The organism is Pseudomonas sp. A-1 (genome assembly GCF_004801855.1).
Lineage (GTDB): Bacteria > Pseudomonadota > Gammaproteobacteria > Pseudomonadales > Pseudomonadaceae > Geopseudomonas.
Genome location: NZ_SSTC01000022.1, coordinates 1 through 55811, shown reverse-complemented (window position 1 = coordinate 55811; position 55811 = coordinate 1). Strand labels below are relative to the sequence as shown.

The following is a 55811-nucleotide window of genomic DNA, read 5'->3' as shown; positions in this document are numbered from 1 at the left end:
CCGCGATCCGCGGCTCGCAGATCGAGCAGTTCGCCCTGCGCCCGGCCAGCGCGCAGCCGCCGACCCGCGAGCAGCTGGCCTGCCTGCAGGCCGCGGGGCTGCAGGCGCTGTTGCTGCAGAGCGGCACCTCGACCACCTTCAGCGCCTTCTCCAGCCAGCGCTTCGGCGCCGAGGCCTTCACCCTCGAGCTGGGCCAGGCGCGGCCGTTCGGGCAGAACCAGGGCATCGACCTCGGCCGCCTGGAGACGCTGCTGCGCGCGCTGATCGAGGGCCGCGAGCTGCCCCCCGGCGACCCTGCGGCCCTGCAGCTGTTCAGCATCGCCCGCGAGATCATCAAGCACAGCCACGACTTCCGTCTGTACCTGGACGATGCGGTGGAGAACTTCACCGCACTGGAGGCGGGCAGCCTGCTGGCGGAGGATGCCGGCGGCCGGCGCTGGCAGGTGGTGGAGCGCGGTGCGCGCATCGTGTTTCCCAACCCCAGGGTGAAGAACGGCCTGCGCGCCGGCCTGATCGTGGTGCCGGTCAGCCTGGCCGACGTCTGTCCCTGAACTTCCCCGCGTTCATTCCTATCGGGCCGATAGCCTGCGCCGATGCAAGTTGGCGCGGGTTGTTTATATAATGCCCGTCTTTGCCGGTTATCCGTGCGGCAGTCAGGCAATGGCCGCAGCGATCCAGTTTCCCGAGAAAAATCCATGAAAAGCGCAGAAATCCGTGAAGCCTTCCTCCGCTTCTTCGAAGAGAAGGGGCATACCCGCGTCGCATCCAGTTCGCTGATTCCGGCCAACGACCCGACCCTGCTGTTCACCAACGCCGGCATGAACCAGTTCAAGGACTGCTTCCTCGGCCTGGAGAAGCGCGCCTACACCCGCGCCACCACCAGCCAGAAGTGCGTGCGTGCCGGCGGCAAGCACAACGACCTGGAGAACGTCGGCTACACCGCGCGTCACCACACCTTCTTCGAGATGCTGGGCAACTTCAGCTTCGGCGACTACTTCAAGCGCGACGCCATCGCCTATGCCTGGGAATTCCTCACCTCGCCCAAGTGGCTGAACCTGCCGGCCGAGAAGCTGTGGGTCACCGTCTACGCCAGCGACGACGAGGCCTACGACATCTGGACCCAGGAAGTCGGCGTGCCGGCCGAGCGCATGGTGCGCATCGGCGACAACAAGGGCGCGCCCTACGCGTCCGACAACTTCTGGGCGATGGGCGACACCGGGCCGTGCGGTCCGTGCACCGAGATCTTCTTCGACCACGGCGAGCACATCTGGGGCGGCCCGCCCGGCTCGCCCGAGGAAGACGGCGACCGCTACATCGAGATCTGGAACAACGTGTTCATGCAGTTCAACCGCACCGCGGACGGCGTGCTGCACCCGCTGCCGGCGCCGAGCGTGGACACCGGCATGGGCCTCGAGCGCATCAGCGCCGTGCTGCAGCACGTCAACTCGAACTACGAGATCGACCTGTTCCAGAGCCTGCTCAACGCCTCCGCCGCGGCCATCGGCTGCGCCAACGAGGGGCAGGCCTCGCTGAAGGTGGTCGCCGACCACATCCGCTCTTGCGGCTTCCTGGTCGCCGACGGCGTCACCCCGTCCAACGAGGGTCGCGGCTACGTGCTGCGCCGCATCGTCCGCCGCGCCTGCCGCCACGGCAACAAGCTGGGCGCCAAGGGCGCCTTCTTCCACAGGATCGTCGCCGCCCTGGTGGCCGAGATGGGCGAGGCCTATCCGGAACTCAAGGCGCAGCAGGCGCACATCGAGCGCGTGCTGAAGACCGAGGAAGAGCAGTTCGCCAAGACCTTGGAGCAGGGCCTGAAGATCCTCGAGCAGGACCTGGCCGGCCTCGAGGGCAAGGTGATCCCCGGCGACGTGGTGTTCAAGCTGTACGACACCTACGGCTTCCCGGTCGATCTGACCGGCGACATCGCCCGCGAGCGCGAGCTGTCGATCGACGAGGAAGGCTTCGAGCGCGAGATGCAGGCCCAGCGCGAGCGCGCCCGCTCGGCCAGCGCCTTCGACATGGACTACAACAGCCTGATCAAGGTGGAAGGCGAGACCCGCTTCACCGGCTACGCGGGCACCAGCGGCAGCGGCAAGGTCGTCGCCCTGTTCAAGGAAGGCATGAGCGTCGACAGCCTGAGCGCCGGCGAGGAGGGCGTGGTGGTGCTCGACCAGACGCCGTTCTACGCCGAGTCCGGCGGCCAGGCCGGCGACTGCGGCTACCTGAGCCAGGACGGCGTGCGCTTCGACGTGCGCGACACCCGCAAGGCCGGTGGCGCCTTCCTGCACCACGGCATCCTCGACGCCGGCAGCCTGAAGCTCGGTGACAGCGTCGAGGCCATCGTCGACGCCAGTGTGCGCGGCGCCACCGCGCTCAACCACTCGGCCACCCACCTGCTGCACGCCGCGCTGCGCCAGATCCTCGGCGAGCACGTGCAGCAGAAGGGCTCGCTGGTCGACAGCCAGCGCCTGCGCTTCGACTTCAGCCACTTCGAGGCGATCAAGCCCGAGCAGCTCAAGGCCCTCGAGGACCTGGTCAACGCCGAGATCCGCAGGAACTCCGAGGTCGAGACCGAGGAAACCGATATCGACACCGCCAAGGCCAAGGGCGCCATGGCGCTGTTCGGCGAGAAGTACGGCGACAGCGTGCGCGTGCTGAGCATGGGCGGCGGCTTCTCCGTCGAGCTGTGCGGCGGCACCCATGTCCAGCGCACCGGCGACATCGGCCTGTTCAAGATCGTCAGCGAGGGCGGCGTGGCCGCCGGCGTGCGCCGCATCGAGGCGGTGACCGGCGAGCAGGCGCTCGCCTACCTCAACGGCGCCGAGGAGCAGCTCAAGGAAGCCGCCGCGCTGGTCAAGGGCTCGCGCGACAACCTGCTGGACAAGCTGGCCGGTCTGCTCGAGCGCAACCGCCAGCTGGAGAAGGAGCTGGAGCAGCTCAAGGCCAAGGCCGCCAGCGCCGCCGGCGACGATCTGGCCGGTTCCGCGGTCGACGTCCATGGGGTCAAGGTGCTGGCCGCGCGTCTCGACGGTCTGGACGGCAAGGCCCTGCTGGCGCTGGTCGATCAGTTGAAGAACAAGCTGGGCCGCGCGGTGATCCTGCTCGGCGGCGAGTTCGACGGCAAGGTGGTGCTGGTCGCCGGCGTGACCCAGGACCTCACCGCCAGGCTCAAGGCCGGCGAGCTGATGAAGCAGGCCGCCGCGCTGGTCGGCGGCAAGGGCGGCGGCCGCCCGGACATGGCCCAGGGCGGCGGCGTGGACGCCGGCAAGCTGGGCGAGGCGCTGGCGCTGGTCGAGCCGTTCGTCGCCGCCGCGTTCTGACCGGATGCGAGAGCCCGCCCCGCGCCCGGCGGGCTCTTGGCAGGCCCCGGCCTGGCGGTTTTAATGGGCGACTTTTTCTTCGCGGTTGGGCAGCATCGAAATGGCATTGATCGTACAGAAATTCGGCGGCACCTCGGTCGGCAGCGTCGAGCGCATCGAGCAGGTGGCCGAGAAGGTGAAGAAGTTCCGCGAGGCGGGACATGACCTCGTGGTGGTGGTCTCGGCCATGAGCGGCGAGACCAACCGTCTGATCGAACTGGCCAAGCAGGTCATGCCGCAGCCCGATCCGCGCGAGCTGGACGCCATCATCTCCACCGGCGAGCAGGTCACCATCGGCCTGCTCAGCATGGCGCTGATCAAGCGCGGCGTGCCGGCGGTGTCCTTCACCGGCAACCAGGTGCGCATCCTCACCGACAGCGCCCACACCAAGGCGCGCATCCTCGAGATCGACGACGCCCGCATCCGTGGCGAGCTGAACGCCGGTCGCGTGGTGGTGGTCGCCGGTTTCCAGGGCGTCGACGCGCAGGGCAACATCACCACCCTCGGCCGTGGCGGCTCCGACACCACCGGCGTGGCCCTGGCCGCGGCGCTCAAGGCCGCCGAGTGCCAGATCTATACCGACGTGGACGGCGTCTACACCACCGACCCGCGCGTGGTCGCCAAGGCCCAGCGGCTGGAGAAGATCACCTTCGAGGAGATGCTGGAAATGGCCAGCCTCGGCTCCAAGGTGCTGCAGATCCGCTCGGTGGAGTTCGCCGGCAAGTACAACGTCCCGCTGCGCGTGCTGCACAGCTTCCAGGAGGGTCCGGGCACCCTCATCACCATCGACGAAGAGGAATCCATGGAACAGCCGATCATCTCCGGCATCGCCTTCAACCGCGACGAAGCCAAGCTGACCATTCGCGGCGTACCGGACATTCCCGGCGTGGCGTTCAAGATCCTCGGCCCGATCAGCGCCGCCAACATCGAGGTGGACATGATCGTGCAGAACGTGGCGCACGATAACACCACCGACTTCACCTTCACCGTGCACCGCAACGACTACGACAAGGCGCTGGCGATCCTCGGCCAGACCGCCCAGGCGCTCGGCGCCCGCGAGGTGTCCGGCGACACCGACATCGCCAAGGTGTCGCTGGTCGGCGTCGGCATGCGCTCCCACGCCGGCGTGGCCAGCCGCATGTTCGAGGCGCTGGCCAAGGAGAACATCAACATCCAGATGATCTCCACCTCGGAAATCAAGATCAGCGTTGTGGTCGAGGAGAAGTACCTCGAGCTGGCCGTGCGCGCGCTGCACACCGCTTTCGATCTGGACGCGCCGACCCGTCAGGGCGAGTGACGCCTCCCGAGCAAAAGGCGCGGCTTTCCGCGCCTTTTGTCGTTTTTGGCCGGGATGGAGGATTTCATTCCGCCGGCTCTGGTCAATACTTGGGCGATAGCTGGGGGGAGTTTTTCCCTCCGGTGTTTAGCCATTTTTCTTGCAGACAGCTGTCCTGATACAGGCAAAAGGAGAAAAGGAATGCTTATTCTGACTCGCCGCGTGGGAGAGACCCTGATGGTCGGTGACGATGTCACCGTGACCGTGCTGGGCGTGAAGGGCAATCAGGTGCGCATTGGCGTCAATGCACCCAAGGAAGTCGCAGTACATCGCGAGGAAATCTACCAGCGCATCCAGAAGGAGAAGGACGAAGAACCAAGCCATTGATTTTTTTTCGATTTTTATCGAATCAAGGCTTTGCAAACGGGGTTTGCTTGGGTATAGTACGCCCCGTGTTGCGGAGAGGTGGCCGAGTGGCCGAAGGCGCTCCCCTGCTAAGGGAGTACACCTCAAAAGGGTGTCGGGGGTTCGAATCCCCCCCTCTCCGCCATTTTTCTCCAGAGAGTCGCATGGCTCGACGGAGTGACAGCCTGGCAAGACAGGCAGCCCTGCGCACTCGTAGCTCAGCTGGATAGAGTACCCGGCTACGAACCGGGCGGTCGGAGGTTCGAATCCTCCCGAGTGCGCCATCTTCAGGGTTACCGGCATTGCCGGTGATTCCGAACCAGCGGTGATCTGGCTAAACATCACATGTGCACTCATAGCTCAGCTGGATAGAGTACCCGGCTACGAACCGGGCGGTCGGAGGTTCGAATCCTCCTGAGTGCGCCATCTTCAGGGTCGCCGGCATTGCCGGCGATTCCGGACCAGCGGTGATCTGGCTAAACATCACATGTGCACTCATAGCTCAGCTGGATAGAGTACCCGGCTACGAACCGGGCGGTCGGAGGTTCGAATCCTCCTGAGTGCGCCATACCGAAAGGGCCTGCAGCGATGCAGGCCCTTTTTTCATTTCCCGCGTTTCGTTCCCGCAGCCGCTCTGCCACGGGCCGATTCGACGCGCCCAAGGGCGCCGCGGATGTTATCATTGACACGTCTGCCCCCCAGCGGGTCGTGTGGAAATCCAGCCATGGACTTACCCAGTTATCCCGAACCTCGATTGTTCGTCTGCATCTTGAAAGATTGATTGCCTCCGGGGCGCGTCCTGCCACTGGGGGACAGGGAGTGCGCAATGACCGAAGCAGAAGCCAAGAAGCCCCAGGAAAGCCTGCAGGATCGTCTGGCCCAGGTGGTCGAGCTGCTGCACCGGCACAGGCTGGTGGAGGGGCTGACCCAGCGTCAGGAAGGTGAGCACCAGGAACTGGTCGAGAGCCTGGTGCACCGCCAGAACCTGGCCGAGCTGCAGCGCCGGCTCGACGATCTCCATCCCGCCGACATCGCCCACATCCTCGAAGCCCTGCCGCTCGACGACCGCCTGACGGTCTGGCAGCTGGTCAAGGCCGAGCGCGACGGCGACATCCTCCTCGAAGTCTCCGACGCGGTGCGCGAGACGCTGATCGCCGACATGGACGATCACGAGATCCTCGCCGCGACCCGCGACCTCGACGCCGACGAGCTGGCCGACCTGGCTCCCGAGCTGCCGCGCGACGTGGTCCACGAGCTGATGGAGACGCTCGATGCGCAGCAGCGCGAGCGGGTGCGTTCGGCATTGTCCTACGAGGAGGACCAGGTCGGTGCGCTGATGGACTTCGAGATGGTCACCATCCGCGACGACGTGACCCTCGAGGTGGTGCTGCGCTACCTGCGCCGGCTCAAGGAGCTGCCGGGGCACACCGACAAGCTGTTCGTGGTCGACTACGACGGCATCCTGCAGGGCGTGCTGCCGATCAAGCGCCTGCTGGTCAACGACCCCGACAAGAAAGTCGCCGAGGTGATGGCCACCGACCCGGTGAGTTTCCATCCCGAGGAGGACGCCCACGACGCCGCCCAGGCCTTCGAGCGCTACGACCTGATTTCCGCGCCGGTGGTGGACAAGAGCGACAAGCTGATCGGCCGTCTGACCATCGACGAGATGGTCGACCTGATCCGCGAGGAAAGCGAGAGCGAAGTGCTCAACATGGCCGGCCTGCGCGAGGAGGAGGACATCTTCGCCTCGGTGTGGAAATCGGTGCGCAACCGCTGGGCCTGGCTGGCGATCAACCTGGTCACCGCCTTTCTCGCCTCGCGGGTGATCGGCCTGTTCGAGGGTTCCATCGAGAAGCTGGTGGCGCTGGCGGCATTGATGCCGATCGTCGCCGGCATCGGCGGCAACTCCGGCAACCAGACCATCACCATGATCGTCCGCGCCATGGCGCTGGATCAGGTGGGGACGGGCAACACCATGCGTCTGCTGCGCAAGGAGCTGGGCGTCGGCCTGATCAACGGCCTGGTCTGGGGGGGGGTGATCGGCGGGGTGGCCTGGTACCTGTACGGCAGCTGGTCGCTGGGTGCGGTGATGACCGGGGCGATGACCCTCAACCTGCTGCTCGCCGCGCTGATGGGGGTGCTGATCCCCATGACCCTGGCGCGTCTGGGGCGCGATCCGGCGATGGGCGCCAGCGTGATGATCACTGCCATGACCGACAGCGGCGGCTTCTTCATCTTCCTCGGCCTGGCCACCCTGTTCCTCATGTAGCGGGTGGGGCACGCCGCTCGTGCCGTCACAAGGGCCGCCCGGCAGATGTCCGGCGGCCCTTGTGCGTCTGGAGGGTCAGCTGTTCGCCGCGCTGTTGAGCAGGGCTATCAGCGCGCTCTGCTGCGGCTGCGGCAGCTGGCGGAAGCGCTGCAGCAGCTGGTGCTCGTGCGGGGGCAGTTCGCCGGAGGCAGCGGCGCTGCTGCCGGCGCTGGGCAGGCTGCCCTCGGCGAGCAGGGTCTTCTCCAGGCGCGCGATGATCTCGGAGTTCATGCTGCGGTGGTAGTGGCGGGCCACTTCGGCGATGCGGGCACGCATGCCCTCCGGCAGGCGGACGACAAACTTGTCGGCGCTCCGACTGGAGCGGGAGGGGAGGCTCTGTTTCATGGGCTGTCTAACCGCGTTATCAGGTGATCGCAGATGGGAATGTGCAGGTAGCAGTGATATGACCATGCCCGGTTGCTTCCGTTCATCAGTTGCCCGCGCCGGCACCGTTTCCATCCATAGTCGCGCCCCGCGCATGCGGCGGGGAGGGATGGGCAGTGTGACCGCTGGAGCCGGGGCTGGCCAGTCGGTGGTGGCGGAATTGCGATTGGTTGGGCATTGCCGGGCGGCGGATTTGGCTTCCGGGCATGACAAGTCGCCGCGCCTCGTTTAACATCGCCGGCCATTAGCGCCTGTAGCTCAGCTGGATAGAGCAACCGCCTCCTAAGCGGTAGGTCGGGGGTTCGAATCCCCCCTCGCGCACCAGAATCTTGATACATATCAACGGGTTACGTTTTTGCGAGTAACCCTTTTGCTTTTCTGCCGCGGGTGCATGCAAAGTGTGCCGTTGGGAGCGGTCGGGCAACAAGCGAGAAACCCTGCACCCATCCCTGCGGCAGCTGTACTGCGGGCGCGCCTCGTCCTGCCCACCGGGGGAGGTTCCGCCGCTTTCGTGACAGAGTCCCGCCCTGGAGAGATCGCGCATGAGTCGCCTGTTCACCCTGCGTGCCTTGTTGCTGAGCGCCTTTCTCTGCTTCGGACTGCTGGTCTCCGCCTATCAGGTACTCTCGGTCTATCGCCACTCGCTGCAGGAGACGATGGGCGAGCTGGAAACCACCACCGACTTCATCGGTCACTTCATCGCCAGCGGCCTGGTGCAGAACGGATCCGCCAGCGCCGAGCGCCTCGGACACCTGTTCAGCGAACATCTCAGCCATCCGGCCCTGGTCTACGCGGCCGTGCTCGATGGCAGCGGTCGCCTGCGCGCCCTGAGCCTGCCCCAGGGGGCGTCGCGCATGCCGCTGAACATGCCGGCCGTCGAACACCTGCTGGCGGATCCCGAGCGCTGGGAGCGTCAGCACCTGCACTGGCTGGAGGGCGACGAGCTGCTGCTGGGCGGCTATCCGCTGGGCGAGGAGGCGAGCGTACCCGGCGGGGGCATGGTGGTGCTGGTCATGCGTACCGATACGCTGCGCGACAAGGCCTGGGCGCGCACCGGCCAGCAGCTGCTCATGCTGCTGGTGCCGCTGCTGCTGCTGGCCCTGCTGCTGGCCTGGCTGCTCAAGCGCCTGCTCACCGATCGCATCGAGGAGCTGCTGGACGACGTGCGCCGGCTCAGCACCGGGCGCATCGACAGCCTGCCGGTGCTCGGCGGCGACGAGGTCGGCCAGTTGGCCGCCGAGTTCGGTGCCCTGATGCAGCGGGTGATCAGCGCCCGCGACTACAACGAATACCTGCTCAACTGCATTCCCAGCCCGGTGTGGCAGGTCGATCGCCAGCAGCGCTGCGTCTACGTCAACGCCGCCTGGATGCAGCTGACCGGGATGGGCGACGAGGACAGCCAGGGCGAGGGCTGGTGGCAGGCGCTGCATCCCGACGATCGCCGTCTGCTCGAGCCGCTGCTGACCGAGGGCGGCACCGGCTGCGGGGTGGACTTCGCCGTGCGCCTGCGCCTGCGCGCGCGGACCGGGCGCTACCACTGGGTGCAGCTGCATGGCGAGCCGCTGGTGGGGCGCGATGGCCAGTTCAACGGCTACCTGGGCAGCGCCTTCGACATTCAGTCCGAGCTGGATGCCGGCAGCGAGCTGCAGGCCAACGAGGCGCGTTTCCGCGGACTGGTCGAGCAGTCGCTGGTCGGTGTCTACGTGCTGCGCGACGGCCACTTCGAGTACGCCAACCCGCGTCTGGCCGAATGGTTCGGCTACCAGCCGCAGGAGCTGGTGGCGCGTTCGCTGCTGGACCTGGTCTGCGAGGCCGACCGGCCGCGGGTGCGCGACATGCTCGACCGGCGCGAACGCGGCGAGCTGGTTTCGGCCCACTACGAGTTTCGCGCGCTGACCCGCGACGGTCGCGAGTTCATGGCCGAGGCCTTCGGCACCCGCATCGAGCTGGACGGCCTGCCGGCGATCATCGGCACCCTGCTCGACGTCACCCAGCGCTACAAGGACCGCGAGACGGTGCAGGCGGTGGTGGATGCGGTGGTCGCCAGCCCGATGGTGATGCTGCGGCGCAAGGCGCAGACCGGCTGGCCGGTGCAGTTCGTGTCCAGCAACGTCGAGCGCTGGGGCTATTCGGCGTCCAGCCTGCTCGACGGCCAGCGCTGGTTCACCACCCTGATCCATGCGGACGACCTGCCGCTGGTGCTGGCCGAGGTGCAGCGCAGCATCGACGAGGCGCGCCCGGAATTCGTCCTCGAATATCGCATCCGCACCGGCGTCGGCGGCTACATCTGGATCGAGGACTATACCCGCGTGCACCGCGATGCGGCGGGCGAGCCGCTGTGCCTGGAGAGCCTGCTGCTGGACATCTCGGCGCGCAAGGCGGCGGACGAGAAGCTGCGCCATGCCGCCGCGGTGTTCACCAACGCCCGCGAGGGGGTGGTGATCACCGATACCACGCCGAAGATCATCGCGGTCAACCGTGCCTTCTGCGACATCACCGGCTACGAGGAGCACGAGGTGCTCGGCCGCAACCCGAGCATGGTCAGCTCCGGCCGGCAGAGCAAGGAGTTCTACCAGAGCATGTGGACCGCCCTGCTCGATGAGGGCCACTGGCAGGGCGAGGTGTGGAACCGCCGCAAGTCCGGCGAGGTGTTCCCGCAGTGGCACAGCATCAGCGCGGTGCGCGACGACAAGGGCAAGCTGACCAACTATGTGGCGGTGTTCAGCGACATCTCCCAGCTCAAGGAGTCCGAGGCGCAGCTCGAGCGCCTGGCCCACTACGACCCGCTCACCGAGCTGCCCAACCGCATCCTCGTGCAGTCGCACCTCAACGGCGCCATCGAGCGGGCACGCCGCCTGCACTGCAAGGTGGCGGTGCTGTTCCTCGATCTCGACGGCTTCAAGCGGGTCAACGACAGCCTCGGCCACGGCGTCGGCGACGAGCTGCTGGTACTGATTGCCGGGCGCCTGCGCCAGCGCATCCGCGCCGAGGACATGTTCGCCCGTCTGGGCGGCGACGAGTTCCTGCTGGTCCTCGAGGGCATCCATCACCCCGAGGAGGCGGCGCTGGTCGCCCAGGACCTGATCGACCTTCTGCAGCAGCCGTTCCGCGTCGGCAGCGGTCACGAGCTGTTCGTCGGCGCCAGCATCGGCATCAGCCTGTACCCCGACGACGGCCTGGAAATGTCCGAGCTGATCCGCTGCGCCGACGTGGCCATGTACCAGGCCAAGGAAAACGGCCGCAACAACTACCAGTTCCACACCGAGGAGCTGACCCGCGCCGCGGAGAATCGCCAGGCCCTGGAAAGCCGCCTGCACCGGGCGATCACCGCCCAGGAGTTCCAGCTCTACTATCAGCCGCAGGTGGACATCGCCAGCGGCCGCATCCTCGGCTTCGAGGCGCTGGTGCGCTGGTGCCCGATCCAGGGCGAGCCGGTGTCGCCGGCGGTGTTCATCCCGCTGCTCGAGGAGACCGGGCTGATCCTCGCCCTCGGCGAGTGGGTGATGCACGAGGCCTGTCGCCAGGCCGTGCGCTGGGGCGAGGCGGGCCTGCCGGCGGTGCCGGTCAGCGTCAACCTGTCGCCGCGCCAGTTCCAGCATCTGGACGTGGTCGAGCTGGTGCGCCGCGCGCTGGAGGACAGCGGCCTGCCCGGCGCGCTGCTCGAGCTGGAGATCACCGAAGGCGCGCTGATGGCGCAGAACCTGGAGACCCAGGTGCGTCTGGCCGAGCTCAAGGCCCTGGGCGTGCACCTGGCGGTGGACGACTTCGGCACCGGCTACTCGTCGCTGGCCTACCTCAGCCGTTTCCCCATCGACAAGCTGAAGATCGACAAGAGCTTCATCGACGGCCTGGGTCAGGACGCACGCGCCGACAAGATAGTCGCCACCGTGATCGCCATGGGCCAGGGCCTGGACCTGCAGGTGGTCGCCGAGGGCGTGGAGACCGCCAGCCAGCTGGAGCTGCTGCGTGCGCTCGGCTGCGATGCGGTGCAGGGCTACCTGTGCGGCCGCCCGCTGCCCGCCGCCCAGGCGGGAGCGCGGCTGGCTCGCGAGCGCGATGGGGTGCCGGCCTGACGCCGTTCAGATCGCCAGCAGCGTGCGCAGCCAGGCGCTGACGTCGGCGGCGCCGGCCAGGCGCAGGCCCTCGCCGAGGGCGTCGGCGTCGGCCTGGCTGCGCGGCAGGAGGAGGAACTCCGGGCCGCCGCTGTCGCGCAGCAGGTTGAGGCGGGCGTAGGGCATGCCGGTGAGCAGCAGGCGCATGAAGCGCGCGTCGCTCCAGGCCGCGGCCGGCATGGCCAGTACATGGTAGCCGGCATCCAACTGGTCGAGGCCGCTGCGGCTCAGGCGATATTCGCTGAGCAGCGCCGGCAGCTGGATGGTCAGGCCGCGGCGGCGGGCGTAGGCCACCGCACAGGCGAAGGCCGGCGCGGCCTGTTCGCCGCTCCAGAAGTAGCGCTCGCCGCGCCAGCTGGCCTGGCGCAGGTAGAGGGTCTCGCCGCTGGCATGGTGCGGCAGGGCCTGGGCCAGGGTGCGGCTGAAATCCTTGTAGCTGATCAGGCGGATGCTGCGGCAGGCGGACGAGGCGGCGTAGTCCTCGAAGCGGTTGAAGCGCCAGCCCGACTCCGGGGCGCCGCCGAGACCGTCGATCCAGCGCAGGTCGAACTCGCCGATCTGCCGTTCCTCGACCCGGATCAGCGCGCGCAGCGCGCCATGGGCGGCCGCCTTGTCTTCCTGCACCGGACCGGACAGGGCGCCGCGCGGCAGGTCGGCCAGGCGCTGCAGCGGCGGACCGTCCTGCCACCAGATGCTGTCCGGCACCTCCGGCAGGGGAGCGAAGGGCAGGCGCAGACGCGCCGCCTGCTCGCGCAGCTGCTGGCTGCCGCGCCCGCCCAGCCCCAGACGCTGGAGCAGGGCCGCGAGACGCTCGGTCAGTGTGATGGGTGGCATGGTCATGCCCGGATGCTTCCTGCACACAGATGGATTATAGGCGGGGGAGTATGCCGCACGGACCTTGCCCCAAGGCCTAACAGAAGCCAAGACTACCCGACTTCGGCCGTCAAAAGAATGCTGGCGTTCTGTTGCCAGGCCGCTCTGGAGCGGCGGATTGCCGGCGGCGGCTTCGCCGCCCGGCGGTCACTGGGCTATAATCTGCGCTCTTCTGGCCTCCTGATGACCCCTGCCCATGTACGCTCTGGCTCGCGAGCTGCTGTTCAAGCTGTCCCCGGAAACCTCCCACGAACTGGCCATCGACCTGATCGGCGCCGGCGGCCGCCTCGGCCTCAACCGCCTGGTGTGCCAGACGCCGCGCCTGCCGGTGACGGTGATGGGCCTGGAGTTCCCCAATCCGGTCGGTCTGGCCGCCGGCCTGGACAAGAACGGCGACGCCATCGACGGTTTCGCCCAGCTCGGTTTCGGCTTCATCGAGATCGGCACCGTGACCCCGCGCCCGCAGCCGGGCAACCCCAAGCCGCGGCTGTTCCGCCTGCCGCAGGCCGAGGCGATCATCAACCGCATGGGCTTCAACAACCTCGGCGTCGACCACCTGCTGGCGCGGGTGCAGGCGGCCAAGTACCGCGGCATCCTCGGCATCAACATCGGCAAGAACTTCGACACCCCGGTCGAGCGCGCGGTGGACGACTACCTGATCTGCCTGGACAAGGTCTATGCCCATGCCAGCTACGTGACGGTCAACGTCAGCTCGCCGAATACCCCCGGGCTGCGCAGCCTGCAGTTCGGCGACTCGCTCAGGCAACTGCTCGAGGCCCTGCGCGTGCGTCAGGAGGAGCTGGCGGTGCGTCATGGCCGGCGCGTGCCGCTGGCGATCAAGATCGCCCCGGACATGAGCGACGAGGAAACCGTGCTGGTCGCCCGTGCGCTGCTGGAGACCGGCATGGATGCGGTGATCGCCACCAACACCACCCTGAGCCGCGAGGGCGTGGAGGGGCTGGCGCATGCAGACGAGGCCGGCGGCCTGTCCGGGGCGCCGGTGCGCGACCGGAGCACCCACACGGTGCGCGTCTTGGCCGGCGAACTGGGCGGACGCCTGCCGATCATCGCCGTCGGCGGGATCACCGAGGGTGTGCACGCGGCGGAAAAGATCGCCGCCGGCGCCAGCCTGGTGCAGATCTATTCGGGCTTCATCTACAAGGGGCCGGCGCTGATCCGCGCGGCGGTGGATGCCATCGCCGCAGCCGGCAGGGCCTGAGGCCGGAAACAGGCAGGGCTCCCGCGGGAGCCCTGTGGTGGATGGATGGAAGAGCCGGTCGGAAGGTGAAGAGTGGGCTCAGCCTACGGCGTTCAGCTGGTTGAGACGATGGACGCCGGCAGTGCCGGTCATGCCCTCCCAGTTGTCGACCCGGCCCTCGCGCCAGCCGTTGAGCCAGGCCTGGCGTGCGGAAGGTTGGGTGAAGGGGCACATGTCGCGGGATTTGCCGCTGACGCCATACTGATAACCGCGCAAAAAGGCTCGTTCCAACGGATCACGCTTAAGTCTTCTCATCGGGTATTGCCCTCGGTCGTTGACTGTACTGTTCCCGTTGGCCTCTCGGGAGGCCTGGCAGAGGTTCTGCCACCTGCTGCTCGCTGCCGGCGTGGCGAGCGTGTCCCGCAGCGCTTGCGGCCGCGGATCTGTCTTGAGTTCTAAAGCAATGTCCGGGACTCTGTGAATGATCGTTTTGTCATAAAAAAATAATCCTAATGCTTTCATTGCGTTGGAGAGGGGACATATCCCCGTGGCAGACGGGCTGGCTCGCCTGGGCAGCCCTGTTGCGCCGATACTGAATACCCGACGGTGAGGCCGCCTGCGGCGCCCGCCTTCCGACGAGGGGTCATCCGCGACCCTGCGTCACACCCCATGACGGGCTCTGCCCCTGGAATACCGCATGTCCGATCTGTACCCGCTCGTTCTCACCAGTCCCAAGGGGCTGGAAACCCTGCTCCTCGAGGAGGCCGCCGCGCTCGGCCTGCAAGACGGCCGCGCCCAGGTGGCCGCCGTGCAGGGGCAGGGCAGCCTGGAAACCGCCTACCGCCTGTGCCTGTGGTCGCGTCTGGCCAACCGCGTGCTGCTGGTGCTCGGCCGCTTTGCGGTGGACAGCGCCGAGACGCTCTACCAGGCGGTGCGCGGCATCGACTGGAGCGAGCACCTGCTGCCCACCGGCAGCCTGGCGGTGGAGTTTTCCGGCCGCGGCGCCGGCATCGACAACACCCACTTCGGCGCCCTCAAGGTCAAGGACGGCATCGTCGACGCCCTGCGCGCGCAGTCCGGCCAGCGGCCGTCGGTGGACAAGTACGAGCCCGACCTGCGCATCCACGCGCGCCTGGAGCGCGGCGAGCTGGTGCTGTCGCTGGATCTGTCCGGCTTCAGCCTGCACCAGCGCGGCTACCGCCTGCAGCAGGGCGCCGCGCCGCTCAAGGAAAACCTCGCCGCGGCGATCCTGATCCGCGCCGGCTGGCCGCGCATCGCCGCCGAAGGCGGCGCACTGGCCGACCCGATGTGCGGCGTCGGCACCTTCCTGGTCGAGGCGGGGATGATGGCCGCCGACATCGCGCCGAACCTCAGGCGCGAGAAGTGGGGCTTCTCCAACTGGCTGGGCCACGTGCCGGCGATCTGGAAGAAGCTGCACGAGGAGGCCGAGGCGCGCGCTGCCGCCGGCCTCGCCCGCCCGCCGCTGTGGATCCGCGGCTACGAGGCCGACCCGCGGCTGATCCAGCCGGGGCGTAACAACATCGAGCGTGCCGGCCTGTCCGAGTGGGTGAAGATCTACCAGGGCGAACTGGCCACCTTCGAGCCGCGCCCGGACCAGAACCAGACCGGCCTGGTGGTGTGCAACCCCCCCTACGGCGAGCGCCTCGGCGACGAGGCCAGCCTGCTGTACCTCTACCAGAACCTCGGCGAGCGCCTGCGCCAGTCCTGCCTGAACTGGGAGGCGGCGGTGTTCACCGGCGCCCCGGAGCTGGGCAAGCGCATGGGCATCCGCAGCCACAAGCAGTACGCCTTCTGGAACGGCGCGCTGCCGTGCAAGCTGCTGCTGTTCAAGGTGCTGCCGGAGCAGTTCGTCACCGGCCGCAACGAGTCGGCCCAGCCGGCGCCGAGCCAGGCGCGGATGATCGGCGGCCAGCTGGTCGAGCGCCCGCCGGCGGTGCGCACCGAGCCGGCGCGGCTGTCCGAAGGCGGGCAGATGTTCGCCAACCGCCTGCAGAAGAACCTCAAGACCCTCGGCAAGTGGGCGCGCAAGGCCGATGTCGAGTGCTACCGCCTGTACGACGCCGACATGCCGGAGTACGCCCTGGCCGTCGACCTGTACCGCGACTGGGTGCACGTGCAGGAGTACGCGCCGCCGCGCTCGATCGATCCGGACAAGGCGCAGGCGCGCCTGCTCGACGCCCTGGCGGCGATTCCCCAGGCGCTGGACATGGATCCGGCGCGGGTGGTGATCAAGCGCCGCGAGCGCCAGGCCGGCAAGAAGCAGTACGAGCGCCAGGACCAGCAGGGCCGCTTCATGGAAGTCGGCGAGGGCGGCGTCAAGCTGCTGGTCAACCTCACCGACTACCTCGACACCGGGCTGTTCCTCGACCACCGCCCGCTGCGCCTGCGCATCCAGAAGGAGGCCGCCGGCAAGCGCTTCCTCAACCTGTTCTGCTACACCGCGACCGCCACCGTGCATGCGGCCAAGGGCGGCGCACGCAGCACCACCAGCGTCGACCTGTCGAAGACCTACCTCGACTGGGCGCGGCGCAACCTGGCGCTCAACGGCTTCTCCGACAAGCACCGCCTGGAGCAGGGCGACGTGATGGAGTGGCTGGAGGCCGATCGCGGCGAATACGAGCTGATCTTCATCGATCCGCCGACCTTCTCCAACTCCAAGCGCATGGAAGGCGTGTTCGACGTGCAGCGCGACCACGTGCACCTGCTCGACCTGGCCATGGCGCGCCTGGCCAGGGGCGGGGTGCTGTACTTCTCCAACAACTTCCGCAAGTTCCAGCTCGATCCGGCCCTGGAGCAGCGCTACGCGGTGGAGGAGATCAGCGCGCAGACCCTCGATCCGGACTTCGCCCGCAACCCGAAGATCCACCGCGCCTGGCGCCTGACTGCCCGGTAGGGAGCGTAACCAGGTAGGGTAGAGGACTCGCGCAGCGATCCTCTAGCAGTGCCCGAGCAGGGGCCTGGGCGGTGGAAAAGACCTGCGGTCGTTTTCCACCCTGCCGGACTACCGCCCATGAAAAACCGCCTGTCCGGTGTCCCGGGCAGGCGGTTTTTCGTTGGCGGCTCAGCGGGCCAGGCCGGCGCTCAGGCTGCCCGGCTGGCGGTACAGTTCCTGCAGCACCTGGTCGAGGATCGCCGAGGCACCCCACGGCCGCGGGTGGTTGAGGATCACCACCGCCGCCCAGGTGTGGCCCTGGGCGTCGCGGCTGTAGCCGGCCAGGGCGCGCACGTTGTTCAGGGTGCCGGTCTTCAGGTGCGCGTTGCCGGCCAGCGGGGTGTTGCGCATGCGCTTGCGCAGGGTGCCGTCCATCGCCGCCAGCGGCATCGAGGAGATGAACTCGGCGGCATACGGGCTCTTCCACGCCGCATGCAGCATGGCGGCCATCTCGCGGGCGCTGATGCGCTCGCGGCGTGACAGCCCGGAGCCGTTCTCCAGCACCAGGTTCGGTGCGCGGATGCCCTTGCGGGTCAGCCACTGGTCGATGGCCCGGTAGGCGGCGGCGGCATCGTTGGCGTCGCCCGGCAGGCGGTGGCGCGCGCCGATCGACAGGAACAGCTGCCGGGCCATGGTGTTGTTGCTGTACTTGTTGATGTCGCGAATGATCTCCACCACGTCCGGCGACCAGGCCTGGGCCAGCAGGCGGGCGTTGCCCGGGGTGGCGCCGAGGCGGTCCTGGCCGCTGATGCTGCCGCCCAGCTCGCTCCACAGCGCGCGCACGGTGCCGCCGGTGAAGGCCGGGTGGTCGAGCAGCGACAGGTAGCGCTGGCCGCTGCAGCCTTCCGGGATCTGCCCGGCGGCGATCACCTCGAGGCTGCCGTCGGCCTGCGGCTGGAAGTTGTAGGTCACCTGCGGCCAGCCCGGGCAGGTGGCCGGGGCGGTCACCTTCACCCGGTTGTCGATGCGGATGTAGGGGATCGGCGGTTCGGCCTGCACCGCGGCGCCGCGCGCCTCGCCGCGCACGATCAGGCGCAGGGTCTTGAGGTTGACCATCAGCGCGTCGGGCTCGACCAGATAGGGCTTGGTGCGGTCGCCGCCGTCGTCGTCGAACGGCGTCTGGCCGTCGGTGCGGAAGTGGTTGCGCTCCAGCACCAGGTCGCCCTGCACCTGCTGCACGCCGGCGTGGCGCAGGTCGCGCAGCAGCAGCCACAGGCGCTCCATGGTCAGCTTGGGATCGCCGCCGCCCTTGAGGTAGAGGTTGCCCTGCAGCACGCCGTTGCGCAGCGGGCCGTCGGTGTAGAAGGCGGTCTTCCACTGGTGGGTCGGGCCGAGCAGCTCCAGCGCGGCGTAGGTGGTCACCAGCTTCATGGTCGAGGCCGGGTTCACCGGGCGGTCGGCGTTGAGGTAGCTGGGGGTGCCGGGGCCGTCGAGGGGGATCAGCGCCACCGACAGGGCGTCGCTGCTCAGCTTGCTGGCCCTGAGCGCCTGCTCCACGCGCGGCGGCAGGCTGGACGCGCTGGCAGGCAGCGGCAGGGTGACGGGCAGCAGCAGGCCGGCCAGGCCGAGCAGGCGCAGCGGGCGGCCGATCTTGGATGCCTTGGCGAGCAAGGACTTGGTTACGCGCAACAGCATGGGGCGTCTCAACGTTCGCGGACGAAAGAATCGGGCAATTATGCCTCAAGCCCGCTATTTCGGGGCTTTTCATGCCGAACGGAGCCCGCTGTCATGGGCCTGACCTGCGGAAGCTGGTAGAGTGCCGCACCCCATACGTTCGAGGATGCATCCATGGCTACCAATCGTTCCCGCCGCCTGCGCAAGAAGCTCTGTGTCGACGAGTTCCAGGAACTCGGCTTCGAGCTGATCCTCAACTACCGCGAGGATCTCGAGGGCGAAGCCGCCGAGGCCTTCCTCGGGCAGTTCCTCGACCAGGCCATCGAGGCCAACGGCCTGATCTTCATCGGCTGCGACGAGTTCGGCATGGTCTGCCTGAACAAGCGCGGCTCTGTCAGCGCCGAACAGCGCGCTGCCGTCGAGGCCTGGCTGCAGGGCCGCGGTGAGCTGGAAAGCTTCAAGATCGGCGAGCTGGCCGATGCCTGGTACCCGGAGAAGGCCATCAACGCCTGATCACCGCGTTTCCCCGCAAAAGCCCCGCGCCACGCCCGTGCCGCGGGGCTTTTGCGTTTCAGACCGGGCTGGAGCGGCCGGTCATCTCGCGGGCCATCTCGGTGGCGTAGCTGTCGGTCATCCCGGCGATGAAGTCGATCACCCGCAGGTAGGCCTGGTACAGCGGGCGGTGCGGATCGGGCGCGTTGTTGCCGAGCAGGTCGAGGATGCGCCGGTTCTTGAACGACGGCGTGCGCCCGCCGTGCTGCTCCAGCACCGCGCCGCAGAAGGCATTGAGGAGGATCTCCAGGGTGGTGTAGGCGCCGATCTCGTGCAGGGTCTTGCGCTTGTCCTGGAAGATCTTCTGCCGCGCCAGCGCCTTGGCGCGCAGCACGCACTGCTTGGCCGGCCCGTGCATGTGCTCGACCAGGTCGCCCTCCAGGCTGCCGGCGAGCAGGGCGTCGTGCTGGGCGACGAAGGCCCGCGCCGCGGCATTGGTCAGGTGCTCGATGGCCTTGCCGCGCAGGATCGCCAGCTTGCGCCGGCGCGAATCCCTGGGGCCGAGCTGGCGGTAGGTTTCCGGCAGGTCGTCGCCGACCAGATCGAGCAGCAGCGCCTCGACCTCGGGATAGTCGAGCAGGTCCATCTCCAGGCCGTCCTCGAGGTCGATCAGGCCGTAGCAGATGTCGTCGGCCGCCTCCATCAGGTAGACCAGCGGGTGGCGCGCCCAGCGCTCGGGCTCGAGCTGTGGCAGCTGCAGCTTGCGGGCGATCTGCTCGAGCAGCGGCAGCTCGCTCTGGTAGCAGCCGAACTTGTGTTTCTTGTAGCCCTGGGCGTCGGCGTGGCGGGCGCTCCACGGGTACTTCAGGTAGGTGCCGAGGGTGGCGTAGGTCAGCCGGGTGCCGCCGTCGAACTGGTGGTACTCCAGCTGGGTCAGCACCCGCAGGCCCTGGGCGTTGCCCTCGAAGCCGAGGAAGTCGGCGCGCTCGGCTTGGCTCAGGGCGTCCAGCCAGCCGCGCTCGTCGGCGAGCTGGAACCAGTGGCGGATGGCGTCCTCGCCGGAGTGGCCGAACGGCGGGTTGCCGATGTCGTGGGCCAGGCAGGCCGACTGCACGATCACCCCCAGGTCACCGGGGTCGCACCAGATCGGCAGGGCGTCGCGCAGCATCTCGCCGACGCGCATGCCCAGCGAGCGGCCGACGCAGGCCACCTCCAGGCTGTGGGTCAGGCGGGTGTGGATGTGATCGTTGCTGGAGACCGGGTGCACCTGGGTCTTGCGCCCGAGGCGGCGGAAGGCGCCGGAGAAGATGATGCGGTCGTGGTCCTTGTGGAAGGCGCTGCGGCCGAGCTCCTCGGAGCTCTGCACGGGTTTGCCCAGACGTTCGCGGGTAAGCAGGGTGTGCCAGTCCAAGGGGAGTCCTCAGCAGTCGCAAAGGCTCCAGCTTGCGGCTTGCGGCAGTGGCCGGCAAGCCCCGCCGGGGTAGCGGGGGGAGGCCAGGGCGCCGGCGTCGATGTCGACCAGCAGCAGGCGGCGACCCTGGTCGATGCAGCGGCCGGCGGTCAGGCAGTACTGGTTGCTGGTGGCGTCGCGGTAGGTCGGTGACAGGGTCAGGCGCTGTTCGTCGAGGCCCTCGGCCAGCAACTGGTGGAACCAGGGGCGCCACGACCAGTTGTGGCGCAGGTAGACGGGTTCCTCGTGCCAGGCGTCGCCGCGCCACTCGCAGTTGGGAGTGATCTGTTCGCCGCTGCGGTCGCACTGGTAGATGCGCAGCAGCCAGGGATGCCCGGGTGCCGGCAGGGCGGCCGCCGGCCCCCGCTGCTCCGCCCAGGGGCGCAGGTGCTCCAGCAGCTCGCCGAGCTGGCGGCGCAGCTCGATCAGCCGCGCGCGCTCGGCCAGCTTGATCTGCACGTAGTGGTCGCGCACCTCGGCGAAGCGTGCGGCGAAGGCGTCGGCGGCGAAGAAGCCGGGCTTGCCGGCGGCGAACAGGAAGCCCTGCACGTAGCGGGCGCCGCACTCGAGGGCGAAGTGCAGCTCGTCCTCGGTCTCCACCCCCTCGGCGATGATCCGGCAGCCGGTCTTCTCGGCCATCTGCGCCAGCGCCTTGACCAGCTCGCAGCCGGGGCCGCCGCGGGCGGCGTCCTGGAACAGGCGCATGTCCAGCTTGAGGATGTCCGGCTGCAGGGCCAGCACCCGGTCGAGCTGCGAATAGCCGGCGCCGAAGTCGTCCACGGCGATGCGCGCGCCGGCCTGGCGGTACTGGCGCACGGCCTGCAGCAGGCAGGGGATGTCGCCGTCCAGCTCGGTGATCTCGAAGACGATGCGTCGCGGGTCGATGTGGTGGCGCTCCAGCTGGCACAGGCTGGGCAGCGCCTGGCCGGGGCTCAGGCAACTGATCCAGCGCGGCGAGATGTTCAGGCTGAGGAACCAGTCCGCCGGCGCGTGGCGCAGCTGGTCGAGGGCGTGCTCGCGCACCTGGCGGTCGAGCCGCAGCAGGTCGGCCTGGTCACTGGCCGGGTCGGCGAACAGCGCGCCGGCCGAGTGCAGCTGGCCGTCGGCGTCGCGCAGGCGGGCGAGTGCCTCGACGCCGGCGATCAGGCCGGTGGCGGTATCGACGAAGGGTTGGAACACGGCGAAGGGTTGGCCGGCGAACACGTCAGGCTCCAGCAGTGCCCGCAGGGGCGGTGGGCGGCTGTCTAGCAAGAATGCGGCCAGGTTTGCGCATGCACCGTGCTGGAGCATGGTCGTGCGCGGGCGTGCGGCGCCGCGGCGCAGCCCTGCACAGCCACGGGGCGGTGGCGGGCTATGCTGGTCGAGGCAGGGGCAGGGCCGGGTGCGTCCGGCGTCGCCGGCCGCCTTGGCGTGCACGCTTTTGCAGCAGTGCTGCCTGTGGCTGGTGCGCGACGGCATGGCTCTTGCTTGGCTCAGCGGCGTGTGCGTCTGCGCCTGCCCGTTGGCGGATCTGGCGCGAAGGTCGACAGGACGTTGCCACACACGTCCAAGCCACTGATTCATAACAAGAAGCTACCCCGATCGCGGCACCAGGGCGGATTTTGCCCAAGGGTGTGGCGATCAAGACAAGCGGTTCGCAAGGTGGTGCACGCCTGTCCGTGGTGCGCCGATGGTCATCAGTGACCCGCTTTGGTGCTTCCCTGCCTACCGGAGGAGCGCGTCGCGCCGATGGAAAATCTTGATACTGCCGTAGCGAGCCTGGTCCATGGCTCCAACACCCTGTTCATCCTGCTCGGCGCGGTCATGGTGCTGGCCATGCACGCCGGTTTCGCCTTCCTCGAGGTCGGCACCGTGCGGCAGAAGAACCAGGTCAACGCCCTGTCGAAGATCCTCGCCGACTTCGCCGTGTCCTGCCTGGCCTACTTCTTCGTCGGCTACTGGCTGGCCTACGGAGTGAGCTTCCTCGAGCCGGCCGGCGCGCTGACCGCCGAGAACGGCTACGCGCTGGTGAAGTTCTTCTTCCTGCTGACCTTCGCCGCGGCGATCCCGGCGATCATCTCCGGCGGCATCGCCGAGCGCTCCCGCTTCGGCCCGCAGCTGTGCGCCACGGCGCTGATCGTCGCCGTGGTCTACCCGTTCTTCGAGGGGCTGATCTGGAACGGCAACCTCGGCCTGCAGGCCTGGCTCACCGAGCGCTTCGGCGCCGCCTTCCACGACTTCGCCGGCTCGGTGGTGGTGCACGCGGTCGGCGGCTGGCTGGCGCTGGCGGCGGTGCTGCTGCTCGGCCACCGCAACGGCCGCTATCGCGACGGCCGGCTGGTGGCCTTCGCGCCCTCGAACATCCCGTTCCTCGCCCTCGGCTCGTGGATCCTCATCGTCGGCTGGTTCGGCTTCAACGTGATGAGCGCGCAGACCCTGCAGGGGGTCAGCGGCCTGGTGGCGGTCAACTCGCTGCTGGCCATGGTCGGCGGTACCCTGGCGGCGCTGCTGGTCGGCCGCAACGATCCCGGCTTCCTGCACAACGGCCCGCTGGCCGGCCTGGTGGCGGTGTGCGCCGGCTCCGACCTGATGCACCCGATCGGCGCGCTGATCACCGGCGGCGTGGCCGGCGCGCTGTTCGTCTGGGCCTTCACCGCCACCCAGAACCGCTGGAAGATCGACGACGTGCTCGGCGTCTGGCCGCTGCACGGCCTGTGCGGCATCTGGGGCGGCATCGCCTGCGGCATCTTCGGCCAGAGCGCGCTGGGCGGCCTCGGCGGGGTCAGCCTGGCCAGCCAACTGATCGGCTCGCTGCTCGGCATCGTGGTGGCGCTGGGCGGCGGCTTCGCGGTGTACGGCCTGCTCAAGGCCAGCCTGGGCATCCGCCTGAGCGCCGAGGAGGAGTACTACGGCGCCGACCTGTCGATCCACAAGATCGGCGCCACCAACCACGAATAGCCCCTCCCCAGAAACGCAGAAGCCCGCTTTCGAGCGGGCTTCTGCGTTTGCGGGCCGGCTACTGGGTGCCGGCCAGCAGGCGCGCCTCGGCGCGCTCGATGCACTCCAGCGGGCCGGCGAGCAGCAGCGCGTCGCCTTCGCGCAGCGGCAGGTTGCCGCTCAGCTCCAGCTCGTCGCCGTCGCGGCGCACGCCCTGCAGTTCCACGCCCAGCCCGCTCAGCTTCAGCTCGGCCAGGCTGCGGCCGCAGGCGTAGGCGTCCTGGCTGAGGTTGACCGCGTGCAGCAGCACGCGCGGGCGGCCCTGCTGGTCGAGCAGGTTGGCGCTGGCGCCGTGGTAGAAGCCGTGCAGCAGGTGGTAGCGATCGCGGCGCACCTCGTCCATGTGCGCCTGCACCCGGCGCTCGGGCAGGCCGAGCATGACCAGCGCGTGGGAGGCGAGCATCAGGCTCGACTCCAGCACCTCCGGCACCACCTCGCTGGCGCCGGCCTCCAGCAGGCTGGCCAGGAAGCTGTCGTCGCGGGTGCGCACCAGGATCGGCAGCTCGGCCGACAGCGCCCGCGCCGCCTTGACCGTGGCCAGGGCGTGCTGGGGGTTGTCGGCGGCCACCACCAGCAGGCGTGCGCGGCTCAGGCCGAGGGCCTCCAGCAGCTCGCCGCGGCGCGCGTCGCCGAAGTGCACGTGGTGCTCGCCGGCCGCCGCCTCCTGCACGCGGATCGGATCGTTGTCGAGGGCGACGAAGGGGATGCCCTCGCGGCGCAGGAAGCGGCCGATCGACTGGCCGACCCGGCCGAAGCCGCAGATCAGCACGTGGCCCTCGTGCTCGGCGCAGGCGCCGGCGATGTCCTCGGCGCGCGCCTCGGCATCCGGCTGCCGGCCGAGGCGGGCGGCCAGCTGCGGCGCCGCGCGCAGCAGCAGCGGAGTGACCGCCATCGAGCAGAAGGTGGCGGCGAGGATCAGCCCGCCCAGTTCGCCGTCGACCAGCCTGGCCTGCTGCGCCTGGGCGACCAGGGCGAAGCAGAACTCGCCGCCCTGGGCCAGCGCCAGGCCGCTGCGCCAGGCGCTCTCGTTGCTGCCGCCGCGCAGGCGCACCAGCAGGGCGACCAGCGCGCCCTTGAGCGCCAGCAGCAGCACGGTCATGGCGAGGATCACCAGGCCGTGGCTGGCGAACAGGCCGACGTCGATCAGCATGCCGACGCTGACGAAGAACAGGCCGAGCAGCACGTCGCGGAACGGGCGGATGTCGGCCTCGATCTGGTGGCGGTAGTGGCTCTCGCCGAGCAGCATGCCGGCGAGGAAGGCGCCGAGGGCCATGGACAGGCCGAGCAGGTGGGTCAGCCAGGCGGTGAGCAGCACGATGACCAGCGCCAGCAGCACGAACAGCTCGGCGGCGTTGGCCTGTGCCACCTCGTGGAACAGCCGCGGCAGCAGCCAGCGGCTGGCCACCAGCAGGCCGCCGAACAGCAGCGCGGCCTTGCCCAGGGTGATCGGCAGCGCCCAGTACCAGGCCTGCTCGCTGCCGCCGGCGACCACCGGGATCATGGTCAGCAGCAGCACCGCGACCAGGTCCTGGAACAGCAGCACGCCGATGGCGTTCTGGCCGTGGTCGCTGAACACCTCGCCCATGCTGCTCAGTTCCTTGGTGACGATGGCGGTGGAGGACAGCGCCAGGCCGCCGCCGAGCAGCAGCGCAGCCGGCAGGGCCAGGCCGGCCAGGTGCAGCAGGCCGGCCAGCGGCAGGGTGCAGGCGAGCACCTGCAGGCTGCCGAGGCCGAACACCACGCGGCGCAGCGCCAGCATGCGCGGCAGGGAGAACTCCAGGCCCAGGCTGAACAGCAGGAACACCACGCCGAACTCGGCCAGCAGCGGCATGTCCTCGTGGTGCTGCAGCCAGCCCAGGCTGCCGGGGCCGAGCGCCAGGCCGACGCTCATGTAGGCCAGCAGCGGCGGCAGCTTGAGGTGGCGGAACAGGGCGATGACCAGCAGCGAGGCGGCCAGGATGATCAGCAGGTTGACGAACAACGGCAGTGCTCCATGCGAAAGGACCGGCAGGATGAGGCAGGATGCCCGCGCCCGGGTGTCGGCGGCGGGCGACGGGGCGGGTAGCGCAAATGCTAAACTGCCGCCGGTCTGTTCACCATGAGAGATGTCATGCTGCCCGCCTGCCAACTGTTCGGAACCCTCGGCTGCCACCTGTGCGAACTGGCCGAGGAGGTGCTGATGCCCTTCGCCGCCGCGGGCGTGTCGATCGAGCTGGTGGACATCGCCGAGCGCGAGGAGTGGGTCGAGGCCTACGGGGTGCGCATCCCGGTGCTGCGCCGGCTGGACAGCGGCGCCGAGCTGGGATGGCCGTTCGCTGCGCCGCAGGTGGCGGCGTTCCTCGGCCTGGCCGAGGCGCAGTAGCCAGCAAGGCAGCGCCGCCGCACAGGCGCCCGGGGGGTGACGCCAGCGCGACGACGCCGGTACAACCCGTCAGACCCCGGCGAGCAGCGCCTGCAGGCTGCCGTCGGCCTCCATGCCGAGGATGATGTCGCAGCCGCCGACCAGCTCGCCGTTGACGAACAGCTGCGGATAGGTCGGCCACTGCGAGATCTTCGGCAGCTTCTCGCGGATGTGCGGGGCGGTCAGCACGTTGACGAAGGCGAACGGCTTGCCGAGCTTGTGCAGCGCGCCCACCGCGGCGCGCGAGAAGCCGCACTCGGGGGCCTCCGGCGTGCCCTTCATGTAGAGGATCACCGGGTTGGCGGCGATCTGCTGGCGGATGCGTGCTTCGGTGTCGAGAACCTGCATGGCCGGCCTCCTCAGCCGCGCCCGGCGACGCGCTGTTCGGCGACGCGCCGTTCGGCGCGGGCCGGCTGGCGCGGGCGTGCCTGCCAGGCGGCGTAGCCGCCGTCGAGGCTGTAGCAGTGGGCGAAGCCGTAGTCGCGGAAGAACTCGACCATCTCCTGGCTGGCGCGCGCCTCGTCGCCGCAGACGATCAGCTGCACCTGGCGCGGGGTGTGGCGCACCAGGGTACGCAGGGTCATGTCGCTGAGGTGGATGGCGCGCGGGTCGTGGCCCTGGCAGTAGGCGCGGGCATCGCGCATGTCCAGCAGCATGACGTTGTCCGCCCCGCTGAGCAGGGTCTCGGCCTGTTCGGCGCTGATGCGTTGGCAGTGGCTCATGACTCTTCTCCGAAACAGTCGTGATAGGTGGGGCAGGCTTGGCAACTGGGCGAGCGGCACACGTAGGCGCCGTCCTGCTCGCACAGCTGGCGGTAGAAGAACTTCTTCCAGCGCATGTTGTGGACGTTGCGCGCGGCCAGCCGCGGGAAGTTGTATTCGAGCAGCGCGCGCAGCTCGTCGCGCGAGGCGAGGCCCAGATCGCGCCACAGGTGGTCGCCGCCCAGGCAGGCGGCGGCGACCACTGCGGCGACCACCGCCTCGCCCGCGCGCCCGGCGCGGCCGGCGATCAGCAGGTCGCGCAGCTCCCGCCACTCGTCGCGGCGCAGCTCCAGCAGCTCGGCGCGCAGCGCGTCGCGCTCCGCGGCCTGCGGCGGAGCGCCAAGATACTGCCCGGCGCGCTCGGAAAAGCAGGCCTGGATCAAGGCCGCGTGGGTTTGCGGGTCGAGGCCGAGATGCAGCGGCAGGCAGCTGCGTCCGGCGCGCTGGGCGGTGAGGATGCGCTGCAGCCAGTCCAGGTTGGGATCGCGTTCCACGCACTCTGCAGGGAGGCGGGCGAGGGCGGCGTGGCTCATGGCTGCGGCTCCTGCGGCGCGTGGCAGCTGGAGGTTGCCTCGGCGCCGTGCACGCAGCCGTCGAGCGGCGCGCTCGGCTCGGCCAGCCGGTGTCCGGCCGGCAGCAGCGCGTTGAGCGCCGCCACGTCGAAGCCGGCCAGATGGTGCTCGCCGAGGCGGATCAGCGGGCGGCGGATCAGGATCGGGCGCTCCAGCAGCAGCGCCAGCGCCGCCGCGGCATCCAGCCGCTCGGGATCGACCTCTCCCGACTTCACCGCCGGCGCCGCGCGGTTGAACCAGTCTGCCACCGGTCGCCCGGCGAGGAACGGCGCGAGCGTCTCGGCGCGCCACGGCTCGCCCAGCAGGTCGCGCACCTCCAGTTCCAGCCCTGCCGCGCGCAGCAGGCGCTGCTGCCGGGCGTTGCCGCCGCAGCCGGGTTTTTCGTAGAAGATCAGGGCACCCATGCCGGCCTCCTCAGCGCGCCTGGATTTCGCGCATGGCCTCGAGCAGGCGCTCCGGCGGGATGCCGGTCAGCGAGCCCGGCGGGTTGGCCGGGCTGCCGTCGGCGAGCAGGATCGCCCCCTCGATCGGGCAGATGCTGGCGCACTGCGGGTCGGCGAAGTCGCCGTCGCACTCGGTGCACTTGTGCGCGTTGATCCTGAAGTGCTGGCTGCCCTGGTAGATCGCCTCGCTCGGGCAGACGTCGACGCACGCCCAGCAGTTGACACAGGATTCCTCGATTTTCAGCGCCATCGGGCACCTCCTCGCATGGTGGGTTTCAGGCCTTGGCGCGCAGCGGCGCGGCGTCGGCGTCCAGCCGGCCGGCGGCGATCATTTCCTGGTAGACCGCCAGCACCGCTTCCTCGATCGGCTCCATGGCGTGCTCGCCGTTGGGCTGGATGCCGGCGGCCTCCAGCTGGCCCCACGGCTCGTAGCCGATCTTCGAGCAGAGCACCGCCTCGCAGCCCCTGAGCGCGCGGATGCTGCCGTTCAGCGCCGACTCCTTGTCGCCGCAGCTGTCGTCGCCGACGCAGTACTGGTCGACCTTGCGGTGGCCGATGAAGCGCACGCCCTTGCCGGAGGCCTCGTAGATCAGGAACTCGCTGGCATGGCCGTAGTGCTGGTTGACCAGGCCGCCGCCGCTGGTGGCCACCGCCATCAGCACCGGGCGGTAGTGGCGGGCCGGGGCGCTTTCCTGCGGTACGCCGAGGCCGGCCAGGCGCGCCTTCTTCGCCGCCTTGTCGTCCAGCTCCTCCTTGATCGCCGCGTGGATCGCGGCGCGCCTGACCATGGCTGCCGCGTAGTCGATGTCCATCGACTCGATCTTCTCCAGGGTGAACTCGTCGCCGCGGTCCTCGCCGAGCAGGCCGACCGCGTCGGCGCGGCACTGGCGGCAGTGGCGCATCATGTTCATGTCGCCGGCGCAGGCGTCCTGCAGGTCCTGCAGTTCTTCCGGCTCGGGGCTGCGCTGGCCCATCACGCCGTAGAAGGTGCCGTGCTCGGCCTCGGCGATCAGCGGCATGACGTTGTGCAGGAAGGCGCCCTTGGCCTTGACGATGCGGCTGACCTCCTTGAGGTGCTCGTCGTTGACCCCGGGGATCAGCACCGAGTTGACCTTCACCAGGATGCCGCGCGCCACCAGCATCTCCAGGCCCTTCTGCTGCTGCTCGATAAGGATCTTCGCCGCCTTGCGGCCGCGGATGCGCTGGTTGTTCCAGTAGATCCACGGATAGATCTTGGCGCCGACCGCCGGGTCGACGCAGTTGATGGTGATGGTCACGTGGTCGATGTTATGGCGGGCCAGCTCGTCGACGCAGTCGGGCAGGGCCAGGCCGTTGGTGGACACGCACAGCTTGATGTCCGGGGCCTGCTCGGAAAGCATGCGGAAGGTCTCGAAGGTGCGCTGCGGGTTGGCCAGCGGGTCGCCGGGGCCGGCGATGCCGAGCACGGTCATCTGCGGGATGGTGGCGGCCACCGCCTTGACCTTCTTCACCGCCTGCAACGGGTCGAGCAGCTCGGAGACCACGCCGGGGCGCGACTCGTTGGCGCAGTCGTACTTGCGGTTGCAGTAGTGGCACTGGATGTTGCAGGCCGGCGCCACCGCCACGTGCATGCGCGCGAAGTAGTGGTGGGCCTCTTCCGAGTAGCAGGGGTGGTTGTGCACCTTGGCGCGGATGTGCTCCGGCAGGTGGGACAGCTGGTCGTCGGTGCTGCCGCAGGAGCCGGAGGAACAGCCACCGGCACCGTGCTGCCCCGTATCGTTCTGCCCAAGTACGCTCAGTTCCATGGTCGGTCTCCGGAGGAAAGAGGGAGTCGCCAGTAGCCGAGCAAAGCCCGTGCCGGTTACCTATCTCATTGTTTATCAAGGATTTTTATGTGGATGGTCGGGTGGTTTGTCGGGCTGCCGACAGGGGCGCGGGCGGGGCTTTGTCGGATAGGCGACAAGTGGCGGGCACCGTACAAGGGCGCGGAGCGCCCGGAGCCGGGTTCCCACGCGGAGCATGGGAACCATCGACACACGCGCCAGCCGCCGATCGCTCCCACGCTCCGGCGTGGGAGCGCCGCCCGGGACGCGCCGCGTCCCCGTGCCGTGGCGACAGGGGAGAAATGACCAGGCCCACGCAGAGGCGTGGGCCTGGTGGTTGGCCGCGGGAGAGATCAGATCTTGCGCATGTGGATGTTGAGGGTCTGGATGCGGTAGGCGATCTGCCGCGGGGTCATGCCCAGCAGGCGCGCGGCCTTGGCCTGCACCCAGCCGGCCTGCTCGAGGGCGGCGATCACCCGCTCGCGGTCGTCCAGCGAGGCGTCGGCCAGGTTGACCTCCGGCAGCGGCGCCAGCGGCACGCTGTCGTGGTCGAGGCCGCCGAGCGACACCACGTCGCGGCTGATGGTGCCGTCCTCGCTCATGATCGCCGAGCGCTCCAGGCAGTTCTCCAGCTCGCGCACGTTGCCCGGCCAGCGGTGGCTCATCAAGAGGCGGATGGCGCTGTCGGTGATGCTCAGCTTGCGGCCCTGCAGGCGGCCGATCTTGGCGAGGAGGAATTCGGCCAGCTCGGGGATGTCGGCGCTGCGCTCGCGCAGCGGCGGGATGCGGATGGCCATCACGTTGAGGCGGTAGTAGAGATCCTCGCGGAACTTGCCCTTCTCCACCTCGGCCTCCAGGTCGCGGTTGGTGGCGGCGACGATGCGCACGTTGACCTTCACCGTCTGGTTGCCGCCGACCCGCTCGAACTCGCCCTCCTGCAGCACGCGCAGCAGCTTGGCCTGGAACATCGGCGAGATCTCGCCGATCTCGTCGAGGAACAGGGTGCCGCCGTCGGCCTGCTCGAAGCGCCCCTTGCGCTGCTTGACCGCGCCGGTGAAGGCGCCCTTCTCGTGGCCGAACAGCTCCGACTCGAGCAGGGTCTCCGGCAGCGCCGCGCAGTTCAGGCGCACGAACGGCTGGTGGGCGCGTGGCGAGTTGTAGTGGATGGCACTGGAGATCACCTCCTTGCCGGTGCCCGACTCGCCGAGCACCAGCACCGTGCTGTCCCACTTGCCGACCCGGCGCACCTGGTCGAACACCCGGCGCATCGCCGGGGTGTTGCCCACCACCATGTTCTCGAAGCCGTACTTGCCGCGCACCTCGCGGCGCAGCTCGTCGCGCTCGTCGGCCAGCTCGCGGCTGTCCTCGAGGTTGACCACCAGGCGCACGGTCTGCGCCAGCAGGTTGGCGACTATCTCCATGAAGCGCGCGCGGTCGGGCAGCAGTTCGTCGGCGCGGCCCTCCGGCTGGGCGGCCAGCACGCCGATGGTGTTGCCCTCGTGGGTCTTGATCGGCACCGCGATGAACGGCAGCTCGAGATCGTAGAGCGCCAGGCGGTCGAGAAAGCGCGGCTCGGACGAGATGCGCCCGAGCACCACGCTGTTGCCGTGCTTGAGCACGTTGCCGATCACCCCCTCGCCGATGCGGTAGCGCACGTTCTCGCAGGCGCTGACCACCGCCTGCGAGTCGCTGTGGATGGCGCCGACCTGCAGGGCGCCGTGCTGCGGGTCGCTGATCGACACCAGGCCGTGCAGCAGGCCGAGGTGGTCGTGTAGCACGGCGAGGACCTGGGCGAGGATGTCCTCGATCTGCTGCACCCGGCTGAGGGTGCGGGAAATGCGCGCCAGGGCCTGCAACTGCTTGTCGTACAGGTCGGCACGCGAGGTGGTGCCGGGACGCTGGGCGAGCTGGATACTGCTCATCGGCCTGCTCTCCTTGGATTCAACCGGCGGCGCTGAAGGGCAGTTCGACCACCACCCGGCAACCGTCGCGATAAGTGGTGTCGATGTGCACGGTGCCGGCGTGTTCGCTGACGATCTCCTGCACCATGGCCAAGCCCATGCCGTGGCCGGCGGCGTGCGGCGGCTTGGTGCTGAAGAACGGTTCGAACACCTTGAGCGCCAGCTCGGCGGGGATGCCCGGCCCGCTGTCGACGATCTCCAGGCGCACCACCTGCTGGTTCTCCACCCGGGTGCTGATGAACAGCTCGCGGCGGCTGACCTGGCTGTGGGCGACGGCCTCGATGGCGTTCATCACCAGCTGCTTGATCACGCTGCGCAGGCGGCTCTCGGCGCCCATCACCCAGGGCAGGCGCAGCGCCGGCTGCCAGTCGACGACGATGCCCTGGGCGAGCAGCTCGTCGGTGCACAGGCTGATCACCTCGCGGATCAGCTGGTTGACGTTGACCGGCATCTTCGCCTCGGCGCGGCGCACCGGCATGGCCCCGGACAGGCTGTCCAGCGCCTCCTGGCCGGCCATGCTGGCCTCGCGCATGGCACTGAGCACCGGGTCGTTGCCGGCCTGCTCGCCGAGGCGGCGCTCGAGCATGCGCAGCGCCGCGCTGATCAGGTTGACCGGGCCCTGCAGGCGGTGGATGGCGCCGCTGAAGGTCTCGCGCATGCCGTCGAGCAGCTCCTCTTCGGCCATCAGCGCCTTCAGCGCGTTGAGCCGCGAGTCCTGCTGCTTCTGGCGCAGCTCGGAGATGTCGTTGAGGGTCAGCAGCAGGTAGCGCTCGGCGCCGGGGGCGAAGAACACCTGGGCGCGCTCGTCCTCGACGTGGATGGCCATGCCGTGGCAGGACAGCCAGCGCGGCGCATGGCCGCCCAGGTCGAGGGGGATCTCCTTGCCGGAGAAGGCGCGGCCCTCGCCCTCCAGCGCCGCGAAGGGTACCGCGAGGTTCTCGCGCACCAGCGCCACCAGGCTGTCGCCGCTGCCGCCCTCGGTCAGCTCGCGGGCCAGGCGGGCGAAGCTGGGGTTGGACAGCACCACGCGGTTGTCGCGATCGAGCACCACCATGGCCGCTGGCGCCGCGCCGACCACCGCCTCGATCATCAGCCGCTGGTTGCTGACCCGCTGCTCCAGCTCGTGCAGGTCGCTGCTGTCGCGGTGCATGCCCAGGTAGTAGAGGGTCTCGCCGTGCTCGTCGAACACCGGCGCCACGGTCAGCTCGGCCAGGTACAGGCTGCCGTCCTTGCGCCGGTTGACCAGCACGCCGGACCACGGCTTCTTCTGCGCCAGACGGCTCCACAGCGCCTGGTAGACCAGCCGCGGGGTGGTGCCGTTGGACAGCATGGATTCGTTCTTGCCGATCACCTCCGCCAGCGCGTAGCCGGTGGTGGTGCTGAAGGCGCGGTTGGCATAGAGGATGTTGGCCTTGAGGTCGGTGATCGAGATGGCGATGGGGGCGTGCTCCGCCATCTGCCGGAATGCCTCGGGGAGCAGCTCGGCGCCGGCGGCTGGCGCCGGCACGTCGCTGCTGCGGGACGGTTTGCCCTGGGTCATGGGTTGAGCCTCATCAGTCCACGGGAGTGGCAGCGCCGCGCCGGTCGAGCGGGGCGCGGCGGACAAGGGGGTTTTGCAAAGGCCATGCCGCTGTCCGCACGGGCGCGGGAGTGGCGGAAGTGGCGGGGCAGAGCGGTTCGTCGCGCCGGCGACGGGCTTTTCTGTGGGAAAGCCCACGGATGGCGTCGCGATGGCGGCCGTTGTCTGTCGCAAAGCCGACAAGACCGGCGCCGGCGCCGCGGCGGCGGGCGGATCTGCGCGCGCTTCCCTTGATCTGGATCAGGTTTTCCGCGGCCTGCAGCGCCGCGCAGGGTGTCGCCCGAGCCATGGCACGCTTGCTGCAATTCCCCCCGGCAACGGGATGTGCCCGACAAGGGTGCAGCCCAGGGTTCAGCCGGGAGGGTGGGTCGCTATGGAATATGTGCTGTTTCTGATCGGCACCGTGCTGGTCAACAACGTGGTGCTGGCGCGTTTTCTCGGCCTGTGCCCGTTCATGGGGGTGTCCAGCAAGCTCGACCCGTCGATCGGCATGGGGGTGGCTACCACCCTGGTGATGACCCTCGGCGGCATCAGCAGCTGGCTGCTCGAGCACCACGTGCTGCAGCCGCTGGGCATCGGCTTCCTGCGCATCCTCGCCTACATCGTGGTGATCGCCGCCATGGTGCAGCTGATCGAGATGATCATCCGCAAGGTCAGCCCCTCGCTGTACCGCGCCCTCGGCATCTACCTGCCGCTGATCACCACCAACTGCGCGGTGCTCGGCGTGCCGCTGATCAGCGTGCGCGAGGGCCACAGCCTTGTGCAGGCCGGCCTGTTCGGCTTCGGCTCGGCGCTCGGCTTCACCCTGATCATGATCATCTTCGCCGGCCTGCGCGAGCGCCTGCAGCTCGCCAGCGTGCCGGCGGCGTTTTCCGGTCCGCCGATCGCCTTCGTCACCGCCGGCCTGCTGGCGCTGGCGTTCATGGGCTTCGGCGGGCTGATCTGAATGGCTGACCGGCAGGCGCCGGCGAGGAGAGCGAGATGCTGATGGCAACCCTGGCCCTGGCCACCATGGGTCTGATCCTGGGCGGCGGACTGGGCGTGGCGGCGCGCAGGTTCGCGGTCACCGACGAGAATCCGCTGATCAAGGAGATCGAGGCGCTGATGCCGGGCAGCCAGTGCGGCCAGTGCGGCTTTCCCGGCTGCTCGGCGGCCGCCAGCGCGCTGGTCGAGGGTAGCGCCGCGGTCACCTGCTGCCCGCCCGGCGGGGTGGCGCTGGCCGAGCAGCTCGCCGCGCTGCTCGGCGTGACCCTCGACGCCGGGCAGATGAGCGCGCCGCAGCTGGCGACCATCGACGCCGCGCAGTGCACCGGCTGCACCCGCTGCTACCGCGCCTGCCCGACCGACGCCATCGTCGGCGCCAGCGGGCAGATCCACGTGGTGCTGCAGGGCGCCTGCACCGGCTGCGCCCGCTGCCAGGACGCCTGCCCGGAAGGCTGCGTCGCCCTGGTCGCGCAGCCGCCGACCCTGGGCACCTGGCGCTGGGCCAAGCCCCGGGCCGCCTGATTCCTTCACGGAGCCTTCGCATGTTCAATCCCGCCCGCATCCGCGGTGGCGTCCACCCGGCCGCCCACAAGGACCGCTCCTCGGCGCTGACCATCGGCCGCGTGCCGCTGCCGCCGCGCCTGTACCTGCCGCTGCGCCAGCACGCCGGCGCCGAGGCTCTGCCGCTGGTCAGGGTCGGCGAGCGGGTGCTCAAGGGCCAACTGATCGCCAGCTCGCCCTCTGAGATGTCGGCGCCGATCCATGCGCCCAGCTCGGGGACCGTGGTCGAGATCGGCCCGATCCTCGCCCCGCATCCGTCCGGCCTCACCGTCAACGGCATCGTCCTCGACTGCGACGGCGAAGACCGCTGGATCGAGCTGGAGGTGCCGGCCAATCCCTTCGAGGAGAGCCCGCTGCTGCTCGCCGAGCGGGTGGCGCAGGCCGGCATCGTCGGCATGGGCGGGGCGATCTTCCCGGCGGCGGTCAAGCTCAGGCAGGGCACCCGCCACGAGATCAAGACCGTGCTGGTCAACGGCAGCGAGTGCGAGCCCTACCTGACCTGCGACGACCGCCTGATGCGCGAGCGCGCCGAGGCCATCGTCGACGGCGCGCGGCTGATCCAGCACATCCTGCGCGCCTACCGGGTGGTGATCGGCATCGAGGACAACAAGCCGGCGGCGCTGGCCGCCATGCGCGCGGCCAGCGAGCCCTACGGCGCCATCGAGGTCGAGGCGGTGCCGGCGCTGTACCCGATGGGCTCGGCCAAGCAGCTGATCCAGGCGGTCACCGGCCGCGAGGTGCCGGCCGATGCGCGCAGCACCTCGGTCGGCGCGCTGGTGCACAACGTCGGCACCGTCTACGCCATCCAGCAGGCGCTGCGCCACGGCCGGCCGCTGATCTCGCGGGTGGTCACCGTGGCCGGCAGCTGCGTGGGCAACCCGCGCAACCTGGAGACCCTGATCGGCACCCCGGCGCAGGCGCTGATCGACGCCTGCGGCGGCCTGGTCCGCGAGCCGGCGCGCCTGCTGCTCGGCGGGCCGATGATGGGGGTGACCCTGCCGTCGCTGCAGGCGCCGGTGATCAAGGGCGCCACCGGCCTGCTGGCGCTGGCGCCGCACGAGCTGCGCAGCGACGAGGCCTCGCCGTGCATCCGCTGCGCCAGCTGCGTGGACGCCTGCCCGATGGGCCTGCTGCCGGTGGAGATGGCCGCCCGCGCGCGGGTCGACGACCTCGACGGCGCCAGCGACTACGGCCTGCGCGACTGCATCCTCTGCGGCTGCTGCTCCTACGTGTGCCCCTCGCACATCCCGCTGGTGCAGTACTTCCAGTACGCCATGGGCCGCCAGGACGAGCGCCGCCAGGGCGCGCGCAAGACCGAGCACATCAGGCAGCTGACCGAGGCGCGCGCCGCGCGCCTGGCCGAGGAGGAGGCCGCCAGGGCCGCGGCCAAGGCGGCCAAGGCAGCCGCCAAAACAAAACCGGGCAAGACCAGCGAGGTGGAGTCATGAGCACCCCGAGCGCCATATCCGGGCCCTTCGCCCACGACCGCTCGTCGGTCAACCGCATCATGCTGCAGGTGTGCCTGGCGCTGCTGCCGGCCACCCTGTTCGGCCTGTACCTGTTCGGCTGGCCGGCGATCAACCTGTGGCTGCTGACCTGCGTCAGCGCGCTGGCCACCGAGGCGCTGTGCCTGCACTGGCTCGGCCAGCCGCTCAGGCGCCTGCTGGACGGCTCGGCGCTGCTCACCGGCTGGCTGCTGGCGCTGTCGCTGCCGCCGTGGGCGCCCTGGTGGATCGGCGTCGGCGGCGCGGCCTTCGCCATCGGCATCGGCAAGCAGCTGTACGGCGGCATCGGCCAGAACATCTTCAACCCGGCGATGCTCGCCCGCGTCGCCCTGCTGATCGCCTTCCCGCTGCAGATGACCAGCTGGACGCTGCCGGCGCCGCTGGGCTCGACGGCAGCGCCGGGCTTCGTCGAGGGGCTGGCGATCACCTTCGGCGGCGCCCTGCCCGACGGCATGAGCGGCGCCACCGCCCTCGGCAACCTGAAGACCGAACTGACCCTCGGGCGCAGCGCCGAGGCGATCCTCGCCGGCGACTTCGCGCTGGTCCCGGCGCTGCTCGGCAGCAGCGCCGGCAGCCTGGGCGAGACCTCCGAGCTGCTCCTGCTGCTCGGCGGCCTGTGGCTGCTCTTCCGCCGCGTCATCCACTGGGAGATCCCCCTGAGCATGCTGCTCGGCGTGCTGGTCCTGGCCGCCATCGCCCACCAGATCGACCCCGCGCGCTATCCCGGCGGCCTCTACCACCTGGCCAGCGGCGGGCTGCTGCTCGGCGCGTTGTTCATCGCCACCGACCCGGTGACCTCGCCGGTCAGCCGCAAGGGCCGGCTGATCTTCGGCGCCGGCTGCGGGGTGCTGGTCTACGTGATCCGCACCTGGGGCAGCTTCCCCGAGGCGGTGGCCTTCGCCGTGCTGTTCATGAACGCACTCAGCCCGCTGATCGACCGCTACTGGCGCCCGCGCGCCTACGGCCGCACGGCGGGCGGCAAGCCGCTGGCCATCGGCCGGCAAACCAGCCAGGTCAAGCAGGAGGGCTAGGCATGAGCGAGACCATTCCGATTCCGGCGGAGCCGGCAGCCACCCCGCCGTCGCTGCTCGCGCGCTGGCGCGGGCGCATCGAGTATCAGGGTCTGTCGCTGGCCGCGGTGTGCGCGCTGGTCGCCGTGCTGCTGCTGGTCGGCGACCGCCTGACCCACGGGCAGATCGCCGCCCAGCAGCTCGAGGACCGCCTGGCCGTGCTGCGCCAGGTGCTGCCGGCCGCGCTGTACGACAACAACCCCCTGCAGGATGCCTTCACCGTGCAGGACGCCGAGCTGGGTGCGGTCGAGGTCTACCCGGCGCGCCAGGACGGCCGGCTGACGGCGGTGGCCTTCCAGGTCAGCAACATCGGCTACGGCGGGCCGATCCTGCAGCTGATCGCCCTGGATGCCGAGGGCCGCATCCTCGGCGTACGCGTGCTGAGCCACAAGGAAACCCCGGGCCTGGCCGACAGGATCGAGGCCTCGCGCAGCGACTGGATCAGGGCCTTCGACGGCCTGTCGCTGGCCAGCACGCCGCTGGAGCAGTGGAAGGTGAAGAAGGACGGCGGCCGCTTCGACCAGTTCGCCGGCGCCACCATCACCCCGCGCGCGGTGGTCAGGAGCGTGCTGCAGGCCCTGCAGTTCCAGGTCCGCCAGGCCGAACGCCTGAGCGCCCGCCAACAGGAGAAGCGACCATGAGCAGCAGTTGCACAGCCGCCAGCGCGCCGGCCTCGGCCAGTCCCTGGAAGTACTTCACCAGCGCCCTGTGGGACTACAACGTCGCCCTGGTGCAGATGCTTGCCCTCTGCCCGGCGCTGGCGGTGACCACCACCGCCACCAACGGCTTGGGCATGGGCCTGGCCACCACCCTGGTGCTGATCTGCACCAACGCGATCATCTCGGCGCTGCGCCACACCATCGCCCCCGAGGTCCGCAACCCGGTGATGATCGCCATCATCGCCGGCGTGGTGACCCTGATCGACATGGCGATGAACGCCTGGATGCACGAGCTGTACAAGGTGCTCGGCCTGTTCATCGCCCTGATCGTCACCAACTGCGCGGTGCTCGGCCGCGCCGAGTCGTTCAGCCTCAAGCACCCGGTGATTCCCGCGATGCTCGACGGCGCCGGCATGGGCATCGGCTTCACCTGGGTGCTGGTGCTGATCGGCGGCATCCGCGAGATCCTCGGCAGCGGCACCCTGTTTTCCCAGGCCTCGTCGCTGCTGGGGCCGCACTTCCAGTGGCTGGAGATCACCGTGCTGCCCGGCTTCCAGGGCATCCTGCTGGCCATCCTGCCGCCCGGCGCCTTCATCGTCCTGGGCTTCCTGCTGGCCGCCAAGCGCGTGCTCGACCGCAGGCGCGCCGAGCGGCGCATCCGCTCCCACGGCGAGCTGATCGTCCTGCAATGAGCCCGGTACAGGAGTGAATGCCATGAAAGTTGCTGTGGTGTACGCCGCCCCCCGACCGCTGCTGCTGAGCTGCCAGGTCGCCGAGGGCAGCAGCGTGGCGCAGGCCATCGAGCAGTCCGGCCTGCTGCGCTACTGCCCGGAGATCGACCTGAACAAGCACAAGGTCGGCGTGTTCGGCAAGTTCGTGAAGCTGGACAGCCCGCTGAAGGAGGGCGACCGCGTGGAGGTCTACCAGCGCATCACGCGGGTGCTCGACGAAGACGATGACGACGATGACGATTGATTGACCCGCCGAGGAAGCCGCCGATGGATACCGAACCGAACATGAGTCGCGACACCGCACTGCGCATCGCCCTGGCCGCCCGGGCCTTGCCCGGCGTGGCGGTCGGCCAGTTGCTGGAGATCCTCCACCAGCACATCAACGGCCCGCTGACCGAGCAGAGCCTGCAGGGGGTCACAGTCACCGACCTCAAGGTCGGCCTGGCCGGCTCCGAGGAGGACGTCGACCTGCTCGATACGCCGATGAGCGCGCTCAAGGAGGCCGTGCGCATCCTCTGGGGCGAGACCGTGGCCGACGACCTGCCCAGGCCGGTGGCGCTCGCCGAACTGCCGCCCGGCTCGATCCGCGTGGCCGTCGCCTCCAACAATGGCGAGCAGCTCGACGGCCACTTCGGCTCCTGCCTGCGCTTCCTGGTCTACCAGCTCGGCGCCGGCGGCAGGACGCTGGTCGACATCCGTTCGACCCTGGACGGCGACCTCGCCGAGGACAAGAACGCCTGGCGCGTCGAACAGATCGCCGACTGCCAGGTGCTCTGCGTGGTCTCCATCGGCGGCCCGGCGGCGGCCAAGGTGGTCAAGGCCGGCATCCACCCGCTCAAGCAGCCCAAGGGCGGCCCCGCCGCGCAGGTGCTCGACGAACTGCAGCGGGTGATGGCCGACGCGCCGCCGCCGTGGCTGGCCAAGCTGCTCGGCAAGAGCGCGGAGGAGCGGGTGCGGTTCGAGCTGAGCGAGGATGAGGTGGCCTGATAGGCTCTTGTAGGTAGCACAGGTGGAGACTGGGCCGGGGCGGAGGGATCCGCTTCGGCCGTTTTGCTCTTACGGGGTGGCTTCGCAGCCCGGCGCGGTGCCGATGGACAAGGCTCGCGCGGCGGCGTTAACGTCCGACCGGCGGAATGCAGGCATTCGCACCGGGATTGCCTCGCCAGCCCGCATACGGATGAACGGGCACATGGAGGGGCCTGCTGTTGTATCAGACGACTATCTTCTGGCCGGTCGCGGCCCTGATGGGTTGGACCCTGTTGGTCCTCCTGCTGATTCCCTGGCGCCGCCTGCGCGCTGCCTTCGCCGGGCAGCTCACCGCCGAGGACTTCCGCTGCGGCGAGTCGGAGCGGGTGCCGGCGCAGGTGCGGCTGCCGAACCGCGTGTTCATGAACCTGCTGGAAGTGCCGCTGCTGTTCTATGTGCTGGCGCTGATGCTGTTCGTCATCCATGCGGTCGATGGGCTGTTCCTCAGCCTGGCCTGGGCCTACGTGGCCCTGCGCGTTCTGCACAGCCTGATCTACCTGACCTACAACCACGTGATGCACCGCCTGCTGGCCTTCGCCGCCAGCAACCTGCTGGTGGCGGGGATCTGGCTGCGCTTCGTGGTCGTCGTCCTGGGCGGACACTGAGCGAGGTTTGCCCATGGACCAGCTGCTGTCTCTCGTCGTCCGCCTGCTGCTAGCCGACATCGTCGGCGATTTCCTGCTCGGCACCCTGTGCTACTGGCTCGGCTGGCCGTGGGTGAAGCTGCTCACCCTGGGCCGCTATCCGCGCCATGGCTGGCGCAGTGGCCACCGCGAGGAGATCTGGGTGCAGTGCGTCGGCCTCCTCGTGGCTGTGCTGGGCATGATGGCGGCCTTTGGCCAGTTCGACGTCTGAGGCTGCGCCAGGCAACTCGCGAGCACCTAGAACTGCGTCTTCAGCAGGTCGGCGAGCCTGCTGGCCTGCGGGCCGATCGAGTCGGCGTCCACCAGGCCGATGCCGAGCACCAGTCCATGGCGCCGCTCGGCATGGCAGAGCCGGGACAGGGGCAGGGCGCAGAGCCCCTGCGCCTCGAGCATGGCGACCAGCCGGGTGTCGTCCGGTCCCTGCTGCCAGCTGATGGTCAGCTGCAGCCCGCCGCCCTGCTCGGGAATCTTCACGCCCGGCGGAACGCCGGCCTTCAGCGTGTCGATCAGCGTGCGCATGCGAGCGGCATAGATCGCGTTCATCCTGCGGACATGCCGGCGCAGGAAGCCGTGGCGCATGAAATCCGCCAGCGCCAGCTGCAGGTGCACGGGCACCGCCATGCCCGCCAGGCTGGCGACGGCGTGGGTCAGTCTGGCGAAGCGTGGCGGGACGATCAGGTAGGCGACGTGCATGCCCGGGGCCAGGGTCTTGGAGAAGGTGCCCACGTACATCACCCGCTGCGTGCGATCCAGGCCCTGCAGGCTGGCAATCGGCAAGCCCGCATACTGGAACTCGCTGTCGTAGTCGTCCTCGAGAATGACGGCGTCGACCTGCCTGGCGCGTTCGAGCAGGGCGAAGCGCCGCGGCAGGGAGAGGGGCACGCCGCTCGGGTACTGGTGCGACGGGGTGACGTGGATCAGCCGGGGCCTGCTGCGCTCGTGCTCGAAATTCATGCCCTGGGCATCGACGGGGACATCCACGATCCGCGCGCCATGGCCCCGCCAGAGGCCACGCACGCCCGGGTAGCCCGGGTCCTCCAGCCATACGCAGTCGCCCGCCCGCAGGCAGCAGCGCGCCGCGACGTCGAAGGCCGCCTGGGCGGAGGGCAGGACGACGACCTGGGCGGGATCGGCATTCACGTGTCGCGCCTGGGCGACGTGGCGGACGATTTCCGCCTGCAGCGCGGGCACCCCGGTGTAGCCCTCGTAGCTGAGGTCATGGGCGAGCGGGCGGCGGGCCCGAGAGGCCAGGCAGGCGGCCCAGTTCGCGGCGGGGAAGGCGCCGAGGTCGGGCAGCCCCGGACGAAAGGCCCGGCGGGTCACCGCGCTGGGCGGGTCGTCGTTGACCCACAGGGCCGATGCCACGTCCGCCATCGCGCCGGCAGCCGGTTCGCCGGGCATGCCAGTGGCGCCGGCGGGAGGCGCGCGAAACTCGGCGACGCGCGTCGCGGCGCCCTGGCGAGTCTCGAGGTAGCCCTCGAACTTGAGCTGGTCGAGGGCCTCGACCACGGTGCTGCGCGCGATGCCCAGCGCGGCAGCCAGTTGCCGGGTCGAGGGCAGCGCATGGCCGGGGCGTAATCTGCCGGTCACGATCGCCTCGCGCAGTTGCCGGTAGAGTTGCTGGCGCAGCGAATCGCCCGCCTTGTCACGGTCGAGTTGCAGCAGGGAGGCGAGAGCCGTCGACTGGTTTGTCATTTTCTTCAGAACTGGTGCTTATCCGGGCGCCGCGGCCGTCACCCTGGAAACCGCCGAGACCAACGTCGGGGCTCAGCGGCTCTACGAGTCGCTCGGCTACACGCGGGCGACCGGGTTCGTCGGCTACAGCCGAGCAGTCCAGCTTCGGCCTGCTCATCAGTGATCGGGGGCGAGAGTCATGCGCACTACAGGAAATGGCTCCCCATCGCCATCCCTGGCTAGAGTGTGAGTCGGTACAAAGCCGATGGCCTCATAGAAGCGGTGCGCGGCGAGGTTGGCCTGGTAGACGCTGACGTGCAGTCGCTGCTCCGGCGCACGGAGTCTTTGTACCAGCGCCCTGCCGATACCTCGCCCCTGCCAGGCCGGGGATACGAACAGGCCGGCCAGTTCGTCACCGCAAAGACACGCGAAGCCGATCACTGCGTCGGATGCCACGCAAACCCATGTTTCGGCGGCCGCGATCCAGGTCGAGCGCAGGCTGGCGGCCTGCCGGGTCAGTACGGCTTCGGGAAGGAAGGGGTGTCCCTTGCGGCTGGCGTCCTGCCAGACGGTCATGCAGTCCTCCAGGTCATGGGGCAGGTAAGGGCGAATCGTCCACGAGTTCATGCTCAGGTGATGCTCCAGGTGAGTGTCAGTACTTCGCGAGGGCTGCGGCGCTATGCCGCCACACCGGCACGACCACCAGCAGGGCGAGCGACAGGTAGAAGATTTCGATTGCCCACAACGGCAGCGTCCCGGTGTGGAACAGGGCGGCCGGCACGTCGATCAGGGCATGGGCCAGCACGGCAGCGGCGAGCCAGGCCGCTCGCCGCCGCTCGATGGCGTTCCAGAGCATCCACACCAGGCCGATCTGCAGCACGACCGCGGCGGCGCGCTCGGTCAGCAACCAGATCGCCGTTGCTGCGTCGAGAGCCGCGATCCGCTGCTGCAGGGCGGCGACGGCCGCGGCCGGCATACCGTCCTGCAGGCGTGCCAGCAGCTCGCCGTCGCTGGCGAGCTGCAGCAGTTGGACGTGGCCGCTGCCCACCACCCAGGTTTCGCAGATGGCGTAGCCCGCGGCGAAGCTGAGCACCCAGGGCTTGGCGAGCGTCCGTCGGCGGTGCCCCGCACGCAGGGCGATCCACTTGCCGGTTTCCTCGAACAGGCCCGCGATGCCGGCGCTGCCCAGGACGAACGCAAGCAGGGCCGCAGCGTCCGCCGGGCCGGGGATGGGCAGCGGACCTGTGGCCGCCTGCCCGAGGGGCTTGAGCACGAGGGCGAAGGCCACGAAGGTCAGCGCGCCCCACAGGGCCGGCCGCAGCCCCTGGCGGCAGGCGCGGACGACGGCCACGACGAAGGTCGCGCTGACCAGCGCGAGTGCGGTCAGCGTCAGGCTGTTGAGCAGTATCGGATCGGTCAGCGCGACGCTGGATGACATGCACAGGGCTCCCCGTTGAACGATGCGGCCGCCGCCCCGGCGTTCGGGCCCGCCGAGGCGGCCGGTGCGCGGCGGTCAATCCTGCCCGCTCGATGCGCGGGGGGGAAGGATCAGTTCGCCCAGCCCGGGCATACCAGTTGCCAGCGCCAGGCAGGGGCAGTCACGGCTAAGCAACCTCGCCGCGCAGCTTGATCACCTTCTGCCGCAACACCTCCGGCTCGGCTGCCTGCGCCGCCACCGGCTCGCCCACCTTGAGGGTGACGCGGCGCAGCGGATGCAGCTGGCCGAGGCGCCGCAGCAGTGAAGTGGCCCGGCGCGAGAACGGGCTGGCCCACAGCCCGGACAGCGCCATGGGCAGCACCGCCACCGGGTGGCGCCTGAGGATGCGCTGGATGCCGGGGCGGAACGGGCCGACTTCGCCGTCCGGAGTCAGGCGGCCTTCGGGGAAGATCGCCACCAGCTCACCAGCGGCCAGCGCCGCGGCCACCTCGGCATAGGCCTTCTCCAGCAGCGCGGCATCCTCCTTGGCCGGGGCGATGGGGATGGCGCGGGCGTGGCGGAACACGAACGACAGCAGCGGCCAGCGGAAGATGCGGTGGTCCATCACGAAGCGGATCGGCCGGCGGCAGGCGGCGGCGATCACCAGGGCGTCGACGTAGCTGACGTGGTTGCACACCAAGAGCGCCGGGCCGCTCTGCGGGATGTGCTCGACGCCCTGCTTGTCCAGGCGGTAGACCGAGTGCACCAGCAGCCAGTCGAGGAAGCGCAGCAGGAACTCCGGCACCAGCCGGTAGATGTACACGGCGACCAGCGCGTTGATCAGCGCGGCGGCAGCGAACAGCTCGGGAATCGACAGCCCGGCGGCGAGCATCCCGGCCGCGGCGCCGGCGCCGACCACCATGAACAGCGCATTGAGGATGTTGTTGGCGGCGACGATCCGCGCGCGGTGCGCCGCGGCCGAGCGCAGCTGCATCAGCGCGTACAGCGGCACGATGAAGAAGCCGCCGAACAGGCCCAAGGCGAACAGGTCGAACAGCACGCGCAGGGTACCCGGCGCCTGCAGCAGCTCGGCCAGCGCCAGCGGCGCCGGCGGCGGCACGGCCGGCGAGGCGAAGGCCAGATCGAGACCGAAGACGGTCAGGCCGATCGAGCCGAGTGGCACCAGGCCGATCTCCACCAGCTTGCCGGACAGCCGCTCGCAGAGCATGGAGCCGGCGCCTATCCCTAAGGTGAAGATGCCGAGCAAGAGGGTCACGCCGCTCTCGCTGCCGCCCAGCACGTCCTTGGCGTAGGCCGGGAACTGGGCGAGCAGCAGTGCGCCGTACAGCCAGAACCAGGAGATGCCGAGGATCGACAGGAACACCGTGCGGTTCTCGCGGGCGAAGCCGATGTTGCGCCAGGTCTCGCTCAGCGGGTTGGGGTTGACCTTCAGTTGCGGTTCGGGGGCCGGCGCGGCGGGGATGGCCAGGCTGCTCCAGTAGCCGACCACGGCGACCGCCAGGCAGGCGGCGGTGATCCACAGGCTGCCGCCCTCGACGGCGGCGAGCAGACCGCCGGCCAGGGTGCCGATCAGGATGGCGACGAAGGTGCCGGCCTCGATCAGCGCGTTGCCGCCGACCAGCTCGTCCTCGTGCAGGTGCTGGGGGAGGATGGCGTACTTCACCGGGCCGAACAGGGTCGACTGCAGGCCGAGCAGGAACAGCGCGGCGAGCAGCAGCTCCAGGCTGTGCGCCCAGAAGCCGGCGCCGGCGAGCAGGACGATGACGATCTCCAGCAGCTTGGTCCAGCGCGCCAGGGTGGCCTTGTCGTACTTGTCGGCGAGCTGGCCGGCGGTGGCGGAGAACAGGAAGAACGGCAGGATGAACAGGCCGGCCGCCAGGTTGGCCAGCAGGCCGATGGACAGGCTGGTCCACTGCGCGGCCTGGAAGGTCAGCAGCACCACCAGGGCGTTCTTGTACAGGTTGTCGTTGAACGCGCCGAGGAACTGGGTGACGAACAGCGGGGCGAAGCGGCGTGCCCTGAGCAGGTCGAGCGGCGAACTCATGACGGCTGCTCCGTGGCGGCGAGGCGCTTGAGGGCGACGTGGTCGGTCTTGCCGGTGCCGAGCAGCGGCAGGGCGTCGAGGCGGCGGATGTCGCGCGGCACCGCCAGCTCGCTGGCGCCCAGGCGTCGCGCGGCGGCCAGCAGCTGCTCGCGGGCCAGCTCGGGGGCGGTGGTGAACAGCACCAGTGCCTCGCCCTTGGCGGCGTCGCCTCGGGTCGCCGCGGCGTGGGCGAAGCCGGGCGCGGCCTCGCCGGCGATCTGCTCGACCACCTCCAGCGAGACCATCTCGCCGGCCAGCTTGGCGAAGCGCTTGAGGCGGCCGCGGATGTGCAGGAAGCCGTCGGCGTCGAGCTCGACGATGTCGCCGGTGGCGTACCAGCCGGGGCGGATCGCCGGCGGGGCCTGGATCACCCCGGGCTGGTCGAACAGCAGGTAGCCCTTGAGCAGGTTCGGGCCGTGCAGGTGCAGGGCGCCGCCATGGTCGATGCCCGGTACCGGTTCCAGCTCATGCTCGATGCCCGGCAGCAGCTGGCCGACGCTGCCGCGCCGGCAGGCCATCGGCACGTTGACCGCCACCACCGGCGCGCACTCGGTGATGCCGTAGCCTTCGAGGATGCGGATGCCGAACCTGTCGATCCAGGTCTGGCGCACCTCTTCGTTGAGGCGCTCGGCGCCGGCCACCACGTAGCGCAGGCGGCCGAAGTCGTAGGGGTGGGCGTACTTGGCGTAGTTGCCGAGGAAGGTCGAGGTGCCGAACAGCACGCTGCAGTCGCGGTCGTAGACCAGCTCGGGGACGATGCGGTAGTGCAGCGGGCTGGGATAGAGGAACACCTTGCAGCCGGACACCAGCGGCAGCAGCACGCCGCAGGTCAGGCCGAAGGAGTGGAACAGCGGCAGCGCCATCATGAACTTGTCGAGCGGGGTGAAGTCGGCCACCGCGCGCACCTGGGCGACGTTGGCCAGCAGCGAGTCATGCGAGTGCACCACGCCCTTGGGCTTGCCCTCCGAGCCGGAGGTGAACAGCACCAGCGCCGGATCGTCGGGGCTCTGCGCCGCGGCCGCGCGCTGGGGCATCAGCAGGTGGGCGAGCAGCCACAGGCGGTCGGTGAGCGTCAGCTCGGCCTTGAGGTCCTCCAGGTAGAGCACGCGGACGCCCTCGAGCCCGTCGAGCAGGCCGCCGAGGCGTGCCTTGTCGACGAAGGTGCGCGAGGCGACCACGGTGCGGATGGCGGCGGCGGTGCAGGCCGCCTGCAGGCCGTCTTTGCCTGCGGTGTAGTTGAGCATCGCCGGGATGCGCGTATTCAGCGACAGGCCGAGCACCAGGCCGAGGGTCGGCGCGGCGTTGGGGGTGAGCACGCCGACGATCTCGCCGGGCGCGGTGTGGCGGCTGAGCAGGCGACCGAGGCCGAGGGCCATCTTCAGCAGCGAGCCGTAGGACTCCTCGACCATGCGCACGTCCTCGACCAGCTGGTAGTCGCTGCCGAACACTGCCTTGGCGTCGAGGAAGGCTTCGAACAGGGTGCGCCGCGGCCGGCTGGCCACCAGCATGTCGAGCAGGATGTGGCGCATCAGCTCGCCGGCGCGGCGGCGGCGCTGCTTGGCCGAGGGCAGCGCCGGCATGGCGATCTGCCGCGGCGGCTGCACGTACAGGTCGACCTGCGGCAGCAGGCGGCGCGGATAGACCCCGGCCAGGCGGCCGAAGTAGCTGCGCGCGGCGCCGTCGATGCGCACCGGCACCACGGTGGCGCCGGTCCTGGCGGCGACGAAGCCGGCGCCGTCGTAGACCTTCATCAGCGAGCCGGTGCGGGTGATGCGCCCCTCGGGGAAGATCACCACCGGCCGGCCGCTCTCCACCAGGCGGACGATCTGCTTCATCGCCAGCGGGCTGGTCGAGTCCACCGCCAGGTGCGGCACGAAGCGCAGCAGGAAACCCAGCAGCGGGCGGCTGGCGATCTGCGAGTGCACCACGAAGGTAGCGTCCACCGGCAGGAACAGGCCGAGCAGCAGGCCGTCGAGGAAGGATTCGTGGTTGGCGACGATCAGCGTGCGCGGGTTGGCGAACACGTCGGTATCGCCGTGCACCCGGACGCGCAGCAGGCGCTGCAGCAGGTTGCGCAGGAGGAGCTTGAGCATGATCGGTCCCTGAGCTCAGGAGTGGTGGAGGGAATGGCGCGATGGTGCCACCGCGTCCGTGTCGCTGGCCAGCGGCGCGCGCCGCGCCAGCTGGGCGACCACCACCGCGGTGGCGGCGGCGGATAGCAGGTGCTTGAGGGTATGCCCGGTCAGCGGGGCGAGCAGGGCGGCCAGCTGGTGGTCGAGCAGCTCGGCGAGCTTGGCCAGCAGGTACAGGCCCATGGCACCAGCGAAGGCCAGGCGCTCGCCGCGCGGGCGGCCATGCAGCCACTGCCACAGCGGGATCAGCACGATGGTCAGCAGCTGCAGCAGCAGGTAGGGGCGCAGGTCGCCGACGCCGGTCAGCGCGGTGACGTACCACCAGACCACGCCGGCCAGCGCGAAGGCTCCGAGCAGGGCGGCGAAGGCGCGGCCATCGCGTTGCCGACAATCGGCCCACACCCCGGCCAGCAGCCCGGCGCTCGCCAGGGCGATCGGCAGGCGGTCCCACAGCAGGCGGTGGTCGTCGGGGGCCAGGTGGTACCAGCTCGAACCCGCGGCGGTGAGCAGCAGGCCGGCGAGGAACAGCGCGTAGCCCGGCCAGCTGTGCGCGAAGTGGCTGTGGCGGCGCGGCGCCAGGCGCCACAGCCCCCACAGGGCGACCACGGCGAAGCCGAGGTTGGACAGCACGTCGCAGAAGTGGGGGATGCCGAACAGGGTCAGGCGGTCGGCGAAGGCGTGGTAGTCCTCGAGCTGGGCGATGGGCCCGTGCAGCAGGGCGGCGGCCGACAGCAGCAGGGTGAGCAGCAGCGGCAGATGGCGGGAGCAGCGATCCATGGCGGTCTCCAGGGGATAGGTGAGCCGAGCATGGCCTCGGGAAGCGTGATGCGAAACTCCGTCGGAAAAGGTCGCATCGCGTACGCTGCCAGGTATCGAAAAACGCTACTTCTACTTGCCCCATGAGTGAACTCGACCAGCTGCTGTCCACCCTCAAGCGCCAGCTCAAGGCGCGCGGCATGACCTATCGCGACCTGGCCGGCCAGCTCGACCTCTCCGAGGCCAGCGTCAAGCGCCTGTTCGCCAGCGGCAGCTTCAGCCTGGAGCGCCTGCTGCAGATCGCCAATCTGCTCGGCTTCACCCTCGCCGAGCTGAGCCAGGAGGCCGCCGCCAGCGGCCAGCGCCTGCACACCCTGAGCGAGGCCCAGGAGCGCGAGCTGGTCTCCGACGACCGCCTGCTGCTGGTGGCGGTGTGCGTGCTCAACCAGTGGCGCCTGGCCGACATCCTCAGCGTATACCGCCTCAGCGAGAGCGAGGCGATCCGCTGCCTGGCGCGCCTCGACCGCCTGCGGCTGATCGAGCTGCTGCCCGGCAACCGCGTGCGCCTCAACGTGGCGCGCGACTTCGACTGGCGGCCCGACGGGCCGATCCAGCGCTTCTTCCTGCGCCAGGGCCTCGGCGAGTTCCTCGCCAGCGATTTCGCTGGCGCCGACCAGTCCCTCGGCTTCGCCCACGGCATGCTCACCGAGGCGGCGCTGGCCCAGCTGCAGGCCGAGGTGCGCCGCCTGCGCCAGCGCTTCGCCGAGCTGCACGAGGAGAGCCTGGCCGCGCCCCTGGCCAGGCGCCGCGGCTGCGGCCTGCTGCTGGCGCTGCGCGAGTGGGAGCTGGGCGCGTTCACTGCGCTGCGCCGCGAGCCCTGAAAAGTGCCTGCTCCTGCGGGGCGGACGCCGAAAACAAGACTCCCCCAGGAGCGGGGGAGTGGCTTAGCTGCCGAAAGGGACTCTGGAGAAGTGGTGCAGGACTCAGACCGGACCGCGGTGCTCGCGCTTGACGGTGCTGACGAAGGCCAGGCACTGCTCGAAGCTCAGGCTGTCGAGCTTCGGCTTGTAGTCGGCCAGGCCCTCGGCCATGGTGATCACCTTGTCCTCGGCGCTCTGGCCCTTGAAGTCGTCCTTGTCCAGGCGCAGGTCGTCCATCAGAGTCTGCCAGGCCGCGCCGCCGTCCGGGTGCGGCAGCAGGATGATGCCGACGCCGTCGAGGTCGGTGGCCAGCGCCTTGGTCAGGTCCTCGACGTAGAACAGCACGCGGATGTCGGCGGCCAGGTCGTGGCGGTAGCGCTCGACGAACAGCGGCACCTCGGCCAGGTGGACGACGATGCCGCTGACCATGGCCAGCTTGTCGCCCTTGACCAGCACGGTAGCCTGCTTGACCACCGCGGTCGGCGGCAGGCGGCGGCCGGCGTCGTCGGCGATCTCGCCCTCGGCCAGCACCAGGTCGCCGCGGTAGGCGTAGGTGTCGGCCTGGCTGGTGGCGCCGTTGACGCTCAGGTTGCAGAGGAGGTTCTTCTCTTCGTAGGTTTTCAGCAGCATGGTGAGGCTCTCTTGTCGATCAAGGGATTCGGGCCACGAGCGTGGCGGTGGGGTTGCCGGCCGGGATGGCGGGTGCGGCTGCCGCGAGCAGCTCGCTCCAGTCGGCCTCGACCAGCTGAAGGTTCTTGCGCGCGCAGACCTTGCGTTCCTTGTCGGTCGGCTCGGCGATCAGCACCCAGCCGGCCGGTTCGGCGGCGTCGTGGATCAGGTCGCTCATCACCATGCGCTCGGTGTCGCGGTTGAAGCGCATGCCGAGGAACAGGTAGCGCTTGTTCTTGCGGCGCAGCTTGAGCCAGGCCGGCACGGCGAAGCCGCCCATCAGCTCGGTGATGTAGTCGACGAAGTCGGCGTCCGAGGCGACAAAGCTCGGCCGGGGCAGCGGTGTGCCGAGCGGCTTGAACAGCACCGGCAGGGCGGTGTCGACCTCGGCCAGCTCGATGGAGCGGTAGCGCTCGCCCTCCCACTGGTAGAGGTCGAAGCGATAGGGGGTGGCGGCGATGCGTGCGGCGCCGACCACCAGGGTGTGCGGGCGCTCGGCGTAGCGGCGCTGCAGCAGGTTGTCGCGGTTGCAGTCGATGAGGTAGGGCAGCTCCAGGTCGGCCAGCCACTGGTGCACGGGCGACGCCGTCCAGTTGTCGCCGGCGTAGGCCTGGGTCAGGAAGCGCTCGATGAAGCTGCGGCCCTTCTTGTTCTCCAGGTGCATGGCGGCGCGCGGGAACTCGTACATCAGCCGCGGCGACATCGGCTGGCCGCCGGTCATGGCGAGGATCAGGCTGTCGCTGTCGGCCGGCATCGGTCGGCCGCTGTCGCGGTCGGCCACCCCGCGCAGCACCTCGGGCCCCAGGTAGGGCACCACATGGCCCGTACGGAGCTCGGCGAGGATTTCGTTGATCAGGCTGCTGTTCACAGGGTTCTCCTGCTGGATGGTGCGTGATGGCGCGTTGAGCTACGCAATATCCGCACCACTCCCGCATGAGAGAGGCAAGTCATTGATATTCAATGATTAATCAATTGCGCCCGGAATCCTGGGTAATTATCCGGCCCGACAATAGGAAGTGCGCGGCCGACAATTGTCATGTTTGCCACAGGCCCCGGTGGCGAACTTTTCCGGCAATAAGGAAGGGGTTGAGAAGTTTGTTGGGTTGTCGCCATTGCCACATGTCTTGCGGGGATTTTGTTGTGTCCCGAACCGCTTCCGCTGTTTCTCGCCTTTATTGAAATTCCTTTGGATACAACGGCTTGCGAGTGTTTTTTGCGGCTGGCACAGACACTGCATTGACCAGGTTGCGCAGGCTTGTTCGGGCCTACAGCCCACGACAGTGGAAACGAAACCTGAGGAACTCAATTATGGCAATGCGTCAATGCGCTATCTACGGCAAGGGTGGGATCGGCAAGTCCACGACCACCCAGAACCTGGTCGCCGCCCTGGCCGAAATGGGCAATAAGGTGATGATCGTCGGCTGCGACCCGAAGGCCGACTCCACTCGCCTGATCCTGCACTCCAAGGCCCAGAACACCATCATGGAAATGGCCGCCGAGGCCGGCACCGTGGAAGACCTCGAGCTGGAGGACGTGCTCAAGGTCGGCTTCGGTGGCGTCAAGTGCGTCGAGTCGGGCGGCCCGGAGCCGGGCGTCGGCTGCGCCGGCCGTGGCGTGATCACCGCGATCAACTTCCTCGAAGAGGAAGGCGCCTATGACGACGACCTCGACTTCGTGTTCTACGACGTGCTCGGCGACGTGGTGTGCGGTGGCTTCGCCATGCCCATCCGCGAGAACAAGGCCCAGGAAATCTACATCGTCTGCTCCGGCGAGATGATGGCCATGTACGCCGCCAACAACATCTCCAAGGGCATCGTGAAGTACGCCAACTCCGGTGGCGTGCGTCTGGCCGGGCTGATCTGCAACAGCCGCAACACCGACCGCGAAGACGAACTGATCATCGCCCTGGCCGAGAAACTGGGCACCCAGATGATCCACTTCGTGCCGCGCGACAACGTGGTACAGCGCGCCGAAATCCGCCGCATGACCGTCATCGAGTACGACCCGCAGGCCAAGCAGGCCGACGAGTACCGCGCCCTGGCCAGCAAGATCGTCAGCAACAAGAAGCTGATCATCCCGACCCCGATCACCATGGACGAGCTGGAAGCGCTGCTGATGGAGTTCGGCATCATGGAAGAAGAGGACATGAGCATCGTCGGCAAGACCGCTGCCGAGGAAGTCAGCGCCTGAGCGCATCGCTCGTAGGACGGGGCAGGGCAGATGGGCCCTGCCGGAGCGTCGCACTGCGCCAGGCGCAGTGCGGCCCATCCGTTACCCGCACATGAACGCAAGGCAAGAGGAGTCATACCCATGTCCGGTATGTCGCGCGAAGAGGTCGAATCCCTCATCCAGGAAGTCCTGGAAGTCTATCCCGAGAAAGCCCGCAAGGACCGCGCCAAGCACCTGGCGGTCAACGACCAGTCGGTCGCCCAGTCGAAGAAGTGCATCACCTCCAACAAGAAGTCGCTGCCTGGTCTGATGACCATCCGCGGCTGCGCCTACGCCGGCTCCAAGGGCGTGGTCTGGGGGCCGATCAAGGACATGATCCACATCTCCCACGGCCCGGTGGGCTGCGGCCAGTATTCGCGTGCCGGCCGCCGCAACTACTACATCGGCACCACCGGGGTGAACGCCTTCGTCACCATGAACTTCACCTCGGACTTCCAGGAGAAGGACATCGTCTTCGGCGGCGACAAGAAGCTCGGCAAGCTGATCGACGAGGTGGAAACCCTGTTCCCGCTGAACAAAGGCATCTCCGTGCAGTCCGAGTGCCCGATCGGCCTGATCGGCGACGACATCGAGGCGGTGTCGAAGAAGAAGGCCGCCGAGCACGACACCACCGTGGTGCCGGTGCGCTGCGAGGGCTTCCGCGGCGTGTCGCAGTCCCTCGGCCACCACATCGCCAACGACGCCGTGCGCGACTGGGTGCTGGGCGCCCGCGACGAGGACAACTCCTTCGCCACCACCCCCTACGACGTGGCGATCATCGGCGACTACAACATCGGCGGCGACGCCTGGTCCTCGCGCATCCTGCTCGAGGAAATGGGCCTGCGCGTGGTCGCCCAGTGGTCCGGCGACGGTTCCATCTCCGAGATCGAGCTGACCCCCAAGGTCAAGCTGAATCTGGTGCACTGCTACCGCTCGATGAACTACATCTCCCGGCACATGGAAGAGAAGTACGGCATCCCATGGATGGAGTACAACTTCTTCGGCCCGACCAAGACCATCGAGTCGCTGCGCGCCATCGCCGCCCAGTTCGACGAGGCGATCCAGGCCAAGTGCGAAGAAGTCATCGCCAAGTACCAGCCGGAGTGGGAAGCCATCGTCGCCAAGTACCGCCCGCGCCTGGAAGGCAAGCGCGTCATGCTGTACATCGGCGGCCTGCGTCCGCGCCACGTGATCGGCGCCTACGAGGACCTGGGCATGGAAGTGGTCGGCACCGGCTACGAGTTCGCCCACAACGACGACTACGACCGCACCATCAAGGAAATGGGCAACGCGACCCTGCTCTACGACGACGTCACCGGCTACGAATTCGAGGAATTCGTCAAGAAGGTCAAGCCCGACCTGATCGGCTCCGGTATCAAGGAGAAGTTCATCTTCCAGAAGATGGGCATCCCCTTCCGCCAGATGCACTCCTGGGACTACTCCGGCCCGTACCACGGCTTCGACGGCTTCGCCATCTTCGCCCGCGACATGGACATGACCCTCAACAACCCGTGCTGGAAGAAGCTGCAGGCTCCCTGGCAGAAGGCCGCAGAGGCCGAGCTGAAAGTCGCCGCCAGCGCCTGATAGTCCGCAATCGTACGAGCCGTCCGCTGCGGCCGGCCCACCCCCCGGGGCCGCCCGCAGCCGACATCCGCCATCGCCAGCACAGATGAGTGCGGCGCAGGAGAACAGTCATGAGCCAGCAAGTCGACAACATCAAACCCAGCTACCCGCTGTTCCGCGACCAGGAATACAAGGACATGCTTGCCCGCAAGCGCGATGACTTCGAGGAGAAGCATCCGCAGGACAAGATCGACGAAGTGTTCCAGTGGACCACCACCAGGGAATACCAGGAACTCAACTTCGCGCGCGAAGCGCTGACCATCAACCCGGCCAAGGCCTGCCAGCCGCTCGGCGCCGTGCTCTGCGCCCTCGGCTTCGAGAAGACCATGCCCTACGTGCATGGCTCGCAGGGCTGCGTGGCCTACTTCCGCACCTACTTCAACCGCCACTTCCGCGAGCCGGTGTCCTGCGTGTCCGACTCGATGACCGAGGACGCGGCGGTGTTCGGCGGCCAGCAGAACATGAAGGACGGCCTGCAGAACTGCAAGGCGACCTACAAGCCGGACATGATCGCGGTGTCCACCACCTGCATGGCCGAGGTGATCGGCGACGACCTCAACGCCTTCATCAACAACTCGAAGAAGGAAGGGTTCATCCCCGACGAGTACCCGGTGCCGTTCGCCCACACCCCGAGCTTCGTCGGCAGCCACGTCACCGGCTGGGACAACATGTTCGAGGGCATCGCCCGCTACTTCACCCTGAACCACATGGAAGACAAGGTGGTCGGCAGCAACCACAAGGTCAACGTGGTGCCGGGCTTCGAGACCTACCTGGGCAACTTCCGCGTGATCAAGCGCATGCTCAAGGAAATGGATGTCGGCTACAGCTTCCTCTCCGACCCGGAGGAAGTGCTCGACACCCCGGCCGACGGCCAGTTCCGCATGTACGCCGGCGGCACCACCCAGGACGAGATCAAGGACGCGCCGAACGCCATCACCACCCTGCTGCTGCAGCCCTGGCAGCTGGAAAAGACCAGGAAGCTGGTCGAGAACACCTGGAAGCACGAGGTTCCCAAGCTCAACATCCCGATGGGCCTGGACTGGACCGACGAGTTCCTGATGAAGATCAGCGAAGCCACCGGCCAGCCGATCCCGGCCAGCCTGGAAAAGGAGCGCGGTCGCCTGGTCGACATGATCACCGACTCGCACACCTGGCTGCACGGCAAGAAGTTCGCCATCTGGGGCGACCCGGACTTCGTCATGGGCCTGGCCAAGTTCCTGCTGGAGCTGGGTTGCGAGCCGACCCACATCCTCTGCAACAACGGCAACAAGCGCTGGAAGAAGGCCATGGACACGATCCTGGAGTCCTCGCCGTACGGCAAGGACTGCACCGTGTACATCGGCAAGGACCTCTGGCACCTGCGCTCGCTGGTGTTCACCGACAAGCCGGACTTCATGATCGGCAACAGCTACGGCAAGTTCATCCAGCGCGACACCCTGCACAAGGGCAAGGAGTTCGAGGTGCCGCTGATCCGCATCGGCTTCCCGATCTTCGACCGTCACCACCTGCACCGCTCCACCACCCTCGGCTACGAGGGCGCCATGCAGATGCTCACCACCATCGTCAACGCGGTGCTCGAGCGTCTCGACGAGGAAACCCGTGGCATGCAGGTCACCGACTACAACTACGACCTGGTTCGCTGAGTCGCAGCCCGTAGCGGTACCGGCCGGGGCGGCTGCGCCGCTCCGGCCCGCCCAGCAACACTGTCCGCCGGCGCCGGGTCCAGGCCCCCGGCGCCGGCGGACAGCCCATCCCGAACCGGAGAGCCGCCATGCCCAGCGTCATGATCCGCCGCAACCCCCAAGGTCAGCTGACCTTCTACATCGCCAAGAAGGACCAGGAAGAGATCGTCGTCGCCCTCGAGCACGACAGCGCCGAACTGTGGGGCGGCGAGGTCACCCTCGGCGACGGTTCCAGCTACTGGATCGAGCCGATCCCCCAGCCCAAACTGCCGATCACCCTGCGCGCCAAGCGGGCCGGCGAGGCCTGACGGTCATGAGCGCGCATCCCCCCCGGCATGCGCCGCTGCCCGCCCACCTGGCCCTGCGCATCGCCCTGGCCGCCCGTGCGCTCAGGGGCATCGACACCGCCCACCTACTGCGCGCGCTGATCGCCGCGGTCGGCGACCCCATCACCGAGGCCCGCCTGCGCAAGCTGCGCGCCGCGCGCCTGCAGGCCCGCCTGCAGGACACCGCGCCGCCCGGCGCCG

49 protein-coding genes, 5 tRNA genes and 1 pseudogene (1 of these 55 running past the window's edge) are annotated in these 55811 nt (G+C 69.0%); 32 read left to right on the top strand and 23 right to left on the bottom strand.

Annotation, left to right across the window (positions count from 1 at the left end):
- From astE to mgtE, 9 genes are all read left to right on the top strand, one after another.
- Positions 1-551: the 3' portion of a succinylglutamate desuccinylase gene (gene astE / locus E5198_RS07090; RefSeq protein WP_136489297.1), read on the top strand. The gene continues 454 nt to the left of window position 1, outside the view; only the last 551 of its 1005 coding nucleotides appear in the window; its start codon lies beyond the left edge, outside the window; its stop codon occupies positions 549-551.
- 144 nt (positions 552-695) lie between these two features.
- Entirely contained in the window at positions 696-3320 is a 2625-nt protein-coding gene (alaS, locus tag E5198_RS07085; RefSeq protein ID WP_136489296.1) for an alanine--tRNA ligase, read from the top strand.
- A 100-nt stretch (positions 3321-3420) separates the two neighbouring features.
- Entirely contained in the window at positions 3421-4656 is a 1236-nt protein-coding gene (locus E5198_RS07080; protein ID WP_136489295.1) for an aspartate kinase, read from the top strand.
- A gap of 180 nt (positions 4657-4836) precedes the next feature.
- Positions 4837-5022, top strand: coding sequence for a carbon storage regulator CsrA (gene csrA, locus E5198_RS07075; RefSeq protein WP_090312814.1), 186 nt, complete (start codon positions 4837-4839; stop codon positions 5020-5022).
- Between the two features lie 72 nt (positions 5023-5094).
- Positions 5095-5185 (top strand) — tRNA-Ser (locus tag E5198_RS07070).
- Between the two features lie 62 nt (positions 5186-5247).
- A tRNA-Arg gene (locus E5198_RS07065) sits at positions 5248-5324 on the top strand.
- Between the two features lie 65 nt (positions 5325-5389).
- Positions 5390-5466: transfer RNA gene (locus E5198_RS07060), tRNA-Arg, on the top strand.
- A 65-nt stretch (positions 5467-5531) separates the two neighbouring features.
- Positions 5532-5608: transfer RNA gene (locus E5198_RS07055), tRNA-Arg, on the top strand.
- 258 nt (positions 5609-5866) lie between these two features.
- Positions 5867-7309 (top strand): magnesium transporter, encoded by a 1443-nt coding sequence (gene mgtE / locus E5198_RS07050; protein WP_136489294.1) that lies wholly within the window; start codon positions 5867-5869, stop codon positions 7307-7309.
- Positions 7310-7384: 75 nt separating this feature from the next.
- On the opposite strand, the gene E5198_RS07045 is transcribed toward mgtE, so the two are convergent.
- Positions 7385-7693, bottom strand: a complete 309-nt coding sequence (locus E5198_RS07045; RefSeq protein WP_236574621.1) for an Arc family DNA-binding protein — start codon at positions 7691-7693, stop codon at positions 7385-7387.
- 286 nt (positions 7694-7979) lie between these two features.
- On the opposite strand from E5198_RS07045, the gene E5198_RS07040 reads away from it, so the two are divergent.
- Positions 7980-8056: transfer RNA gene (locus E5198_RS07040), tRNA-Arg, on the top strand.
- A 218-nt stretch (positions 8057-8274) separates the two neighbouring features.
- Positions 8275-11805 (top strand): EAL domain-containing protein, encoded by a 3531-nt coding sequence (locus E5198_RS07035; protein WP_136489293.1) that lies wholly within the window; start codon positions 8275-8277, stop codon positions 11803-11805.
- 6 nt (positions 11806-11811) lie between these two features.
- On the opposite strand, the gene E5198_RS07030 is transcribed toward E5198_RS07035, so the two are convergent.
- Positions 11812-12684, bottom strand: a complete 873-nt coding sequence (locus E5198_RS07030) for a DUF6685 family protein (protein WP_136489292.1) — start codon at positions 12682-12684, stop codon at positions 11812-11814.
- Between the two features lie 229 nt (positions 12685-12913).
- Between E5198_RS07030 and E5198_RS07025 the strand changes: the two genes are divergently transcribed.
- Positions 12914-13936 carry a quinone-dependent dihydroorotate dehydrogenase gene (locus E5198_RS07025; RefSeq protein WP_136489291.1) on the top strand — a complete coding sequence of 341 codons (1023 nt, stop codon included), beginning with the start codon at positions 12914-12916 and terminating at the stop codon, positions 13934-13936.
- 78 nt (positions 13937-14014) lie between these two features.
- Here E5198_RS07025 and rmf read toward each other — a convergent pair whose 3' ends face one another.
- Positions 14015-14230, bottom strand: a complete 216-nt coding sequence (gene rmf, locus E5198_RS07020; protein ID WP_136489301.1) for a ribosome modulation factor — start codon at positions 14228-14230, stop codon at positions 14015-14017.
- Between the two features lie 382 nt (positions 14231-14612).
- Between rmf and rlmKL the strand changes: the two genes are divergently transcribed.
- On the top strand, positions 14613-16829 hold the full coding sequence (gene rlmKL, locus E5198_RS07015) for a bifunctional 23S rRNA (guanine(2069)-N(7))-methyltransferase RlmK/23S rRNA (guanine(2445)-N(2))-methyltransferase RlmL (RefSeq protein WP_136489290.1): 2217 nt from the start codon (positions 14613-14615) through the stop codon (positions 16827-16829).
- Positions 16830-16997: 168 nt separating this feature from the next.
- Here the strand turns inward: rlmKL and dacB are convergent, their stop codons facing one another.
- The gene (gene dacB, locus E5198_RS07010) at positions 16998-18458 is read right to left on the bottom strand and encodes a D-alanyl-D-alanine carboxypeptidase/D-alanyl-D-alanine-endopeptidase (protein WP_372239870.1); all 1461 of its coding nucleotides are present in this window, start codon (positions 18456-18458) and stop codon (positions 16998-17000) included.
- Positions 18459-18656: 198 nt separating this feature from the next.
- On the opposite strand from dacB, the gene E5198_RS07005 reads away from it, so the two are divergent.
- On the top strand, positions 18657-18995 hold the full coding sequence (locus tag E5198_RS07005) for a YggL family protein (protein WP_136489288.1): 339 nt from the start codon (positions 18657-18659) through the stop codon (positions 18993-18995).
- A 58-nt stretch (positions 18996-19053) separates the two neighbouring features.
- Here the strand turns inward: E5198_RS07005 and E5198_RS07000 are convergent, their stop codons facing one another.
- Both E5198_RS07000 and E5198_RS06995 read right to left on the bottom strand, forming a co-directional pair.
- Positions 19054-20385 carry a deoxyguanosinetriphosphate triphosphohydrolase gene (locus tag E5198_RS07000; protein ID WP_136489287.1) on the bottom strand — a complete coding sequence of 444 codons (1332 nt, stop codon included), beginning with the start codon at positions 20383-20385 and terminating at the stop codon, positions 19054-19056.
- A gap of 84 nt (positions 20386-20469) precedes the next feature.
- Positions 20470-21627, bottom strand: a pseudogene (locus E5198_RS06995) (EAL domain-containing protein); the annotation flags it as partial.
- Between the two features lie 525 nt (positions 21628-22152).
- Between E5198_RS06995 and E5198_RS06990 the strand changes: the two are divergent.
- A complete protein-coding gene (locus tag E5198_RS06990) occupies positions 22153-23361 on the top strand; it encodes an ammonium transporter (RefSeq protein ID WP_136489285.1) in 1209 nt (402 codons plus the stop codon).
- Positions 23362-23419: 58 nt separating this feature from the next.
- On the opposite strand, the gene E5198_RS06985 is transcribed toward E5198_RS06990, so the two are convergent.
- Positions 23420-25381 (bottom strand): monovalent cation:proton antiporter family protein, encoded by a 1962-nt coding sequence (locus E5198_RS06985; protein WP_136489284.1) that lies wholly within the window; start codon positions 25379-25381, stop codon positions 23420-23422.
- A gap of 129 nt (positions 25382-25510) precedes the next feature.
- Between E5198_RS06985 and E5198_RS06980 the strand changes: the two genes are divergently transcribed.
- Complete coding sequence (locus tag E5198_RS06980) at positions 25511-25762, top strand: glutaredoxin family protein (RefSeq protein ID WP_136489283.1); 252 nt, start codon at positions 25511-25513, stop codon at positions 25760-25762.
- A 69-nt stretch (positions 25763-25831) separates the two neighbouring features.
- Here E5198_RS06980 and grxD read toward each other — a convergent pair whose 3' ends face one another.
- The 8 genes from grxD to nifL form a co-directional block, all read right to left on the bottom strand.
- On the bottom strand, positions 25832-26149 hold the full coding sequence (gene grxD, locus E5198_RS06975; protein WP_136489282.1) for a Grx4 family monothiol glutaredoxin: 318 nt from the start codon (positions 26147-26149) through the stop codon (positions 25832-25834).
- Positions 26150-26160: 11 nt separating this feature from the next.
- Positions 26161-26523: a rhodanese-like domain-containing protein gene (locus E5198_RS06970; protein WP_136489281.1), complete on the bottom strand. Its 363-nt coding sequence runs from the start codon at positions 26521-26523 to the stop codon at positions 26161-26163.
- Positions 26520-27095, bottom strand: a complete 576-nt coding sequence (locus tag E5198_RS06965) for a nitrogen fixation protein NifQ (RefSeq protein WP_136489280.1) — start codon at positions 27093-27095, stop codon at positions 26520-26522. Before E5198_RS06965 ends, E5198_RS06970 begins: the two co-directional genes overlap by 4 nt.
- Positions 27092-27538: an ArsC/Spx/MgsR family protein gene (locus tag E5198_RS06960; RefSeq protein ID WP_136489279.1), complete on the bottom strand. Its 447-nt coding sequence runs from the start codon at positions 27536-27538 to the stop codon at positions 27092-27094. The genes E5198_RS06965 and E5198_RS06960 overlap by 4 nt, the downstream gene beginning before the upstream one ends.
- A 10-nt stretch (positions 27539-27548) precedes the next feature.
- Positions 27549-27827, bottom strand: coding sequence for a 4Fe-4S binding protein (locus tag E5198_RS06955; protein WP_136489278.1), 279 nt, complete (start codon positions 27825-27827; stop codon positions 27549-27551).
- A gap of 25 nt (positions 27828-27852) precedes the next feature.
- Positions 27853-29361 (bottom strand): nitrogenase cofactor biosynthesis protein NifB, encoded by a 1509-nt coding sequence (gene nifB / locus E5198_RS06950; RefSeq protein WP_136489277.1) that lies wholly within the window; start codon positions 29359-29361, stop codon positions 27853-27855.
- 371 nt (positions 29362-29732) lie between these two features.
- The gene (gene nifA / locus E5198_RS06945) at positions 29733-31301 is read right to left on the bottom strand and encodes a nif-specific transcriptional activator NifA (protein ID WP_136489276.1); all 1569 of its coding nucleotides are present in this window, start codon (positions 31299-31301) and stop codon (positions 29733-29735) included.
- Positions 31302-31320: 19 nt separating this feature from the next.
- The gene (gene nifL, locus E5198_RS06940; RefSeq protein ID WP_136489275.1) at positions 31321-32880 is read right to left on the bottom strand and encodes a nitrogen fixation negative regulator NifL; all 1560 of its coding nucleotides are present in this window, start codon (positions 32878-32880) and stop codon (positions 31321-31323) included.
- A 412-nt stretch (positions 32881-33292) separates the two neighbouring features.
- Between nifL and rsxA the strand changes: the two genes are divergently transcribed.
- The 10 genes from rsxA (at position 33293) to E5198_RS06890 (ending at position 40310) form a co-directional block, all read left to right on the top strand.
- Positions 33293-33865: an electron transport complex subunit RsxA gene (rsxA, locus tag E5198_RS06935; RefSeq protein ID WP_136489274.1), complete on the top strand. Its 573-nt coding sequence runs from the start codon at positions 33293-33295 to the stop codon at positions 33863-33865.
- A gap of 35 nt (positions 33866-33900) precedes the next feature.
- Positions 33901-34425, top strand: a complete 525-nt coding sequence (locus tag E5198_RS06930) for an RnfABCDGE type electron transport complex subunit B (protein WP_136489273.1) — start codon at positions 33901-33903, stop codon at positions 34423-34425.
- Positions 34426-34445: 20 nt separating this feature from the next.
- A complete protein-coding gene (gene rsxC / locus E5198_RS06925; protein WP_136489272.1) occupies positions 34446-35912 on the top strand; it encodes an electron transport complex subunit RsxC in 1467 nt (488 codons plus the stop codon).
- A complete protein-coding gene (locus tag E5198_RS06920) occupies positions 35909-37000 on the top strand; it encodes an RnfABCDGE type electron transport complex subunit D (protein ID WP_136489271.1) in 1092 nt (363 codons plus the stop codon). The genes rsxC and E5198_RS06920 overlap by 4 nt, the downstream gene beginning before the upstream one ends.
- 2 nt (positions 37001-37002) lie before the next feature.
- A complete protein-coding gene (rsxG, locus tag E5198_RS06915; RefSeq protein ID WP_136489270.1) occupies positions 37003-37680 on the top strand; it encodes an electron transport complex subunit RsxG in 678 nt (225 codons plus the stop codon).
- Positions 37677-38390: an electron transport complex subunit E gene (locus E5198_RS06910; protein ID WP_136489269.1), complete on the top strand. Its 714-nt coding sequence runs from the start codon at positions 37677-37679 to the stop codon at positions 38388-38390. Before rsxG ends, E5198_RS06910 begins: the two co-directional genes overlap by 4 nt.
- Positions 38391-38412: 22 nt before the next feature.
- Complete coding sequence (locus tag E5198_RS06905) at positions 38413-38673, top strand: RnfH family protein (protein ID WP_136489268.1); 261 nt, start codon at positions 38413-38415, stop codon at positions 38671-38673.
- Positions 38674-38696: 23 nt separating this feature from the next.
- A complete protein-coding gene (locus E5198_RS06900; RefSeq protein WP_136489267.1) occupies positions 38697-39416 on the top strand; it encodes a dinitrogenase iron-molybdenum cofactor biosynthesis protein in 720 nt (239 codons plus the stop codon).
- Between the two features lie 218 nt (positions 39417-39634).
- Positions 39635-40060, top strand: coding sequence for an MAPEG family protein (locus E5198_RS06895; protein WP_136489266.1), 426 nt, complete (start codon positions 39635-39637; stop codon positions 40058-40060).
- A gap of 13 nt (positions 40061-40073) precedes the next feature.
- Positions 40074-40310, top strand: coding sequence for a hypothetical protein (locus tag E5198_RS06890; RefSeq protein WP_136489265.1), 237 nt, complete (start codon positions 40074-40076; stop codon positions 40308-40310).
- A gap of 26 nt (positions 40311-40336) precedes the next feature.
- Here the strand turns inward: E5198_RS06890 and E5198_RS06885 are convergent, their stop codons facing one another.
- The 6 genes from E5198_RS06885 to E5198_RS06860 form a co-directional block, all read right to left on the bottom strand.
- Entirely contained in the window at positions 40337-41794 is a 1458-nt protein-coding gene (locus E5198_RS06885; RefSeq protein WP_136489264.1) for a PLP-dependent aminotransferase family protein, read from the bottom strand.
- Positions 41795-41950: 156 nt separating this feature from the next.
- Positions 41951-42349, bottom strand: a complete 399-nt coding sequence (locus tag E5198_RS06880; RefSeq protein ID WP_168772492.1) for a GNAT family N-acetyltransferase — start codon at positions 42347-42349, stop codon at positions 41951-41953.
- A gap of 76 nt (positions 42350-42425) precedes the next feature.
- Positions 42426-43211 carry a YhfC family glutamic-type intramembrane protease gene (locus tag E5198_RS06875; protein WP_136489262.1) on the bottom strand — a complete coding sequence of 262 codons (786 nt, stop codon included), beginning with the start codon at positions 43209-43211 and terminating at the stop codon, positions 42426-42428.
- Positions 43212-43377: 166 nt separating this feature from the next.
- Positions 43378-45255, bottom strand: coding sequence for an MFS transporter (locus E5198_RS06870; RefSeq protein ID WP_136489261.1), 1878 nt, complete (start codon positions 45253-45255; stop codon positions 43378-43380).
- Positions 45252-47387, bottom strand: coding sequence for a bifunctional acyl-ACP--phospholipid O-acyltransferase/long-chain-fatty-acid--ACP ligase (gene aas / locus E5198_RS06865; protein WP_136489260.1), 2136 nt, complete (start codon positions 47385-47387; stop codon positions 45252-45254). The genes E5198_RS06870 and aas overlap by 4 nt, the downstream gene beginning before the upstream one ends.
- Before the next feature lie 15 nt (positions 47388-47402).
- Positions 47403-48203 (bottom strand): alkaline phytoceramidase, encoded by an 801-nt coding sequence (locus E5198_RS06860; RefSeq protein ID WP_136489259.1) that lies wholly within the window; start codon positions 48201-48203, stop codon positions 47403-47405.
- Positions 48204-48325: 122 nt separating this feature from the next.
- Here E5198_RS06860 and E5198_RS06855 point away from each other — a divergent pair, with 122 nt between their 5' ends.
- A complete protein-coding gene (locus E5198_RS06855) occupies positions 48326-49063 on the top strand; it encodes a helix-turn-helix transcriptional regulator (protein WP_136489258.1) in 738 nt (245 codons plus the stop codon).
- A gap of 102 nt (positions 49064-49165) precedes the next feature.
- On the opposite strand, the gene E5198_RS06850 is transcribed toward E5198_RS06855, so the two are convergent.
- Positions 49166-49732: a hypothetical protein gene (locus tag E5198_RS06850; RefSeq protein WP_136489257.1), complete on the bottom strand. Its 567-nt coding sequence runs from the start codon at positions 49730-49732 to the stop codon at positions 49166-49168.
- Positions 49733-49751: 19 nt separating this feature from the next.
- The gene (locus E5198_RS06845; protein ID WP_136489256.1) at positions 49752-50639 is read right to left on the bottom strand and encodes an SIR2 family protein; all 888 of its coding nucleotides are present in this window, start codon (positions 50637-50639) and stop codon (positions 49752-49754) included.
- A gap of 440 nt (positions 50640-51079) precedes the next feature.
- On the opposite strand from E5198_RS06845, the gene nifH reads away from it, so the two are divergent.
- The 5 genes from nifH to E5198_RS06820 form a co-directional block, all read left to right on the top strand.
- Positions 51080-51961 (top strand): nitrogenase iron protein, encoded by an 882-nt coding sequence (gene nifH, locus E5198_RS06840; protein WP_136489255.1) that lies wholly within the window; start codon positions 51080-51082, stop codon positions 51959-51961.
- A gap of 120 nt (positions 51962-52081) precedes the next feature.
- Complete coding sequence (gene nifD, locus E5198_RS06835; protein ID WP_136489254.1) at positions 52082-53563, top strand: nitrogenase molybdenum-iron protein alpha chain; 1482 nt, start codon at positions 52082-52084, stop codon at positions 53561-53563.
- Positions 53564-53673: 110 nt separating this feature from the next.
- Positions 53674-55245 carry a nitrogenase molybdenum-iron protein subunit beta gene (gene nifK / locus E5198_RS06830; protein ID WP_136489253.1) on the top strand — a complete coding sequence of 524 codons (1572 nt, stop codon included), beginning with the start codon at positions 53674-53676 and terminating at the stop codon, positions 55243-55245.
- 128 nt (positions 55246-55373) lie between these two features.
- Positions 55374-55592: a putative nitrogen fixation protein NifT gene (gene nifT, locus E5198_RS06825; RefSeq protein WP_136489252.1), complete on the top strand. Its 219-nt coding sequence runs from the start codon at positions 55374-55376 to the stop codon at positions 55590-55592.
- Positions 55593-55597: 5 nt separating this feature from the next.
- Positions 55598-55811 (top strand): dinitrogenase iron-molybdenum cofactor N-terminal domain-containing protein (locus E5198_RS06820; RefSeq protein WP_305956032.1); only part of this gene is annotated, 214 nt, incomplete at its 3' end.

Excerpts from the sequence above, each read along its gene's own strand:
- nifH (WP_136489255.1), top strand. The coding sequence starts at position 51,080 with ATGGCAATGCGTCAATGCGCTATCTACGGCAAGGGTGGGATCGGCAAG.
- grxD (WP_136489282.1), bottom strand. The coding sequence starts at position 26,149 with ATGCAGGTTCTCGACACCGAAGCACGCATCCGCCAGCAGATCGCCGCC.
- E5198_RS06860 (WP_136489259.1), bottom strand. The coding sequence starts at position 48,203 with ATGGATCGCTGCTCCCGCCATCTGCCGCTGCTGCTCACCCTGCTGCTG.
- rlmKL (WP_136489290.1), top strand. The coding sequence starts at position 14,613 with ATGTCCGATCTGTACCCGCTCGTTCTCACCAGTCCCAAGGGGCTGGAA.
- E5198_RS06850 (WP_136489257.1), bottom strand. The coding sequence starts at position 49,732 with ATGCTGCTGAAAACCTACGAAGAGAAGAACCTCCTCTGCAACCTGAGC.
- E5198_RS06890 (WP_136489265.1), top strand. The coding sequence starts at position 40,074 with ATGGACCAGCTGCTGTCTCTCGTCGTCCGCCTGCTGCTAGCCGACATC.
- E5198_RS06875 (WP_136489262.1), bottom strand. The coding sequence starts at position 43,211 with ATGTCATCCAGCGTCGCGCTGACCGATCCGATACTGCTCAACAGCCTG.
- nifD (WP_136489254.1), top strand. The coding sequence starts at position 52,082 with ATGTCCGGTATGTCGCGCGAAGAGGTCGAATCCCTCATCCAGGAAGTC.
- rsxA (WP_136489274.1), top strand. The coding sequence starts at position 33,293 with ATGGAATATGTGCTGTTTCTGATCGGCACCGTGCTGGTCAACAACGTG.
- E5198_RS06990 (WP_136489285.1), top strand. The coding sequence starts at position 22,153 with ATGGAAAATCTTGATACTGCCGTAGCGAGCCTGGTCCATGGCTCCAAC.
- nifB (WP_136489277.1), bottom strand. The coding sequence starts at position 29,361 with ATGGAACTGAGCGTACTTGGGCAGAACGATACGGGGCAGCACGGTGCC.
- nifK (WP_136489253.1), top strand. The coding sequence starts at position 53,674 with ATGAGCCAGCAAGTCGACAACATCAAACCCAGCTACCCGCTGTTCCGC.
- E5198_RS06930 (WP_136489273.1), top strand. The coding sequence starts at position 33,901 with ATGCTGATGGCAACCCTGGCCCTGGCCACCATGGGTCTGATCCTGGGC.
- E5198_RS06905 (WP_136489268.1), top strand. The coding sequence starts at position 38,413 with ATGAAAGTTGCTGTGGTGTACGCCGCCCCCCGACCGCTGCTGCTGAGC.
- alaS (WP_136489296.1), top strand. The coding sequence starts at position 696 with ATGAAAAGCGCAGAAATCCGTGAAGCCTTCCTCCGCTTCTTCGAAGAG.
- nifL (WP_136489275.1), bottom strand. The coding sequence starts at position 32,880 with ATGACCCAGGGCAAACCGTCCCGCAGCAGCGACGTGCCGGCGCCAGCC.
- E5198_RS07045 (WP_236574621.1), bottom strand. The coding sequence starts at position 7,693 with ATGAAACAGAGCCTCCCCTCCCGCTCCAGTCGGAGCGCCGACAAGTTT.
- E5198_RS06910 (WP_136489269.1), top strand. The coding sequence starts at position 37,677 with ATGAGCAGCAGTTGCACAGCCGCCAGCGCGCCGGCCTCGGCCAGTCCC.
- E5198_RS06955 (WP_136489278.1), bottom strand. The coding sequence starts at position 27,827 with ATGGCGCTGAAAATCGAGGAATCCTGTGTCAACTGCTGGGCGTGCGTC.
- E5198_RS06880 (WP_168772492.1), bottom strand. The coding sequence starts at position 42,349 with ATGACCGTCTGGCAGGACGCCAGCCGCAAGGGACACCCCTTCCTTCCC.
- E5198_RS07030 (WP_136489292.1), bottom strand. The coding sequence starts at position 12,684 with ATGACCATGCCACCCATCACACTGACCGAGCGTCTCGCGGCCCTGCTC.
- E5198_RS07025 (WP_136489291.1), top strand. The coding sequence starts at position 12,914 with ATGTACGCTCTGGCTCGCGAGCTGCTGTTCAAGCTGTCCCCGGAAACC.
- E5198_RS06920 (WP_136489271.1), top strand. The coding sequence starts at position 35,909 with ATGAGCACCCCGAGCGCCATATCCGGGCCCTTCGCCCACGACCGCTCG.
- E5198_RS06885 (WP_136489264.1), bottom strand. The coding sequence starts at position 41,794 with ATGACAAACCAGTCGACGGCTCTCGCCTCCCTGCTGCAACTCGACCGT.
- E5198_RS07080 (WP_136489295.1), top strand. The coding sequence starts at position 3,421 with ATGGCATTGATCGTACAGAAATTCGGCGGCACCTCGGTCGGCAGCGTC.
- E5198_RS06855 (WP_136489258.1), top strand. The coding sequence starts at position 48,326 with ATGAGTGAACTCGACCAGCTGCTGTCCACCCTCAAGCGCCAGCTCAAG.
- E5198_RS07005 (WP_136489288.1), top strand. The coding sequence starts at position 18,657 with ATGGCTACCAATCGTTCCCGCCGCCTGCGCAAGAAGCTCTGTGTCGAC.
- mgtE (WP_136489294.1), top strand. The coding sequence starts at position 5,867 with ATGACCGAAGCAGAAGCCAAGAAGCCCCAGGAAAGCCTGCAGGATCGT.
- rmf (WP_136489301.1), bottom strand. The coding sequence starts at position 14,230 with ATGAGAAGACTTAAGCGTGATCCGTTGGAACGAGCCTTTTTGCGCGGT.
- E5198_RS06870 (WP_136489261.1), bottom strand. The coding sequence starts at position 45,255 with ATGAGTTCGCCGCTCGACCTGCTCAGGGCACGCCGCTTCGCCCCGCTG.
- csrA (WP_090312814.1), top strand. The coding sequence starts at position 4,837 with ATGCTTATTCTGACTCGCCGCGTGGGAGAGACCCTGATGGTCGGTGAC.
- nifT (WP_136489252.1), top strand. The coding sequence starts at position 55,374 with ATGCCCAGCGTCATGATCCGCCGCAACCCCCAAGGTCAGCTGACCTTC.
- E5198_RS06970 (WP_136489281.1), bottom strand. The coding sequence starts at position 26,523 with ATGAGCCACTGCCAACGCATCAGCGCCGAACAGGCCGAGACCCTGCTC.
- rsxG (WP_136489270.1), top strand. The coding sequence starts at position 37,003 with ATGAGCGAGACCATTCCGATTCCGGCGGAGCCGGCAGCCACCCCGCCG.
- E5198_RS06965 (WP_136489280.1), bottom strand. The coding sequence starts at position 27,095 with ATGAGCCACGCCGCCCTCGCCCGCCTCCCTGCAGAGTGCGTGGAACGC.
- E5198_RS06980 (WP_136489283.1), top strand. The coding sequence starts at position 25,511 with ATGCTGCCCGCCTGCCAACTGTTCGGAACCCTCGGCTGCCACCTGTGC.
- nifA (WP_136489276.1), bottom strand. The coding sequence starts at position 31,301 with ATGAGCAGTATCCAGCTCGCCCAGCGTCCCGGCACCACCTCGCGTGCC.
- E5198_RS06960 (WP_136489279.1), bottom strand. The coding sequence starts at position 27,538 with ATGGGTGCCCTGATCTTCTACGAAAAACCCGGCTGCGGCGGCAACGCC.
- E5198_RS07035 (WP_136489293.1), top strand. The coding sequence starts at position 8,275 with ATGAGTCGCCTGTTCACCCTGCGTGCCTTGTTGCTGAGCGCCTTTCTC.
- E5198_RS06900 (WP_136489267.1), top strand. The coding sequence starts at position 38,697 with ATGGATACCGAACCGAACATGAGTCGCGACACCGCACTGCGCATCGCC.
- rsxC (WP_136489272.1), top strand. The coding sequence starts at position 34,446 with ATGTTCAATCCCGCCCGCATCCGCGGTGGCGTCCACCCGGCCGCCCAC.
- aas (WP_136489260.1), bottom strand. The coding sequence starts at position 47,387 with ATGCTCAAGCTCCTCCTGCGCAACCTGCTGCAGCGCCTGCTGCGCGTC.